58 protein-coding genes and 1 pseudogene (2 of these 59 running past the window's edge) are annotated in these 56415 nt (G+C 71.3%); 26 read left to right on the forward strand and 33 right to left on the reverse strand.

The genetic code is table 11. The features are described from left to right. Positions 1 to 36 carry the end of a SulP family inorganic anion transporter gene (locus OQ968_RS20325; RefSeq protein ID WP_324681066.1) on the forward strand. It extends 1467 nt beyond the left edge of the window, so only the last 36 of its 1503 coding nucleotides appear in the window; the start codon falls outside the window, past its left edge; the stop codon is at positions 34 to 36. Between the two features lie 44 nt (positions 37 to 80). Here OQ968_RS20325 and OQ968_RS20330 read toward each other — a convergent pair whose 3' ends face one another. The 3 genes from OQ968_RS20330 to grcC1 all read right to left on the reverse strand — a co-directional run bounded on the left by OQ968_RS20330 (position 81) and on the right by grcC1 (position 2351). After that, positions 81 to 341, reverse strand: a complete 261-nt coding sequence (locus OQ968_RS20330; protein ID WP_324681144.1) for a helix-turn-helix transcriptional regulator — start codon at positions 339 to 341, stop codon at positions 81 to 83. A gap of 41 nt (positions 342 to 382) precedes the next feature. Next, positions 383 to 1252: a zinc metalloprotease HtpX gene (gene htpX, locus OQ968_RS20335; protein ID WP_324681067.1), complete on the reverse strand. Its 870-nt coding sequence runs from the start codon at positions 1250 to 1252 to the stop codon at positions 383 to 385. A gap of 91 nt (positions 1253 to 1343) precedes the next feature. Further along, positions 1344 to 2351 carry a nonaprenyl/(2E,6E)-farnesyl/geranylgeranyl diphosphat synthase gene (gene grcC1 / locus OQ968_RS20340; protein WP_324681068.1) on the reverse strand — a complete coding sequence of 336 codons (1008 nt, stop codon included), beginning with the start codon at positions 2349 to 2351 and terminating at the stop codon, positions 1344 to 1346. A gap of 47 nt (positions 2352 to 2398) precedes the next feature. Between grcC1 and menJ the strand changes: the two genes are divergently transcribed. The 3 genes from menJ to OQ968_RS20355 all read left to right on the forward strand — a co-directional run bounded on the left by menJ (position 2399) and on the right by OQ968_RS20355 (position 4880). Next, positions 2399 to 3625: a menaquinone reductase gene (gene menJ, locus OQ968_RS20345; protein WP_324681069.1), complete on the forward strand. Its 1227-nt coding sequence runs from the start codon at positions 2399 to 2401 to the stop codon at positions 3623 to 3625. A gap of 115 nt (positions 3626 to 3740) precedes the next feature. Further along, the gene (locus tag OQ968_RS20350) at positions 3741 to 4415 is read left to right on the forward strand and encodes a class I SAM-dependent methyltransferase (protein WP_324681070.1); all 675 of its coding nucleotides are present in this window, start codon (positions 3741 to 3743) and stop codon (positions 4413 to 4415) included. A 57-nt stretch (positions 4416 to 4472) separates the two neighbouring features. Next, positions 4473 to 4880: a DUF732 domain-containing protein gene (locus OQ968_RS20355; protein ID WP_324681071.1), complete on the forward strand. Its 408-nt coding sequence runs from the start codon at positions 4473 to 4475 to the stop codon at positions 4878 to 4880. 115 nt (positions 4881 to 4995) lie between these two features. On the opposite strand, the gene OQ968_RS20360 is transcribed toward OQ968_RS20355, so the two are convergent. The 7 genes from OQ968_RS20360 to OQ968_RS20390 all read right to left on the reverse strand — a co-directional run bounded on the left by OQ968_RS20360 (position 4996) and on the right by OQ968_RS20390 (position 12485). Continuing rightward, the gene (locus OQ968_RS20360; RefSeq protein ID WP_324681072.1) at positions 4996 to 5688 is read right to left on the reverse strand and encodes a demethylmenaquinone methyltransferase; all 693 of its coding nucleotides are present in this window, start codon (positions 5686 to 5688) and stop codon (positions 4996 to 4998) included. 18 nt (positions 5689 to 5706) lie between these two features. After that, positions 5707 to 6834, reverse strand: a complete 1128-nt coding sequence (locus OQ968_RS20365; RefSeq protein WP_324681073.1) for a glycosyltransferase family 1 protein — start codon at positions 6832 to 6834, stop codon at positions 5707 to 5709. Between the two features lie 95 nt (positions 6835 to 6929). After that, on the reverse strand, positions 6930 to 7463 hold the full coding sequence (locus tag OQ968_RS20370; protein WP_324681074.1) for a DUF3592 domain-containing protein: 534 nt from the start codon (positions 7461 to 7463) through the stop codon (positions 6930 to 6932). A gap of 7 nt (positions 7464 to 7470) precedes the next feature. Further along, positions 7471 to 9093 carry a 2-succinyl-5-enolpyruvyl-6-hydroxy-3-cyclohexene-1-carboxylic-acid synthase gene (gene menD, locus OQ968_RS20375; protein ID WP_324681075.1) on the reverse strand — a complete coding sequence of 541 codons (1623 nt, stop codon included), beginning with the start codon at positions 9091 to 9093 and terminating at the stop codon, positions 7471 to 7473. A 34-nt stretch (positions 9094 to 9127) separates the two neighbouring features. Then, positions 9128 to 9916: an alpha/beta hydrolase gene (locus OQ968_RS20380; RefSeq protein WP_324681076.1), complete on the reverse strand. Its 789-nt coding sequence runs from the start codon at positions 9914 to 9916 to the stop codon at positions 9128 to 9130. Beyond that, positions 9913 to 10884 carry an o-succinylbenzoate synthase gene (locus tag OQ968_RS20385; protein ID WP_324681077.1) on the reverse strand — a complete coding sequence of 324 codons (972 nt, stop codon included), beginning with the start codon at positions 10882 to 10884 and terminating at the stop codon, positions 9913 to 9915. The genes OQ968_RS20380 and OQ968_RS20385 overlap by 4 nt, the downstream gene beginning before the upstream one ends. Continuing rightward, entirely contained in the window at positions 10881 to 12485 is a 1605-nt protein-coding gene (locus tag OQ968_RS20390) for an amidohydrolase (RefSeq protein WP_324681078.1), read from the reverse strand. The genes OQ968_RS20385 and OQ968_RS20390 overlap by 4 nt, the downstream gene beginning before the upstream one ends. A gap of 86 nt (positions 12486 to 12571) precedes the next feature. Between OQ968_RS20390 and fadD8 the strand changes: the two genes are divergently transcribed. The 11 genes from fadD8 to OQ968_RS20445 all read left to right on the forward strand — a co-directional run bounded on the left by fadD8 (position 12572) and on the right by OQ968_RS20445 (position 22781). Beyond that, complete coding sequence (fadD8, locus tag OQ968_RS20395; protein WP_420715962.1) at positions 12572 to 14206, forward strand: fatty-acid--CoA ligase FadD8; 1635 nt, start codon at positions 12572 to 12574, stop codon at positions 14204 to 14206. Positions 14207 to 14229: 23 nt separating this feature from the next. Beyond that, the gene (locus OQ968_RS20400) at positions 14230 to 14679 is read left to right on the forward strand and encodes a nitroreductase family deazaflavin-dependent oxidoreductase (protein WP_324681080.1); all 450 of its coding nucleotides are present in this window, start codon (positions 14230 to 14232) and stop codon (positions 14677 to 14679) included. A gap of 4 nt (positions 14680 to 14683) precedes the next feature. Next, on the forward strand, positions 14684 to 15598 hold the full coding sequence (locus tag OQ968_RS20405) for a 1,4-dihydroxy-2-naphthoyl-CoA synthase (protein WP_324681081.1): 915 nt from the start codon (positions 14684 to 14686) through the stop codon (positions 15596 to 15598). Between the two features lie 116 nt (positions 15599 to 15714). Then, entirely contained in the window at positions 15715 to 16599 is an 885-nt protein-coding gene (locus OQ968_RS20410; RefSeq protein ID WP_324681082.1) for an SDR family oxidoreductase, read from the forward strand. A gap of 44 nt (positions 16600 to 16643) precedes the next feature. Further along, the gene (locus tag OQ968_RS20415) at positions 16644 to 17054 is read left to right on the forward strand and encodes a VOC family protein (protein ID WP_324681083.1); all 411 of its coding nucleotides are present in this window, start codon (positions 16644 to 16646) and stop codon (positions 17052 to 17054) included. Positions 17055 to 17147: 93 nt separating this feature from the next. After that, the gene (locus OQ968_RS20420; protein ID WP_324681084.1) at positions 17148 to 18374 is read left to right on the forward strand and encodes an inorganic phosphate transporter; all 1227 of its coding nucleotides are present in this window, start codon (positions 17148 to 17150) and stop codon (positions 18372 to 18374) included. Beyond that, positions 18371 to 18670 (forward strand): hypothetical protein, encoded by a 300-nt coding sequence (locus tag OQ968_RS20425; protein ID WP_324681085.1) that lies wholly within the window; start codon positions 18371 to 18373, stop codon positions 18668 to 18670. Before OQ968_RS20420 ends, OQ968_RS20425 begins: the two co-directional genes overlap by 4 nt. 54 nt (positions 18671 to 18724) lie before the next feature. After that, on the forward strand, positions 18725 to 19027 hold the full coding sequence (locus OQ968_RS20430) for a DUF3349 domain-containing protein (protein ID WP_324681086.1): 303 nt from the start codon (positions 18725 to 18727) through the stop codon (positions 19025 to 19027). A 68-nt stretch (positions 19028 to 19095) separates the two neighbouring features. Then, a complete protein-coding gene (menE, locus tag OQ968_RS20435; RefSeq protein WP_324681145.1) occupies positions 19096 to 20172 on the forward strand; it encodes an o-succinylbenzoate--CoA ligase in 1077 nt (358 codons plus the stop codon). After that, positions 20169 to 21521: a hypothetical protein gene (locus OQ968_RS20440; RefSeq protein ID WP_324681087.1), complete on the forward strand. Its 1353-nt coding sequence runs from the start codon at positions 20169 to 20171 to the stop codon at positions 21519 to 21521. The genes menE and OQ968_RS20440 overlap by 4 nt, the downstream gene beginning before the upstream one ends. Positions 21522 to 21527: 6 nt before the next feature. Beyond that, complete coding sequence (locus OQ968_RS20445; RefSeq protein WP_420715963.1) at positions 21528 to 22781, forward strand: APC family permease; 1254 nt, start codon at positions 21528 to 21530, stop codon at positions 22779 to 22781. Here OQ968_RS20445 and OQ968_RS20450 read toward each other — a convergent pair. The 3 genes from OQ968_RS20450 to OQ968_RS20460 are packed head-to-tail and all read right to left on the reverse strand — an operon-like array spanning position 22759 to position 25824. Further along, a complete protein-coding gene (locus tag OQ968_RS20450; protein WP_324681089.1) occupies positions 22759 to 23424 on the reverse strand; it encodes a TIGR04282 family arsenosugar biosynthesis glycosyltransferase in 666 nt (221 codons plus the stop codon). The genes OQ968_RS20445 and OQ968_RS20450 overlap by 23 nt on opposite strands. After that, positions 23421 to 24074, reverse strand: coding sequence for a glycosyltransferase family 2 protein (locus OQ968_RS20455; protein WP_324681090.1), 654 nt, complete (start codon positions 24072 to 24074; stop codon positions 23421 to 23423). The genes OQ968_RS20450 and OQ968_RS20455 overlap by 4 nt, the downstream gene beginning before the upstream one ends. A 22-nt stretch (positions 24075 to 24096) precedes the next feature. Further along, positions 24097 to 25824: a hypothetical protein gene (locus OQ968_RS20460; protein ID WP_324681091.1), complete on the reverse strand. Its 1728-nt coding sequence runs from the start codon at positions 25822 to 25824 to the stop codon at positions 24097 to 24099. Positions 25825 to 26158: 334 nt separating this feature from the next. Here OQ968_RS20460 and OQ968_RS20465 point away from each other — a divergent pair, with 334 nt between their 5' ends. Further along, a complete protein-coding gene (locus OQ968_RS20465) occupies positions 26159 to 27613 on the forward strand; it encodes a hypothetical protein (RefSeq protein WP_324681146.1) in 1455 nt (484 codons plus the stop codon). On the opposite strand, the gene OQ968_RS20470 is transcribed toward OQ968_RS20465, so the two are convergent. Then, complete coding sequence (locus OQ968_RS20470) at positions 27610 to 28641, reverse strand: NAD-dependent epimerase/dehydratase family protein (protein WP_324681092.1); 1032 nt, start codon at positions 28639 to 28641, stop codon at positions 27610 to 27612. The genes OQ968_RS20465 and OQ968_RS20470 overlap by 4 nt on opposite strands. Next, a complete protein-coding gene (locus OQ968_RS20475) occupies positions 28638 to 29414 on the reverse strand; it encodes an S-methyl-5'-thioadenosine phosphorylase (RefSeq protein WP_324681093.1) in 777 nt (258 codons plus the stop codon). The genes OQ968_RS20470 and OQ968_RS20475 overlap by 4 nt, the downstream gene beginning before the upstream one ends. 34 nt (positions 29415 to 29448) lie before the next feature. On the opposite strand from OQ968_RS20475, the gene OQ968_RS20480 reads away from it, so the two are divergent. Beyond that, positions 29449 to 30324, forward strand: coding sequence for a 1,4-dihydroxy-2-naphthoate polyprenyltransferase (locus OQ968_RS20480; RefSeq protein WP_324681094.1), 876 nt, complete (start codon positions 29449 to 29451; stop codon positions 30322 to 30324). A gap of 163 nt (positions 30325 to 30487) precedes the next feature. After that, positions 30488 to 31495, forward strand: coding sequence for a beta-ketoacyl-ACP synthase III (locus OQ968_RS20485; RefSeq protein ID WP_324681095.1), 1008 nt, complete (start codon positions 30488 to 30490; stop codon positions 31493 to 31495). A 10-nt stretch (positions 31496 to 31505) separates the two neighbouring features. On the opposite strand, the gene OQ968_RS20490 is transcribed toward OQ968_RS20485, so the two are convergent. Next, the gene (locus OQ968_RS20490) at positions 31506 to 31865 is read right to left on the reverse strand and encodes a DUF4229 domain-containing protein (RefSeq protein WP_324681096.1); all 360 of its coding nucleotides are present in this window, start codon (positions 31863 to 31865) and stop codon (positions 31506 to 31508) included. Positions 31866 to 31911: 46 nt separating this feature from the next. On the opposite strand from OQ968_RS20490, the gene OQ968_RS20495 reads away from it, so the two are divergent. Next, on the forward strand, positions 31912 to 32073 hold the full coding sequence (locus tag OQ968_RS20495; protein ID WP_324681097.1) for a hypothetical protein: 162 nt from the start codon (positions 31912 to 31914) through the stop codon (positions 32071 to 32073). Here the strand turns inward: OQ968_RS20495 and OQ968_RS20500 are convergent. The 7 genes from OQ968_RS20500 to hemL form a co-directional block, all read right to left on the reverse strand. Next, positions 32070 to 33314 carry a MinD/ParA family ATP-binding protein gene (locus tag OQ968_RS20500; protein ID WP_420715969.1) on the reverse strand — a complete coding sequence of 415 codons (1245 nt, stop codon included), beginning with the start codon at positions 33312 to 33314 and terminating at the stop codon, positions 32070 to 32072. The genes OQ968_RS20495 and OQ968_RS20500 overlap by 4 nt on opposite strands. Before the next feature lie 92 nt (positions 33315 to 33406). Then, positions 33407 to 34384 carry a c-type cytochrome biogenesis protein CcsB gene (gene ccsB, locus OQ968_RS20505; protein WP_324681099.1) on the reverse strand — a complete coding sequence of 326 codons (978 nt, stop codon included), beginning with the start codon at positions 34382 to 34384 and terminating at the stop codon, positions 33407 to 33409. Further along, positions 34381 to 35961, reverse strand: coding sequence for a cytochrome c biogenesis protein ResB (locus OQ968_RS20510; RefSeq protein WP_324681147.1), 1581 nt, complete (start codon positions 35959 to 35961; stop codon positions 34381 to 34383). Before OQ968_RS20510 ends, ccsB begins: the two co-directional genes overlap by 4 nt. A 98-nt stretch (positions 35962 to 36059) precedes the next feature. Further along, entirely contained in the window at positions 36060 to 36839 is a 780-nt protein-coding gene (locus OQ968_RS20515) for a cytochrome c biogenesis CcdA family protein (protein ID WP_324681100.1), read from the reverse strand. Beyond that, positions 36836 to 37429, reverse strand: coding sequence for a TlpA disulfide reductase family protein (locus tag OQ968_RS20520; protein WP_324681148.1), 594 nt, complete (start codon positions 37427 to 37429; stop codon positions 36836 to 36838). The genes OQ968_RS20515 and OQ968_RS20520 overlap by 4 nt, the downstream gene beginning before the upstream one ends. Before the next feature lie 26 nt (positions 37430 to 37455). Continuing rightward, positions 37456 to 38061: a histidine phosphatase family protein gene (locus OQ968_RS20525; RefSeq protein ID WP_324681101.1), complete on the reverse strand. Its 606-nt coding sequence runs from the start codon at positions 38059 to 38061 to the stop codon at positions 37456 to 37458. Next, positions 38061 to 39401 carry a glutamate-1-semialdehyde 2,1-aminomutase gene (gene hemL / locus OQ968_RS20530; protein WP_324681102.1) on the reverse strand — a complete coding sequence of 447 codons (1341 nt, stop codon included), beginning with the start codon at positions 39399 to 39401 and terminating at the stop codon, positions 38061 to 38063. Before hemL ends, OQ968_RS20525 begins: the two co-directional genes overlap by 1 nt. Before the next feature lie 117 nt (positions 39402 to 39518). On the opposite strand from hemL, the gene OQ968_RS20535 reads away from it, so the two are divergent. The 3 genes from OQ968_RS20535 to OQ968_RS20545 are packed head-to-tail and all read left to right on the forward strand — an operon-like array spanning position 39519 to position 42067. Continuing rightward, positions 39519 to 39914, forward strand: a complete 396-nt coding sequence (locus OQ968_RS20535) for a nitroreductase family deazaflavin-dependent oxidoreductase (protein WP_324681103.1) — start codon at positions 39519 to 39521, stop codon at positions 39912 to 39914. 34 nt (positions 39915 to 39948) lie between these two features. Next, on the forward strand, positions 39949 to 41121 hold the full coding sequence (locus tag OQ968_RS20540; RefSeq protein WP_324681104.1) for an enolase C-terminal domain-like protein: 1173 nt from the start codon (positions 39949 to 39951) through the stop codon (positions 41119 to 41121). Between the two features lie 16 nt (positions 41122 to 41137). Then, positions 41138 to 42067: a 2-dehydropantoate 2-reductase gene (locus OQ968_RS20545; RefSeq protein WP_324681105.1), complete on the forward strand. Its 930-nt coding sequence runs from the start codon at positions 41138 to 41140 to the stop codon at positions 42065 to 42067. Between the two features lie 42 nt (positions 42068 to 42109). On the opposite strand, the gene OQ968_RS20550 is transcribed toward OQ968_RS20545, so the two are convergent. Further along, the gene (locus tag OQ968_RS20550; protein WP_324681106.1) at positions 42110 to 43504 is read right to left on the reverse strand and encodes an amino acid permease; all 1395 of its coding nucleotides are present in this window, start codon (positions 43502 to 43504) and stop codon (positions 42110 to 42112) included. A 57-nt stretch (positions 43505 to 43561) separates the two neighbouring features. On the opposite strand from OQ968_RS20550, the pseudogene OQ968_RS20555 reads away from it, so the two are divergent. Then, positions 43562 to 43794 (forward strand): annotated as a pseudogene (locus OQ968_RS20555) (antitoxin); the annotation flags it as partial. Positions 43795 to 43797: 3 nt separating this feature from the next. Here OQ968_RS20555 and OQ968_RS20560 read toward each other — a convergent pair. Together OQ968_RS20560 and OQ968_RS20565 are read right to left on the reverse strand one after the other, a co-directional pair. Further along, complete coding sequence (locus OQ968_RS20560) at positions 43798 to 45138, reverse strand: MFS transporter (RefSeq protein ID WP_324681149.1); 1341 nt, start codon at positions 45136 to 45138, stop codon at positions 43798 to 43800. 2 nt (positions 45139 to 45140) lie between these two features. After that, a complete protein-coding gene (locus OQ968_RS20565) occupies positions 45141 to 46286 on the reverse strand; it encodes an LLM class flavin-dependent oxidoreductase (protein WP_324681107.1) in 1146 nt (381 codons plus the stop codon). A gap of 230 nt (positions 46287 to 46516) precedes the next feature. Here OQ968_RS20565 and OQ968_RS20570 point away from each other — a divergent pair, with 230 nt between their 5' ends. After that, positions 46517 to 47392, forward strand: coding sequence for an alpha/beta hydrolase (locus OQ968_RS20570; RefSeq protein WP_324681108.1), 876 nt, complete (start codon positions 46517 to 46519; stop codon positions 47390 to 47392). Between the two features lie 46 nt (positions 47393 to 47438). Beyond that, the gene (locus OQ968_RS20575) at positions 47439 to 49559 is read left to right on the forward strand and encodes an acyltransferase family protein (RefSeq protein ID WP_324681150.1); all 2121 of its coding nucleotides are present in this window, start codon (positions 47439 to 47441) and stop codon (positions 49557 to 49559) included. A gap of 210 nt (positions 49560 to 49769) precedes the next feature. Here OQ968_RS20575 and OQ968_RS20580 read toward each other — a convergent pair whose 3' ends face one another. After that, on the reverse strand, positions 49770 to 50465 hold the full coding sequence (locus tag OQ968_RS20580; protein ID WP_324681109.1) for an Rv0518 family GDSL lipase: 696 nt from the start codon (positions 50463 to 50465) through the stop codon (positions 49770 to 49772). Between the two features lie 202 nt (positions 50466 to 50667). Next, positions 50668 to 51936: an acyltransferase gene (locus tag OQ968_RS20585; RefSeq protein WP_324681110.1), complete on the reverse strand. Its 1269-nt coding sequence runs from the start codon at positions 51934 to 51936 to the stop codon at positions 50668 to 50670. A gap of 329 nt (positions 51937 to 52265) precedes the next feature. On the opposite strand from OQ968_RS20585, the gene OQ968_RS20590 reads away from it, so the two are divergent. Then, entirely contained in the window at positions 52266 to 52673 is a 408-nt protein-coding gene (locus OQ968_RS20590; protein WP_324681111.1) for an STAS domain-containing protein, read from the forward strand. Here OQ968_RS20590 and OQ968_RS20595 read toward each other — a convergent pair. The 5 genes from OQ968_RS20595 to hemC all read right to left on the reverse strand — a co-directional run. Further along, positions 52670 to 52915 (reverse strand): hypothetical protein, encoded by a 246-nt coding sequence (locus OQ968_RS20595; RefSeq protein ID WP_324681112.1) that lies wholly within the window; start codon positions 52913 to 52915, stop codon positions 52670 to 52672. The two genes, OQ968_RS20590 and OQ968_RS20595, sit on opposite strands and share 4 nt — an antisense overlap. Beyond that, positions 52912 to 53430, reverse strand: coding sequence for a DUF3093 family protein (locus OQ968_RS20600; RefSeq protein ID WP_324681151.1), 519 nt, complete (start codon positions 53428 to 53430; stop codon positions 52912 to 52914). Before OQ968_RS20600 ends, OQ968_RS20595 begins: the two co-directional genes overlap by 4 nt. Positions 53431 to 53444: 14 nt before the next feature. Continuing rightward, positions 53445 to 54416, reverse strand: coding sequence for a porphobilinogen synthase (gene hemB / locus OQ968_RS20605; protein ID WP_324681113.1), 972 nt, complete (start codon positions 54414 to 54416; stop codon positions 53445 to 53447). A gap of 91 nt (positions 54417 to 54507) precedes the next feature. Then, positions 54508 to 56163, reverse strand: coding sequence for a uroporphyrinogen-III synthase (locus OQ968_RS20610; protein WP_324681114.1), 1656 nt, complete (start codon positions 56161 to 56163; stop codon positions 54508 to 54510). Between the two features lie 15 nt (positions 56164 to 56178). Continuing rightward, positions 56179 to 56415, reverse strand: partial view of a hydroxymethylbilane synthase gene (hemC, locus tag OQ968_RS20615; protein WP_324681152.1) — the 3' portion only. Its footprint extends 705 nt past the window's final position; 237 of the gene's 942 nt are visible here — the last part of the coding sequence; its start codon lies off the right edge, out of view — the gene reads right to left on this strand; its stop codon occupies positions 56179 to 56181.

Consider the following 56415-nt stretch of genomic DNA (forward strand, 5'->3'; position numbering starts at 1 on the left):
GCCGACGAAGCCGCCGAGCCCGAAGCCGTCGCCTAGAAGCCGTCGCCTAGTTGGCGGCGACTGGTCAGTCGACGTCTGGGTCAGTCGACGTCGATCCTGATGTGCAGCCGCTTGCCGCACACCTGGGCCAGGCGCGCCAGCACGTCGACGCGTGGCACGTCCTTCCCGCTCTCCCATGCGGCGACGGCCTCCTGGCCGACGCCGAGCGCCTCGGCCAGCTGGGCCTGGTTCATTCCGGCGCCGGCGCGGGTCTCGAATATCAAATCGGGCAGGTCCAGTGACAGGCCGGCTTCGTGAATATCCATCGAGTTAACGTCCGGCATAGGAATCACCGCTCCCAGGTAGCCAACGGATTAACAACTCCGATGGTACGCAGTTTCGGCTAACCCCGCGCCATCGCTTCCAGCCGGCGGATGCGGTCCTCGATCGGCGGGTGCGTGGAGAACAGCGACCCGATTCGCTCGCCCGCGCGGAACGGGTTGGCGATCATCAAATGCGCCTGGCTGGCCAGCTGCGGCTCGGGCGGCAGCGGGGCGGCCTGCACGCCGCCGGAGATCTTGCGCAGCGCCGACGCCAACGCCAGCGGGTCGCCGGTGAGCACGGCGCCCGACTCGTCGGCCTGGTACTCCCGGGAACGCGACACCGCCAGCCGCACCACCGTCGCGGCGATCGGGCCCAGCAGCGAAACCAGCAGCAGCCCAACGGCTCCCAGCGGGTTGTCGTCGTCGCGGTCACCACCGAACATGCCGGCGAACATGGCCATGTTGGCCAGCGCGGTGATCACCGACGCCAGCGCCCCGGCGATGCACGAAATCAGGATGTCGCGGTTGTAGACGTGCGAAAGCTCGTGTCCCAGCACGGCGCGCAGCTCGCGCTCGTTGAGGATGTCCAGGATGCCGGTGGTGCAGCACACGGCGGCATTGCGCGGGTTGCGGCCGGTGGCGAAGGCGTTGGGCGCGTTGGTGTCGCTGATGTACAGCCGCGGCATCGGCTGGTGCGCGCTGGTGGCCAGCTCCCGCACGATCCGATACATCACCGGTGCCTGCAGCTCCGACACGGGCTGCGCGTGCATGGCCCGCAACGCCAGCTTGTCGCTGTTGAAGTAGACATAGACGTTCATCCCGACGGCGAACAGCGCCGCGAGGATCAGCGCCGTCCTGCCGAACATTGCCCCGATGGCCACGATCAACGCGGACATGCCGACCAACAGGACGAATGTCTTCAGGCTGTTGGCATGCGGATGCCAGGTCATCCGTGTCCTCCTAGGAACACTTTTTCTCGCTCGTTGCAGCTCATTACAGCTAATTGAACGCCCGAGACGACCCCGCGGGTTCCGCGACGCGCTAGCCGTGGCGGCTGATGGTGTAGTCGACCAGCGCCTGCAGCGCCCGCCGCCCGGGCACGTCGGGCAAAAGGGCCAGCTCATGGTGCGCTTTTGCGGCGTGTTGGGCCAGGAAATCCTTGGCCTTGGCCATGCCGGGCGACGCCCGCAGCAGCGTCAGGGCCTCGGCCACCGCGCCGTCGTCCTCGACGGGCCCGGCCAGCAGCTCACGCAGCCGCGCCGCCTCGGGCCCGGGTTCGGCCAGCGCGTAGAGCATCGGCAGGGTGTGCACGCCCTCGCGCACATCGGTGCCGGGCTGCTTCCCCGACTCGCGGGGGTCGCTGTCGATGTCGATGATGTCGTCGGAGATCTGAAACGCGGTGCCCACCAGGCCGCCGAGCTGGCTCAGCCGCTGGACCTGCTCGTCGTCCGCGCCGGAGTAGATGGCGCCGAACTCGCCGGCGGCCGAGATCAGGCAGGCCGTCTTCTCGTAGACCACCTTCAGGTAGTGCTCGATCGAATCCGACCCCTCGGCGACCCCGCGGGTCTCGCGCATCTGCCCGGTCACCAGCAGAGAGAACGTTTCCCCGATGAGCCGCACCGCCTCCGGCCCCAGCCGCGACACCAGCCGCGAGGCCGTGGCGAACAGATAGTCGCCGGCCAGGATGGCGACGTTGTTGCCCCAGCGCACGTTGGCGCTCGGGGCTCCGCGGCGGACCTCCGCCTCGTCCATCACGTCGTCGTGATAGAGCGTGGCCAGGTGCACCAGTTCGATGACCGCGCCGGCGATCGTCACCTCGGTGGCGTCCGGGTTGGGCCCGATCTGGGCGGACAGCACCGTGAACAGCGGCCGGAACCGCTTGCCGCCGGCCTTGAACAGGTGCGTCAGCGAGTCCGTCATGATCGCGTCGGCGCTGCGCAGCTCGGTGTCCATGAGCCGCTCGATTTTCGCGACGCCGTCGCGCACCTTCTCGGCGAAATCGGCGTCACCGAAGTCGACGCCCGCCACCACAGTCGCGGGAGTCCTCACCCGACCCACCCGCTGTTCGCCGAAGTACTCACCCGACCAACATACTGGTGAGCGTGGAGACCAAAGCCGACCTGGTGGTCGTGGGCGCCGGACCCGCCGGTTCGGCGGCTGCGGCCTGGGCGGCACGCGCTGGAGGCGACGTGCTGGTCATCGACTCGGCCGCCTTCCCCCGCGACAAGGCCTGCGGCGACGGGCTGACCCCGCGCGCGGTCGCCGAGCTGGAACGGCTGGGGCTGGGCGAGTGGCTGGACACCCGGATCAGGCACCGGGGGCTGCGGATGAGCGGGTTCGGCGGCGAGGTGGAAGTGGATTGGCCCGGGCCGTCGTTCCCGTCGACGGGCAGCGCGGTGGCCCGCTTCGAGCTGGACGACCGGATCCGCAAAGTCGCCGAGGACGCCGGGGCGCGGATGCTGCTCGGCACGAAAGTCGTTGCCGCCCACCATGATTCGTCGCGGCGGGTGACGTCGCTGGTGCTGGCGGACGGCACCGAGGTGGGCTGTGACCGGCTGATCGTCGCCGACGGCGCCCGCTCGTCGCTGGGGCGCAAGGTGGGCCGGCGCTGGCATCAGGAGACGGTATACGGCGTCGCCGCCCGCGGCTACCTGACCACCCCCCGCAGCGACGACCCGTGGCTGACGTCGCATCTGGAACTGCGCTCCCCCGACGGCGCCGTGCTGCCCGGCTACGGCTGGATCTTCCCGCTGGGCAACGGCGAGGTGAACATCGGCGTCGGGGCGCTGTCGACGTCGAAACGCCCGGCGGACCTGGCGCTGCGGCCGCTGATCTCGTACTACACCGACCTGCGCCGCGACGAGTGGGGCTTTACCGGTTCGCCGCGGGCGGTGGCGTCGGCGCTGCTGCCCATGGGCGGCGCGGTCTCGGGGGTGGCCGGGCCCAACTGGATGCTGATCGGTGACGCCGCGGCTTGCGTCAACCCGCTCAACGGCGAAGGCATCGACTACGGCCTGGAGACCGGGCGCCTGGCCGCCGAGCTGCTGGACTCGCGCGACCTGTCGCGGGAATGGCCGTCGCTGCTGCAGCACCACTACGGCCGCGGCTTCTCGGTGGCGCGGCGGCTGGCGTTGTTGCTCACCTTCCAGCGGTTCCTGCCCGCCACCGGCCCGGTCGCGATGCGCTCCACGACGCTGATGACGATCGCCGTGCGGGTGATGGCCAACCTGGTCACCGACGACGACGCCGACTGGGTCGCGCGGGCGTGGCGCGGCGGCGGCCGGCTGTCGCGGCTGCTCGATCGCCGAACGCCGTTCAGCTGAACCCGCGCCAGCAGACGCAAAAGCACCCAAATCCGGCGGGAAATGGGTGCCTTTGCGTCTGCTCGCGATATCAAGGCGGTTGACATATATCAGGGTGGTTGATATATCTGAACCCATGACTGAATCAATCGATTTCGAGTTCGAAACTGCCTACCGCGGTGAGTCCGCCCAACTGGGCGAGGGTGCGCGCCCGCCCTGGAGCATCGGCGCCCCGCAACCCGAGCTGGCCGCGCTGATCGAGCAGGGCAGGTTCCACGGCGACGTCCTCGACGTGGGATGCGGCGAGGCGGCCATCTCGCTGGCGCTGGCCGAGCGGGGGCACACCACGGTGGGGCTGGACCTGTCGCCCACCGCGATCGACCTGGCCCGGCGCGAGGCCGCGAGGCGGGGCCTGACCAACGTCACCTTCGAGGTGGCCGACATCAGCTCGTTCACCGGGTACGACGGCCGGTTCGGGACGATCGTCGATTCCACCCTGTTCCACTCGATCCCGGTGGAGGCGCGCGAGGGCTACCAGCGGTCGATCAGCCGCGCCGCCGCGCCCGGTGCCTCCTATTTCGCCCTGGTGTTCGACAGGGCGGCCGTGCCGGAGGGCCCGATCAACGCGGTCACCGCCGACGAGCTGCGCGAAGCGGTGTCCAGGTACTGGGTCGTCGACGAGATCCGGCCGGCCCGCCTGTACGCCAACCTGCCGGAGAGCTCGCCCCTCATGCCGTTCGTCGGAGTCCGCGACGAGCCCGGCGGCCTCAAGTCGGTCGGCGGCTGGCTGTTGACCGCCCATCTGGGCTGATTTCGCCGATTCCGATTCGCTGATCTCGAGTCATCGCCGAGGTGTATAGTCCGGCTAATGAGGGGAACCAAGCTGCTCACCAGCCTCGCCATGGCGGCCACGGCGGCCATGGCGGCGGGGGCCATCGCACTGCAGGCGCCGGCCCAGGCCGACCCGCCGCCGACCAACCCGCCATACCCGACGCCGCGGACGCCGTCGCCGCCCACCGACTACGACGCCTCGTTCAAGAACACCGTCAACGGCTTCGGCATCTACCAGCCGCAGGATCAGCTCGCCTGGCTGGCCAAGATCAGCTGTGAACGGATCAACAGGGGCGTGGACCGCGACCCGTACAAGTCCGCCGATTTCGTTCAGCACAACCTGCCGCGGGGCACGACCCAGGGCCAGGCATTCCAGTTCCTGGGCGCCGCGATCGACCACTACTGCCCCGACCAGACCCCCTTCATACAGAGCGCCGGCCGCTAGGCGCGACCCACCCACCGCCGCGAGCGTGCGTGTTCGCACGGCGACACGCCGTAAATCCCGTACACCTGCGCACCCTCGCGGCGTGATGGCGAACTAGGCCGCTGATGGGCCTCCGTCACCGCAGGGGCTTGTAGCCGGCGTGCAGGGCCACGATGCCGCCGGTCAGGTTGCGCCAGCGCACCGCTGACCAGCCCGCGCGGGAAATCTGACCCGCCAGCGTCGCCTGGTCGGGCCACGCCCGGATCGACTCCGCCAGGTAGACGTAGGCGTCCGGGTTGCTGGAGACCGCTCGCGCCACCCGCGGCAGCGCCCGCATCAGGTATTCCTTGTAGGCGGTGGCGAACAGCGGGTTGGTGGGCGTGGAGAATTCGCACACCACCAACCGGCCACCGGGCCGGGTGACGCGGGCCATCTCGCGCAGCCCCGCCTGCGGGTCGGCGACGTTGCGCAACCCGAAACTGATTGTGACCGCGTCGAATACGCCGTCACCGAACGGCAGCCGGGTGGCGTCGGCTGCGACCTTCGGCACCCTGCGCGCGGCCCCCGCCGCCAGCATCCCCACCGAGAAATCGGCCGCCACGCACCACGCCCCGGACTTGCCCAGCTCGACGGTGGACACCGCGGTGCCGGCGGCCAGGTCGAGCACCTTCTGGCCGGGCGCGAGCTTCAGCGCCGACCGGGTGGCCCGACGCCAGTACCGGTCCTGGCCCAGCGACAGCACGGTGTTGGTCAGGTCGTACCGGCGCGCGACGCCGTCGAACATCGACGCAACGTCACGAGGATCCTTGTCCAGCGCAGCACGACTCACGCCGTCGACGCTACCTGGTCAGGCGGCCCGCACCCCACGGGTGCCCAGCACCGCCTGGTAATGGCCGAGCAGCTCGTCGCAGATGACCGGCCAGCTGCGGCCGAGGACGCTGCGCCGGGCCGCCGGAGAATAGCGGTGGCGTTCCTGCACCAGATGCGCGACGGCGGTCGGCAGCCGCGCCTCGAACTCGTTGACTCCCAACAGCAATCCGGTGCGATACGGCGCCACGAGGTCGCGTGGGCCGCCGGCATCGGGGGCGATCACCGGCAGCCCCGACGCCAGCGCTTCCTGCACGACCTGGCAAAACGTCTCGTGTTCGCCGGTGTGCACGAAGACGTCCATGCTGGCATACGCCGCGGCGAGCTCCTCGCCGTACAACGCGCCGGTGAAAACCGCTGTGGGCATGGCCGATTGGAGCTTGCGCCGGTCGACGCCGTCGCCGACGACGACGAGTTGCACCGACCCGTCGGCGGCCACCGCGGCCAGCCGCTCGGCGTGCTTTTCCGGGGCGAGCCGGCCCACGAACCCGACGATCGGCTTGCCCAGCGGGGACCACCGCTTCCGCAGCGCCTCGCTGCGCGCCGACGGCGCGAACCGCAGCACGTCGACTCCGCGCGCCCACCGGTGAACCCGCGGAAACCGGTGGGCGACAAGCGTTTCCATCGTCACGCTGGACGGGGCCAGGGTGCGGTCGGCGAGGCTGTGCAGGTGGCGGAACCACGCCCACGCCGCCCGCGCGGTCATCGGGATGCCGTAGCTGGCCGCGAAACCGGGCACGTCGGTCTGGTACACCGCGACCGTCGGCACCCCGAGCCGGCGGGCCGCCCTCACCCCGCCGTAACCGAGCAGCGCCGGTGACGCGAGATGCATGACGTCGGGATCGAATCCGCGTAGCACACGCAACATCCGGGGCGTTGGCACACCCAGTGGCAGCGTGGTCACCTTGGGGAACATCCGCGACGGCACCCGATGCACCCGGATGCCGTCGTGAACTCGTTCCGCCCTGGGCTGGCCCGGCGGGTTATCGGGCGCGATGACGAGGGCCTCGTGGCCGGTTCGGCGCAGATGCTCCAGGATGCGCAGCACCGAGTTGCTGACACCGTTGACGTTGGGGAGGAACGATTCGGCGACGATTGCAACGCGCACGCCATCAGGATGGCAGCGTCGCCTGTCGACAAGGTTGCGGTCGCGCATACGGGGCGCGAAATCTGCTGCTCAACGGCTTGGGGCGGTGATCTTCGTTACACCTCGGCGGCCTCGGTGCGCCGATCCAGCCGCCGATCCAGCCGCCTGTCCAGCCGCCTGTCCAGCAGCGCCAGGCCGCCCAGCAGCACGCCCGCGGCGAGCCAGGCCACCACCGCGATGGAGCCCGCCGGGATGATCGCCAGCGCGGCGTTGCGGTGCTGCACCCGGACCAGGTTGGGGTCCCTCTTGTTGTATTCGACGTAAATCCGCATGCCGGTGGACAATTCCGACGGATACAGCACGCCCAGCTCGGGCCGGTAGGTGACGCGCTCGGGTGTGACGAATTCGATGGTGGACCGCCGCGGCCCGGCGCTGAGCACCTCCGCCTGCGCCACGCCCATATTGTGTTGGATGGCAAGGTCGTTGCGCCAGGCGCCGGCGACCAGCAGCACCGACTGCAGCGTGATCAGACCCGTCAGGATCAGCACCGCGATGCGCACCCACCGCAACACGATCCTCGTTCGGGTCCTCGGCGGTTGGTCGCTGCGGCCGTGAATGAGGATGTGCACCAACGTTTTCGGCGATATCACAGGGTGCTCATAGGGCGGCCTTGATGGCGGCGTGCAGCTGTCGCAGCGAAGACCGGTCCGCCTTGACTTCCAACACCCGCATGCCGGCTCCGGGTTCGTCGAGGGCGGCGCCCAGCTCCTCGACCTCGATCTGCCGGCTCTCCACGTGGTAGGCGCGACACAGCGCGCCGACGTCGACGTCGTGCGGGGTGCCGAAGATGCGCGACGACACGTCGGAGAACCGCGGGTCGCCCTGCTCGAGCAGTTCGAAGATGCCGCCGCCGTTGTCGTTGGACACCACGATGGTCAGCTGCCGCGGCGTCGGCTCGGTGGGACCGATCAACAGCCCGGAGCTGTCGTGGACGAACGTCAGGTCACCGATCAGCGCGACGGTGCGCCCCTCATGTGCCAGGGCCGCGCCGATCGCGGTGGACACCGTGCCGTCGATGCCGGCGACCCCGCGGTTGGACCGGACCTCGAGGCCGTGGGTGTTCAGGCCGACCAGCGCCGCGTCGCGGACCGGGTTCGACGCCCCGAGCACCAGCTGGTCGCCCGGCCGCAGCACGTCCGCGACGGCGGCGGCGACGTGCAGGCCGGTCGTCAGGGGGTGCGCCGCGAGCTGGCCCCGGACGGCGGTGACCGCGTGCCGGTTCATCTCCGCGCAGCGGTGCAGCCACGCCGGATCCGGTGTCCCGGTGGTGACCGCCCGGGTGCCGGTGGCCTGCGAGTTACCCGAGACGTCGGGCCAGCGCGGGCCGGTGGTGAGGGCGTACACCGGCACCTGCGGGTCGGCCAGCAGCGCCGACACCGGGCGGTGCAGTGTGGGCCGGCCGAGCATGATCACCTGCTTGGGTCGCAGCAGCGGCAGGGCCAGCGGATGCAGCGGGTTGGCCGGGGCCGGGGCCGTCGGCTCGGCGACGGTGGGCAGTTCGGCCAGGTTGGGTTGCTCGCCGGCGGCGTGCCCGGCGATGACGACGGTGTCGGCGGTCAGGTCGATGTCCAGCGGCTGGTCGAAGCTGACCGGCGGCGTGTACGTCCACGGCCGGCCCCCGGGCCGGCCCGGCGGCGTCGCCGCTTGCGGCTCGGGATCCGGCACCAGGGGTTCGCGCAGCGGGATGTCGAAGTGCACCGGGCCGGCGTTGGCGGTGCGAGAACCCGTGGCGGCCACCAACACTCGGCAGGTGGCCGAGCGCCAGGTGGCGTTGAACTCGGGCATGCGCTCGGGCGCGTCCTCGGCCAGGCCCAGGTTGATCGTGGCGCGCACCTGGGTGCCGAAGTAGCCCAGCTGCTCCATGGTCTGGTTGGCCCCGGTGCCCAGCAATTCGTAGGGCCGGTTGGCCGACAGCACGATCAGCGGCACCCGCGCGTAGTTGGCCTCCACCACCGCCGGGCCCAGGTTGGCCACCGCGGTGCCCGACGTCATCGCGACGCACACCGGCGCGCCGGCGGCGATCGCCAGCCCGATGGCCAGGTATCCCGCGGTGCGCTCGTCGATGCGCACGTGCAGCCGGAGCCGGCCGGAGCGATCGGCGTCCTGCAACGCGAACGCCAGCGGGGCATTGCGCGACCCGGGGCACAGCACCACGTCGCGGACGCCGCCGCGGATCAGCTCGTCGACCACGACGCGGGCCTGTGTCGTCGAGGGGTTCACCCCTACAGGGTGTCACAGGGTTGTCGGCGGGGCCTCAGGCCTTGTTGTCGGCGAAGAACTTCAGCATCGCGTCGTTGACGGCCTCCGGCCGCTCGAAGAACCCGAGGTGACCGGTGTCGGGTATCTCCACGTAGCGGCCGTTGGGCATCGCGTCGGCGACTTCCCGGCTCAGGTGCGGCGGGGTCACCAGGTCGTCGCCGAAGCCGATGACCAGCACCGGCGCGGTGATGCTCCGGTAGGCGGGCAGGCGGTTGGTCTGCGGCGACACGTTCAGCTGGGCGCGCGTCCCCGGGGTCTGCTTGGTCGGCCAGGTGCTGAACATGGCGATCCAGTCCTCGACGGCGGTGTCGTCGTTGATGGTCTTGCGCGAAAAGCTGTCCAGCAGGCGCAGTTTCGCCTCGTAGGCGGCCGGCAGCTGGATGCCGGACTTGTAGAACTCGGCCTCGGCCTGCTGAAAGAACTCCCGGGCGCGGTCCAGGCGGCCGCGGGTGGCCATCAGCACCGCGGCGCTGACCAGCTCGGGCCGGGCCACCATCAGTTCCTGGGCGATGTACGAGCCCATCGACACCCCGACTATGCGGGCGGGGGCGGCGTCGAGCTTTTCGATCAGGGCCGCGGTGTCGGCGACCATGGTCTCGGTGGTGAATCCCTCGGCGTTCTCGGTGGCGCCGATCCCGCGATTGTCGAAGGTGATGCAGCGGTATCCCGCCGCCAGGAACGCCGGTACCTGATGCGGTAGCCAGGTGCGCCCGGCGCCGCCGTGGCCTGCGATGAAGACGACGGGTTCACCCGTACCGCGGTCGTCGAAAGCCAGGTTGGTCACTCGGACGACGTTACAAGCAACCGGTGGCAGGCCTTGACCCGGTCGATCCACCACTGCCGCCGCTGCGGTGGCGCTTCGAGGGCCCGCAGCCGGGCGGGATCCGGGGTCACCGGCGCGACGGCCAGGCTCCCGTCGACGGGTACCGCGGCCTCGGCGACGTCCTCGGCGAACAGCCCGCCGGTGCCCAGCCCGCAGGCGTGGCGCAGCTGCGGCAGCGCCGCGGCGGCCGCCATCCCGGCGCCGATGCCGACCGCCGAATCCAGCGCGCTGGAGACCACCACCGGGATGTCGATCCGCGCGGCGATGTCGAGCAGCGCCGAAATCCCGCCCAGCGGAGCGACTTTCAGCACCGCGATGTCGGCGGCGCGGGCGCGGACCACGGCCAGCGGGTCGTCGGCCTTGCGGATGCTTTCGTCCGCGGCGATCGGCACGTCGATGCGCCGGCGCAGCTCGGCGAGCTCGCCGACGGTGGCGCAGGGTTGCTCGAGGTACTCCAGCGGACCGTCGGCGGTCAGCGCGGCCGCCGCCGCGACGGCCTCCTCGACGCTCCAGCCCCCGTTGGCGTCCACCCGCACGGTTTCCACCAGCTCCCGCACCGCGTTGACCCGCGCGACGTCGTCGGCCAGCGTCTGCCCCGGTTCGGCGACCTTCACCTTGGCGGTGGCCGCGCCGGGAAACCGGCCGAGCACCTCTGGCACCGTGGCGGCCGCGACCGCGGGCACGGTGGCGTTGATCGGGATCCGGTCGCGCCGCGGCGGCGGCGGTGGGCGGTAGGCGGACTCGATGCCCGACGCCAGCCACGCGGCGGCCTCGGCGGCCCCGTATTCGACGAACGCCCCGAACTCGCCCCAGCCCGCGGGGCCCTCGATCAGCGCGACCTCGCGGGTGGTGATGCCGCGGAAACGCACCCGCATCGGCAGCGCCACCACGTGCAGGCGGTCCAGCAGGTCTTGCAGCGGCGGAGTCACCGTTCGTAGACCTGGCGGCCCGCCAGAAACGTCGCGCGTACGTCCAGGTCGGCGATCCGCTCGGGCGGCACGGCGCGGGGGTCGGCCGACAGCACCACCATGTCCGCGTACTTGCCGACCTGTAGCGATCCGGTGACGTCGTCGGCGAACAGCTGCCAGGCGGCGTCGATGGTCTGCGCGCGGATGGCCTGTTCGACGGTCAGCCGCTCCTCGGGCGCCAGCACCCGGCCGCTCGGCGCCGTGCGGGTCGCGGCCACGCTGATGTTGCGCAGCGGCTCCTCGGGCGTGACCGGCGGGTCGTTGTGCAACGATATGCGCATGCCGGTGGCCACCGCGGATCCCGCTGGCATCCAACGGGATCCGCGCTCCGGCCCGAACAGGCCGTCGACGATGACGTCGCCCCAGTAGTGGATCTGATCGACGAAGATGCTGCAGGTGACCCCGAGCGCGGCGGCCCTTTCGAGTTGATCGGGCCGGATCGCACCGACGTGTTCGAGGCGCAGCCGGTGGTCGTCGCGCGGATGGCGGCGCAGCGCCTCCTCGTACACGTCGAGGATGGTGTCGACGCCGTCGTCGCCGTGTACGTGGCAGGCCATCTGCCAGCCCAACGGGAAGTAGGCGCCGACGATTTCGGTCAGCTGGTCGGCGGTGTAGTTGGCGCATCCGCAGGAGCCGGGCGTCACGCCGATGGTGCGGGTCGCGTCGGTGTCCAGGTAGGGGAAGGACAGCGCAATGTTGCCGATCCACGGCGAGCCGTCCACCCAGATCTTGATGCCGACCTGGCGCAGCATGTCGTCGCCCTGGTTGGGGACGGCGGTGGTGGACATCTGCGGGTTGGAGATCTCGTAGGTGCGCAGCCGCACGGTGAGCTCGTCGTGCAGCTGCTCGACCAGCGGCCGGAATGCGGGGTCGAACGCCATCTCGGAGCAGGTGGTCAGCCCGGCGCGGTTGAGCCGGGCGCATTCGGCGCGCAGCATCGCCGGGTAGTCGCCGGCCCGGATGGCGCCGCCCAGCAGCGGGAACACCGCGCCGATCTCCTCGGCGGTGCCGTCGAGTTCGCCGTCGGCGTCCCGGCCGTATTTGGCGCCCTTGGGGTCGGGGGTGTCGCGGTTCAGGCCGTTGAGGCGGGCGGCCTGCGAGTTGAAGAAGGCCTTGTGCCCGGAGTTGTGGATGATCACCAGCGGCCCGTCGGGCGCGATCTCGTCGAGCCAGGCCGGCGTCGGCTGCGGCAGCCCGGGCTGCAGCAGCGGATCCCACCCGTTGAGGTAGGCGCCGTCGGCGCCCCGCGCGGCCGCCTCGCGGCGGACCGCCGCCACGACGTCGTCCGCGTCGCGAATGGTGACCGGGCGGATATCGACGATGCGGTCCGACAGCGCGACGGCCTCCATCAACGGATGGCCGTGCGCCTCAACGAATCCCGGCATGACGCAGCCATTACGGACGTCGATGGTCTGGGTGCCCGGGCCGATTAGCGCCTCGACGTCGGACCTGGCGCCGACGGCGGTGATCCGGCCGTCGGCGACGGCGACCGCCTCGACCGTGGGCCGCTTTTCGTCGACGGTGAGCACGGTTCCGGTGATGACGAGATCTGCTCCGGCCATGAGCACGGATGCTAGTGGTCGGAGGGTCCGGCCGACCCGAATTGCAACACGTTCTAGTCTGGCGTGCATGAGTCGCGCCGGCGGCGATGCAGAGCAAAGCGATGAGGAGGAGCGGCGCCATGGGTGACGAGCTGCTGCGCAACCCGACCCACAACGGCCACCTGCTGGTGGGCGCGCTCAAGCGCCACAAGAACAAGCCGGTGCTGTTCCTCGGCGACACCACGCTGACCGGCGGTCAGCTGGCCGAGCGGATCAGCCAGTACGTCCAGGCGTTCGACGCGCTGGGCGCCGGCACCGGCGTGACGGTGGGGCTGCTTTCGCTCAACCGACCCGAGGTGCTGATGATCCTCGGCGCCAGCCAGACCCAGGGGTATCGGCGCACGGCCCTGCATCCGCTGGGCTCGCTGGACGACCACGCCTACGTGCTCTCCGACGCCGGCGCCAGCGCGCTGATCATCGACCCCAATCCGATGTTCGTCGAGCGCGCGCTGGGGCTGCTGGAGCGGGTGGACTCGCTGAAGCAGATCCTCACCATCGGCCCGGTGCCGGAGGCGTTGAGCGGCGTGGCGGTGGACCTGTCCGCCGAGGCGGCCAAGTACCCGCCGCGGCCGCTGGTGGTAGCGGATCTGCGGCCCGACCACATCGGCGGACTGACCTACACCGGCGGCACCACCGGCAAGCCCAAGGGCGTGATCGGCACCACCGGCAACATCGCCACGATGACGACGATCCAGCTCGCCGAGTGGGAGTGGCCGGAGGCCCCGCGCTTCCTGATGTGCACGCCGCTGTCGCACGCGGGCGCGGCGTTTTTCACGCCCACCGTGGTCAAGGGCGGCTCGATGTATGTGCTGGGCAAGTTCGACCCGGCCGAGGTGTTGAAAGTCATTGAGGAGCAACGCATTACGGCGACGATGCTGGTGCCGTCGATGCTGTACGCGCTGATGGACCACCCCGACTCGCACACCCGGGACCTGTCGTCGCTGGAGACCGTGTACTACGGCGCCTCGGCCATCAACCCGGTGCGGCTGGCCGAGGCGATCCGGCGGTTCGGCCCGATCTTCGCCCAGTACTACGGGCAATCCGAGGCGCCGATGGTGATCACCTACCTGGCCAAGGGCGATCACGACGAGAAGCGACTCACGTCCTGCGGGCGCCCAACGCTTTTCGCGCGGGTCGCGCTGCTGGGCGAGGACGGTAAGCCGGTGCCGCAGGGTGAGCCGGGCGAAATCTGCGTCAGCGGACCGCTTTTGGCCGGCGGCTACTGGAATCTGCCCGACGAGACGGCCAAGACGTTCAAGGACGGCTGGCTGCACACCGGCGACATGGCCCGCGAGGACGAGGACGGGTTCTACTACATCGTCGACCGCGTCAAGGACATGATCGTCACCGGCGGCTTCAACGTGTTTCCGCGCGAGGTCGAGGACGTGGTCGCCGAGCACCCGGCCGTCGCGCAGGTCTGTGTCGTGGGCGCGCCGGACGACAAGTGGGGCGAGGCGGTCACCGCCGTCGTCGTGCTGCGCGCCGACGCGCCCCGCGACGACGCCGCGATCGAGGCCATGACCGCCGAGATCCAGGCCGCGGTCAAGGACCGCAAGGGTTCGGTGCAGTCGCCCAAGCGGGTGGTGATCGTCGAGTCGCTGCCGTTGACCGGGCTGGGCAAGCCGGACAAGAAGGCCGTGCGGGCGCAGTTCTGGGAGGGCGCCGCCCGCTCGGTCGGCTAGGTCGCCCGGCTAGGGTTGCAGTCATGCCTGAGCGAATCCGGCCGCCGTGGTGGCTGAAGCCGGCGAACAAGGTCTTCGTCCGGATGTCGCGGCTGGGCATGAGCTTCGGCGGGGAGAGCCCCGTCGTGTTGACGGTGAAAGGCCGCAAGTCGGGGCGTGAACGCTCGACGCCGGTGACGCCGATGACCGTCGACGGAGAACAGTACGTCGTCGCCGGATTCCCCGGCGCGGACTGGGTCGAAAATGTGCGCGCGGCACGACAGGCGACGATCGCGCGCGGCCGCCGCGTCCAGCGGGTGCGGATGGTGGAGCTGCCCCCCGACGACGCCCGGCCGATTCTGCGTGCGTTCCCGACCGAGGTGCCCACCGGCGTCGGCTTCATGAAGCGAGCCGGCCTGGTCACCGAGGGGCGTCCCGACGAGTTCGAGGCCCTGGCCGGCCGCTGCGCGGTGTTCCGCCTGGAGCCGGTGTAATCCGATGACCGACAACCCTTTTCACGCCGAGGACTGGAAGCCCGTCTCGGACATCGAGGCTGGGTTCGCCGACCTGACCGACATCACCTACCACCGCCACGTCTCCGACGCGACGGTGCGGGTGGCCTTCGACCGGCCCGAGGTGCGCAACGCGTTTCGGCCGCACACCGTCGACGAGCTGTACCGGGTGCTCGACCACGCCCGGATGTCCCCCGACGTGGGCGTGGTGCTGCTGACCGGCAACGGGCCGTCGCCCAAGGACGGCGGCTGGGCGTTCTGCTCCGGCGGCGATCAGCGCATCCGCGGCCGCTCGGGCTATCAGTACGCCTCCGGCGAGACCGCCGACACCGTCGACGCCGCCCGCGCCGGCCGGCTGCACATCCTCGAGGTGCAGCGGCTGATCCGGTTCATGCCGAAGGTGGTCATCTGCCTGGTCAACGGGTGGGCGGCCGGCGGCGGCCACAGCCTGCACGTGGTCTGCGACCTCACCCTGGCCAGCCGCGAGCACGCCCGCTTCAAGCAGACCGACGCCGACGTCGGCAGCTTCGACGGCGGCTACGGCAGCGCGTACCTGGCCCGTCAGGTGGGCCAGAAGTTCGCCCGCGAGATCTTCTTCCTGGGCCGCACCTACACCGCCGAGCAGATGCACCAGATGGGCGCGGTCAACGCGGTGGTCGAGCACGCCGAGCTGGAGCGGGCCGGGGTGCAGTGGGCGGCCGAGATCAACGCCAAATCGCCGCAGGCGCAACGCATGTTGAAGTTCGCGTTCAACCTGCTCGACGACGGGCTGGTGGGTCAGCAACTGTTCGCCGGCGAGGCCACCCGGCTGGCCTACATGACCGACGAGGCCGTCGAGGGCCGGGACGCGTTCCTGGAAAAGCGCGCCCCGGACTGGACGCCGTTCCCGCGCTACTTCTAGGGCGGTCGGGCGGCCCGCCCCGTCGTCGGCGAGATCGACGCCAGCGCGAGAAAGTTCGAGTGGGCCGCACGGTGGCGTCGATCTCGGCGAAGGGCGGCCCGCCTAGACTCCCGCGTGTGAGCAGAAGCCCCCTCCGCCGCATCACCGACGAGCTGGTGCTGACGACCATGCGGCCGCCGATCTCGCCGCAGATACTCCGGCCCGCGATCAAGCCGGTCGACATGAACGGCAAGCGCGTCCTGCTCACCGGGGCGTCGTCGGGCATCGGCGAGGCCGGGGCCGAGCTGTTCGCCCGGCACGGCGCGACCGTGGTCGCCGTGGCCCGCCGTAAGGAACTGCTCGACGCGGTGGCAAACCGGATCACGGCGGCGGGCGGCACGGCGCTGGCCATGCCCTGCGACCTGTCGGACATGGACGCCATCGACGCGCTGGTGTCCGACGTCGAAAACCGCATCGGCGGGGTCGACATCCTGATCAACAACGCGGCCCGGTCGATCCGGCGCGGGCTGGCCGAATCGCTGGAACGCTGGCACGACGTCGAGCGGACCATGCAACTCAACTACTACGGCCCGCTGCGGCTGATCCGCGGGCTGGCGCCCGGCATGCTCGAGCGGCGCAACGGCCACATCATCAACGTCTCGACCTGGGGCGTGATGTCGGAGGCGTCGCCGATGTTCTCGGTGTACAACGCGTCGAAGGCCGCGCTGGGGTCGATCAGCCGGGTGGTGGAGACCGAGTGGGGCCGCAGGGGTGTGCACTCGACGACGCTCTACTACCCGCTGGTCGCGACTCCTATGATCAAGCCCACGAAGGCGTACGAGGGGATGCCCGCGCTGAGCCCGGAAGAGGCCGCCGAATGGATGCTCACCGCCGCCCGCACCCGGCCCGTGCGGATCGCGCCGCGGATCGCCGTCGCCCTCAACGCGCTGAACACCGTCGGCCCCCGCTGGGTCAACGCGCTGATGCAGCGACGCGCCGAGCACCTCGACGAACCCCGATAACCCATCGCCGCCCGGCGCCCTAGGGGCGTGATAGACACGAGGTCATGGACATCCTGGCCAGCCGGATGCTGCTCCGGCCGGCGGACTATCAGCAGTCGTTGACCTTCTACCGCGACAAGATCGGCCTGGCGATAGCCCGCGACTACGGCGCCGGCACGGTTTTCTTCGCCGGCCAATCCCTGCTGGAGCTGGCCGGTTACGGCAGCCCCGACCACTCCCGGGGTCCCTTCCCCGGCGCGCTGTGGCTGCAGGTCCGCGACGTCGCGGCCACCCAGGCCGAGCTGGAGGGCCGCGGGGTGGCGATCGCCCGCGAGGCGCGCCCCGAGCCGTGGGGCCTGCGCGAAATGCACGTGACCGATCCGGACGGGATCACGCTGATATTCGTCGAGGTCCCGGACGATCACCCGCTGCGCCGGGACACGCGCGGCGAGCGTGGGGAACGCGAGGTTAACTAAGCGCTAACATTCAACGACGAGTCGAGGTACACCTGCGTTTCCGCCTTCTCAGCGTTCGACAATTGAATCCCCCGACTACCAGAATCAGGCGCTGTGAACATTGATTTGTTCCTCCTCATAATCGTCGTAATCACGGCACTCGCTTTCGATTTCACCAACGGCTTCCACGACACCGGCAACGCGATGGCGACCTCCATCGCCAGCGGCGCGCTGGCGCCCAAGGCCGCCGTCGCGCTGTCCGCGGTGCTCAACCTGGTCGGCGCGTTCATGTCCACCGCGGTCGCGGCGACCATCGCTAAGGGCCTGATCGACGCCCACATCGTGACGCTGGAGCTGGTGTTCGCCGGCCTGGTCGGCGGCATCGTCTGGAACCTGCTGACCTGGCTGCTGGGCATCCCGTCCAGCTCCTCGCACGCGCTGATCGGCGGCATCGTCGGGGCCACCATCGCCGCGGTCGGCGGGCACGGCGTGATCTGGAAGGGCGTGGTGTCCAAGGCGATCATCCCGGCCGTCGTGTCGGCGTTCCTGGCGATCGCGGTCGGGGCGATAGCCACCTGGCTGGTCTACCGGATCACCCGGGGGATTCCGAGCGGTCGCACCGAGGCCGGCTTCCGCTACGGCCAGTGGGGCTCGGCCTCGCTGGTCTCGCTGGCGCACGGCACCAACGACGCGCAGAAGACCATGGGCATCATCTTCCTGGCGCTGATGTCCTACGGGTCGATCAGCAAGACCGCCGCGGCGCCGCCGCTGTGGGTCATCGTCGGGTGCGCGGTGGCCATGGCGTCGGGCACCTATTTGGGCGGCTGGCGGATCATCCGCACCCTGGGCAAGGGCCTGGTCGAGATCAAGTCGCCGCAGGGCATGGCCGCCGAATCCTCTTCCGCCGCAGTCATTTTGCTGTCCGCGCACTTCGGCTACGCGCTGTCGACGACGCAGGTGTGCACCGGATCGGTGCTGGGCAGCGGCCTGGGCAAGCCCGGCGGCGAGGTGCGCTGGGGGGTGGCCGGCCGGATGGCGGTCGCGTGGCTGGTGACGCTTCCGCTGGCCGGGTCGGTCGGCGCGGTCACCTACTGGATCGTGCACCTGATCGGGGGCTTCCCCGGTGCGATCATCGGGTTCGGGCTGCTGGTCGCGGTCTCGGCCGCCATCTACGCGCGCTCGCGCAAGGTCAAGGTCGACCACAACAACGTCAACGCCGAGTGGGAGGGCAGCCTCACCGCCGGTCTCGAGGGTTCGGGCGATCACACGCCGCCGTCGGACACCGGGCCCGGCGAGCCGGAGTCGAACCGCGACGCGGTGGCCGCGGGGAACGCCTCATGAGCCATGTCGGCGACTGGTTCAACTACCAGGCCTCGCTGAAGATCCTGCTGTTCGCGATGCTGGCCGGGGCCGCGCTGCCGGGGCTGTTCGCGCTCGGCCTGCGGTTCCACGCCGTCGGCGCCGGGCGGGTCGGCCCCCACGGCGCTGCACCACACCGCAATCCGCTGCTGCTGGCGCTCGCGTGGGCGATCTACGCGGTGGTGATTGGGGTGATCGCCCTGGCCCTGCTGTACATCTCGCGCGATTTCATCGCGCATCAGACGGGTCAGGCCTTTCTGGGGGCCAAGCCTAAGTAGCATTGAATCGTTGTCCACAGCACTGCCTATCCCATCGCGCGGAGAGATAGCGAAGTGAACCGATTCCTCAGTTCGGTTGTCTCGTGGTTGCGCGCGGGATATCCCGAAGGCGTTCCGGCTACCGACACGTTCGCGGTGCTCGCGCTGCTGTCCCGGCGGCTCACCAACGACGAAGTCAAGGCCGTCGCCTCCGAGCTGATGGCGCGCGGCGAGTTCGACAAGATCGACATCGGGGTGGCGATCAGCAAGCTCACCGACGAACTGCCGTCGGCCGACGACATCGAGCGAGTGCGCACCCGCCTGGCCGCCAAAGGCTGGCCGCTCGACGGCGAGCACGACGACGGAGCCCCGGCATAGCCGTCCTGCGTGCGCTGCGCGTCACCCCGGGCTCCGCCGCCGCGTCGCTGTTGCCCGCCCTGGCCCGCGTGCTGGAGGGCCGCGATCCCGCCCTGGTCGTGATCCCGGCGGGTCGCGAATCCGAGCTGCGAGCCCTGCGCGTCGGCGAGGCCATCGACGACGACATCGCCCTGGTCGCGACGACGTCGGGAACCACCGGCGCGCCCAAGGGCGCCCTGCTGACCGCGTCCGCCCTGGCCGCTAGCGCGTCGGCGACCCACGACCGGCTCGGTGGCCCGGGAAGCTGGCTGCTGGCGTTGCCGCCGTATCACATCGCCGGGGTGCAGGTGCTGGTGCGCAGCGTGCTCGCCGGTTCCGCGCCCGTCGAGCTCGACGTGTCCGCCGGCTTCGACGCGACCCAATTGCCCAGTGCCGTAAGCCGATTGGGCTCCGGCCGGCGGTACACGTCGCTGGTGGCGGCGCAGCTGGCCAAGGCGCTGACCGATCCGGCGGCGACGAACGCGCTGGCCGGCCTGGACGCCGTGCTGATCGGCGGCGGACCGGCGCCGCGACCCGTGCTCGAGGCGGCCGCGGCGGCGGGCATCGCGGTGGTGCGCACCTACGGGATGAGCGAGACCGCCGGCGGCTGCGTCTACGACGGCATCCCGCTGAACGGGGTGCGGGTGCGGCTGGACGACGGGCGCATCGCGATCGGCGGGGCGACGCTGGCCCGGGGCTACCGCAACCCGATCGACCCCGATCCGTTCGCCGAGCCGGGCTGGTTCCGCACCGACGACCTCGGGGCGATCGACGACGCGGGCGTGCTGACGGTGCTGGGCCGCGCCGACGACGCGATCAGCACCGGCGGGCTGACCGTGCTGCCGCAGCCGGTGGAAGCCGCGGTGTGCGGCCATCCCGCCGTCGGCGACTGCGCGGTCTTCGGGCTGCCCGACGGAACGCTGGGCCAGCGGGTGGTCGCGGCGGTCGTGGTGCGCGACGGTTGCGAGCCCCCGACGCTGGATGACCTGCGCGCCCACGTGTCGCGCACGCTGGACGCCACCGCGGCGCCGCGCGAGCTGCACATCGTCGACGCGCTGCCGCGACGCGGCATCGGCAAGGTGGACCGGGCGGCGCTGGTGCGGCGGTTCCTAGGCTGCTCCTCGTGAGAGTCGCTCGCCGGGAGTGGTTTGCCGTCGCGTTCGGTGTCGCCCTGCTGACGGCGGCGTTCGTGTTGCCCCGGCTGAACTGGGGCGTCAAACCCCGGCAAAGCACCGGGCTGGAGCATTTCGCCATGCGGGCGGGGGCCGCACCGATCTTCGGCTACTGGGACGTCCACGTCGGCTGGGGAACCGGGCCGGCGATCCTCATCGCGGTCGCCGCCGTTGCGTGGGGACCGGCTGTGGCACAGCGCCTTTCGTGGCGGTGGCTGACGCTGGGCGCCTGGGCCACCGCGTGCGGGTGGGCGTTTGCGCTGGCGATGATCGACGGCTGGCGGCGCGGCTTCGCCGGACGGCTGACCACCCGCGACGAGTACCTGTCCGCGGTGGGGGGCATCACCGACATCGCGGCCACGCTGCGCACCTTCTCCAGCCGCATTCTCGACTTCCAGCCGGACTCGTGGGTCACCCACGTCTCGGGACATCCGCCGGGCGCGCTGCTGACGTTCGTGTGGCTGGACCGGATCGGCCTGCACGGCGGCGCCTGGGCCGGGCTGCTGAGCCTGCTGGCCGGCTCCAGCGCCGCCGCGGCGGTGCTGATCGGCGTCCGCGCGCTGGCCGACGAGCAGACCGCGCGCCGGGCCGCGCCATTCGTCGCGGTGGCGCCGGCGGCGATCTGGGTGGCGGTCTCCGCCGACGGGTACTTCGCCGGGGTGGCGGCCTGGGGCATCGCGCTGCTGGCCGTGGCGGTGCACCGCTCGGTCCGGTTCCCCGCGTTCGTCGCGGCCGCGGCGGGCCTGCTGCTGGGCTGGGGGGTGTTCGTCAGTTACGGCCTTGCGCTGATGGGCATTCCGGCTTTGGCGGTGTTGGTGTCGGCGTCGGATTGGCGGGCGGTGCTGCGGGCGCTCGGTCCGGCTTTCCTGGCCGCGCTGGCGGTGGCGGTGACCTTCGCCGTCGCCGGGTTCTACTGGTTCGAAGGCTATGATCTTGTGCAGCAACGGTATTGGCAGGGAATCGCGAAGGACCGGCCGTTCGCGTACTGGAGCTGGGCCAACCTGGCGTGCGTGGTGTGCGCGATCGGGCTGGGCAGCGTCGCCGGCCTCGCCCGGGTGTTCGACGCGGCCGCGGTGCGCCGTCGCTCCGGTTTTCACCTGCTGCTGCTGGCGATGCTGGCCGCCATCGCCGTCGCCGACCTGAGCATGCTGAGCAAGGCCGAGGTGGAGCGGATCTGGTTGCCGTTCACCGTGTGGCTGACCGCGGCGCCGGCGCTGCTGCCGGTGCGATCGCATCGAATGTGGCTGGCGCTCAACGTCGTCGGCGCCCTGGCCATCAACACCGTGATCTTCACGAACTGGTAGGTGGACATGATGGAACAGCCGGGGCTGGCCCGTCGACTCGGCACGGCCGACGCGGTGGTGATCGGGCTCGGCTCGATGGTCGGGGCCGGCGTGTTCTCGGCGTTCGGCCCGGCCGCGCGGGCGGCGGGCGCCGGCCTGCTGATCGGGCTGGGGGTGGCCGCGGCGATCGCGTACTGCAACGCCACCGCGTCGGCGCAGCTGGCCGCGGTCTATCCGACGTCGGGCGGGACGTACATCTACGGGCGCGAACGCCTGGGTCCGTGGTGGGGCTTCGTCGCGGGGTGGGGATTTGTGATCGGCAAGACCGCGTCCTGCGCGGCCATGGCGCTGACCGTCGCGAGCTACGCGGTTCCCGGATCCCTTTGGGCGCAACGCGTCATCGGCGTGGCCGCCGTGGTCCTGCTGGTCGCGCTGAACTACCGCGGGGTCACCAAGACCGCGATGCTGGCCCGAATATTGTTGGCCTGCACGGTGATTGCGCTTGCCGCGGTCGTCATCGGGATCGCGGTCACCAGGCCTGGGCCGTCGCAGCTCATGCATTGGCCCATGGGCACGGTTTATGGCGTTCTGCAGTCGGCCGGGTTGCTGTTCTTCGCCTTCGCCGGTTACGCGCGGATCGCGACGATGGGCGAGGAGGTCCGCGATCCGGCCCGCGTCATCCCCCGGGCGATAACCCTGGCGCTGGCGATCGCCGTCGCGATCTACTTCCTTGTCGGCGTGGCGGCCCTGCTGGCCGCGGGCCCGGATCGGCTGGCGTGCGCCGCCGCGCCGCTGGCGGAGGCGGTGCGGGCCGCCGGGGTGCCGGCGCTGGTGCCGGTGATCACGGTCGGGGCCGCGCTGGCGAGCCTGGGCACGCTGCTGGCGCTGGTCGCCGGGCTCGGGCGCACCGTGCTGGCGATGGCCCGGCACGGGGATCTGCCCGGCTGGCTCGCGGCCGTGCACCCGCGCTACCGGGTGCCGCACCACGCCGAGATCGCGCTCGGGGTGGTCGTCTGCGTGCTGGTGGCCACCGTCGACCTGCGCGGCGTGATCGGGTTCTCGTCGTTCGGGGTGCTGATCTACTACGCGATCGCCAACGCCTCCGCCTTCACGCTGTCGGCCGCCGAGACGCGGCGCCGCCGCGTGCTGAACGTCTGCGGCGCTGCGGGCTGCCTGCTGCTGGTCGCCACGTTGCCGTGGCAGGCCGTGGTCGCCGGCCTGGCCGTCTTCGCCGCCGGGATCGCCGGGCGCGCGGCGGTCAGAGCCCGGCGGCGCGGGTGACGCGGGCGAAGCGACTGGCCGGACCGCAGGCATCGCGCACCACGGCGACGTCGTCGACGACGTCGAAGTCGGCCAGGGGTTCCAGCGGGCTCACGTCAATGCCGTTGTCGCGCAACGCCTTCAGCGTGAGCTCTCCGGTGTTGGGTTGCGACATCGGCACATTTCGCAGGCATTCGGCCATCGCTGGTGCGCGCACGCCCAGCGCCCACCAGCCGCCGTCGCGCGCGGGCCCGAGCACGGCCTGCGTGCCGAGCAACCGACGCGCGCAACCGCCCAGCAGGCCCGCGGTCACCTGCGGGGTGTCCATGCCGATCTGCAGCACCGGGTGTCCGCCCAGGCCCGCGTCGGCGTGCGCGTTGGCGAGCCGATCGGCGAAGCCGTCGCCGCGCTGCTCGATCACCGTGAACGCCCCGAGCCGTCGGCGGAGCTCGACGGCGCCGACCGCGGCGCCCACATCGCCGGTGAGCGCCACCACCCGCGCCACCACCGGCGCGGCGGCCACCGCGTCCAGCGTGTCCAGCAGCGCGGCGGCGGCGATGTCGGCGGCGACCCGGTCGCCGACCGTCGCGGCGAGCCGGGTCTTGGCGCGGCCCGGCTCCGGCGCCTTGGCGACCACCAGCAGGGTCACCGGCAGGCCGCTCACGAGATCACCTTCCAGAAGTCCACGATCGCGGTGATGCTGCCCCGCAGCGAGCCGCTGACCTTCGACTTGCCGCCGGTTCGCGGGCCGTAGCTGACGTCGAGCTCCACCACGCGCCAGCCGGCGGTCGCGGCCCGCACCAGCAGTTCCAGCGGGTACCCGGACCGCCGGTCGGCGACCCCCAGCTCCAGTAGCGCCTCGCGTCGGGCCACCCGCATCGGCGCGATGTCGTGCACCGGCAGCCCGTGGCGGGTGCGCAGCCGCCAGCTCATCACCACGGTGCCCAGCCGGGCGACCCACGGCCAGTGCAGCCCCGGCACCGGGCGGCGCCGGCCGATCACCAGGTCGGCCCGCTCGAGCGCGGCGACCAGCCGGGGCAGCTCCCCGGGGTCCATCGAGCCGTCGGCGTCGATGACCGCCACGATCGGTGTCGTCGCCGCGACGACGCCCGCGTGCACCGCCGAGCCGTAGCCGGCCCGCGGCTCGGCGACCACGTCGGCGCCGTGCCGGCCCGCGACCGTGGCGGTGGCGTCGGTGCTGTTGTTGTCGACCACCAGCGCCCGGTAACCGGCGGGGATCGCCGCCAGCACCCCCGGCAGCGACTCCTCCTCGTTGAGACAGGGCAGCACCACCGTGACCGCGTCGTCGGGCATGGCATTCGACCCTAGGGCGCGCTCAGAACCCGTGACGGGGGACGCCGCCGTGCGGCTGCTGCGGAACTGTCTGCTGCGGAATCTGCTGCTGGGTGTGCGGCTGCGTGGGAACCACCGTCTGCTGGGTCTGCGTCTGCTGCGTCTGGGTCTGCTGCGTCTGGGTCTGCTGCGTCTGGGTCTGCTGCGTCTGGGTCTGCTGCGTCGACGGCGGCGAGTAGGTGGTGGTGGGCGCCTGCTGCGTGGTCGTCGGCGCCTGCTGCGTCGTGGTCGGCGCCTGCTGCGTGGTGGTCGGCGGCGAGTACGTGGTCGTCGGCGGGCTGTACGTCGTGGTCGGCGTGGTGTATGTCGTGGTCGGCGGCGTGTACGGGGTCTGCGTCGGTGTCGTCGGCAGCGTCGGTGTCGTCGGCAGCGTCGGTGTCGTCGGCAGCGTCGGCGTCGTCGGCAGCGTCGGCGCCGTCGGCGGCGTGTACGGCGGCTGCCAGCCCGGGTACGGAACGATCGGGACCGGGACCGGCACGTAACCGGGAGCCGGGGCCACCGGCGCGGGGGCGGCCGGCGGTGCAGCCGGTGCCATCAGCTGCGGCGGGATGTAGCCGTTGGAGTCAGGGATGACGCCGCCCTGGAATCCGGCGTTGGGCTGGTCGGGCGGGGGCGGCGGCACCGGCGCCTGCTGCTGCGTCGGCAGCAGCGGCATGAACTTGCCGGGGGCGGCGTTCTGGTGTCCGATCACGGGCTGTTGGCTGGCCGTCGGCTGCACGGCAACGGCCACCGCGACCGCCAGCGTCGAGAGTCCGATCACGGCGAACGCGATGACCGCGTTGCCCAGCAGCACCGACCGTCGGCTCAGCGGCAGGTGCCCGGTCTCGGCCTCGTCGCCGGCGAAGTCCTCGTACTCGTCGCCGAACTCGCCAGCGCCGTACGGCTCGCCCTCGTCGGCCATCGAGTACGCCAGCTGTTGGTCCGCGGCGGGCGGTTCTGCGGCGGGCGCGAAGGCGGTCTCGTCCCCGGTGAGCCCGGCCGCGGGGGCCATCGCGGTCGCATCGCCCGTGAGCCCCACCGCCGGGGCCATCGCGGTCGCGTCGCCGGCCGCCAACAGCGCCGGGGGCACGGCGGCCAGGGCCGCGCCGCGGGCGACGGCGAATGTGGGGTCGTCGGGAACCTGCACCCGCATGGTCGACGCCTCGCGGATCCGGTCGGCGACGCTGTCCAGGTCGGGGGACGCGCCCATCAGGTAGATGTCGCCCGGGGCGTTCGGCTGGTCGCCCAGCCGGGCCATCAACGTGTCGAACGTGGCGGTGGCCTGATCGGCCGAGCCGCCCGGCAGCGGCGCGCTGGCCAGCAGCGTCGGCGGCGCATCCGCGCCGCCCTCGACCGAAGGGACCGACAGGGTCGCCGTCTGGTCGCCGAACACCAGCGCGGCGCCGGGCCGCCCCGCCGCGCGCATCAGCGCGGTGACCGCCTGCGACTCCGGCAGCACCGCGACGTTCATCACGCCGGAGTGTTCCAGCGCCTGGCGCAGCCGGTCGGCCTGGGAATCGTCCGTCCAGCAAACACGGGTCGCGGCCAGCCGGTGGTTTTCGCCGGCCAACAGCCGGTTCGTGCCGGCCACCGTGTCGGTCAGCGTCCCGATCGGGTCGTCGGCGAGCTCGACTTCGTACTGGTCGATCACGTCAGCACCCTGTGCGCCCGGCCCGACGAGCGCCAAGCGGGCAACGGGGCCGGTGACCGCGACCCCCAAAACGACGTCCATCCCGACTCTCCTTCGGCTGGCCACCCCGCAACCAGCATGTCCCCGCAGCATTACACTGCGATACCGACGGCAGCGATAGTCATTCGGGCGACAGCGTCGGCCTCTGAGCGCAGCGTAACCGGGTTCCCTCTGCGCGGAACAACTTCCCGGATTCGCACGTTCACGTCGCAGCCGCTGCCGCGTTGTCCGAATGGATTATGTTTCCAAATAGAGCAACGCAAGCGACCGGCCCGGTGGTTCCCTAGCCACCCAACCGAAGCGGCACCGCCAGCAACCGTCCTCGATACCGGGGGGAACCGTGAGCCAGAGCAGCGACGAGGCGCCTACCGGCCCCATCAACGGCCGGCCGCAGCGACCGGCGCGGCACCGCAACGTCGCCGTCGACCTGACCGCCGCCACCCTGCTCGTCGTCGCGCTGGTGCTGCCGTGGAACCTGTATTCCGGCCTGACCATTGCGGGCAGCAACGGCGTCGTGCTCGCCGTGCTGTTCGCGGTGACGCTGCTGTCACTGATCTCGCTGGCCGCGCCCGCCAAACGGATTCGGCTGTGGCTCAACGTCCCCTACCTGCTGGTGGTGGCGGCCTGCGTGGTTTTCGACGCGTTCGAGACCGTCCGATTCGGCGGCAGCGTGACCGTGCCGGGCGGGGTGGGGCCGGGAGCGTGGCTGGGGATCGCCGGCTCGCTGCTGAGCGCGCAACCGGCGGTCGCCGGCGACGACAGGTTCGCCGGGTGGCTGCGGGCCGCCCGCAACATCGGCTACGCCTCGATTGTGTTGGCGGTGGCCAGCTTTGGCTTCAACCTGTACTGGCGGTTGAAGTACGCGCTGACCGGCGCGGGCGGTTCGGCCGGCTTCGGCAAGCAGAACATCGCGGTCATCGCGACGGCGGTGGTGTACGGCGTGGTGGCGCTGGTTGCCGTCGTCGTCGCGTCGCGGTGGCTGCTGCGCAACACCAAGGCAGCCCGGCTGGCGACCGTCGCGCTCGGGGCGTCGACGCTGGTCGCCGGGATCGTCGTGTGGGGCCTGCCCGTCGGCCGCGACATCGACGCGTTCCACGGCATCGCGCAGAACACGTCGACGGCCGGGGTCGGGTTCGAGGGTTTCCTGGCGTGGGCGGCGGCCGCGGCGATCTTTGCCCGGCTGCCCGGCGACCGGGGCGCGTCGACCGAGCCGAACGCGTGGCGGGCGGCGGCCCGAAATGGCTTGCTGCTCATCGTCGTGTGGTGCCTGGGGTCGATGGCGATGAGGATCACCGACCTGGCCGTCGGCGTGATGCTGAACTACCCGTACTCGCGCTACGACAGCATCGTGCTGGCGGCGTTCGACCTGGGCACCGCGGTCATCGCGATCTGGCTGCGCGTCAACCTGGCCAATGACGCCGTCTCGGCCAGGCTGATCTCGTCGCTGTGCGGACTCGTTGCGACACTGAGCATTTCGCGCGTCATCGTGGGTGTCGTGCTGGCCCCGCGGTTCGCGGAAGTGCCCGCCGCCGCGCACAACCCGGTGTACGGGAACAATCTCGCCCAGCAGATCACCAGCACCTTCGACGTGGCGCTGTGCGGGCTGGCCCTGTGCATCCTGGCCGCCGCGATCGTCACGGGTCAGCTCACCGGACGTCGGGTGCGACGGCGCAGGCCGCCCGCCGCGCGCAAGCCCGTCCGGCCGCCGTCGGCCGCGCCGACGACGCGTGTCCGGGTCGGCGAGTCGCCCAGGATCTTCCGCGGCGACGACTCGGGCACCCGGCGCATGCCCACCCCGAAGCCCAAGATCTACCGGCCGCCCGGGCGCTAACGCAGCGGCGCGAACGCGAACTCGCGAAGGCCCTCCCGCGGGTCGACGGCCGCGCGGAAGCCCAGCACCTCGGCGGCGCGGGCGGGATCGGCGACGATGTGACGCACGTCGCCGCTGCGATACTGCCCGGTGATGATCGGATGCACCGACGCAGCTCGCGCATCGCACAGCGCGGTGGCCACCTCCAGGATCGAGATGGGTTGTCCCGAGCAGACATTGACCGCGGTGAAGCCGTCGCGCGTTGACGACACGGCCGCGACGTTGGCGGCGGCCACGTCGTCGACGTGAACGAAATCGCGCATCTGGCCGCCGTCCTCGAAAACCCTTGGCGGCTCGCCCTTTTCCAGCGCCGACCGGAAGATCGCCGCCACCCCGGAGTACGGGGTGTCGCGCGGCATGCCGGGGCCGTACACGTTGTGGTAGCGCAACGCCACCACCGAGCCGCCCGTCGACTCCGACCACGCCAGCGCGTAATGCTCCTGCGCGGTCTTGCTGGCCGCGTACAGGCTGCGCGGCCGCAGCGCCGCGTCCTCGTCGACCAGCCGCCAGGCCAGCTCCTCGCCGCCGACCGGGCAGCGGTGCTCGAAGACCCCGGCGTCCAGGTCCGCCCGCCGCCGCGGCAGCGGGTCAACCGGCCCGTGCGCGGGGCAGTCGTATCGGCCCTGCCCGTAGACCACCATCGAGGACGCCAGCACCAAACGGCGCACCCCCGCGGCGAACATCTGCGCCAGCAGCACGGTGGTGGCGAAATCGTTGTGCGCGCCGTAGGCGGGCGCGTCGGCGGCGTCCACCCCGGCGCCCACCATCGCGGCCTGGTGGCACACCAGGTCGACGCCGCGCAGCAGCGGGGCCAGCGCGTCGGCATCGCGGACGTCGACGTTCCGGCATCCCGCCGGCAGCACGGGGTTCGGGCCGTGCGCGGCGGGCAGCAGCGCGTCGACGGCCACCACGTCGTGGCCCGCCGTGCGCAGCGCCGCGTGCACCCGCGACCCGATGAACCCGGCCGCCCCAGTGAGCAACACCCTCACGGCAGCTCCACCGGCAGCGTGACGCCGGTGTGCGCCAGGCAGTGCGCGCAGTCGCGTTCGGCGGCGACCCGGCCGATCGCCGAGCGCACCAGCTCCTTGAACGGCGGCATGTTTTTCTCGAACTCGGCGAACACGTCTACGGCCTTCACCCCCTCGCCCGCCGCGACGCCGGCATCCAGGTCGGTCACCAAACCGATTGCCGCATAGCATATTTCGAGCTCCCGGGCCAGCACCGCCTCCGGGTACCCGGTCATGTTGACCAAACCGAAGCCGGCGGAGGCGAACCAGCGGCTCTCGGCCCGGGTGGAAAACCGCGGTCCCTGGATCACCACCACGGTGCCGCCATCGACCACGCCGGGCAGGCCGGTGACCGCCGAGCGCAGCGTCGGGCAGTACGGGTCGGCGAAGTCGACGTGCACGGCGCCGGAGTCGAAGTAGGTGTCGGCGCGGCCGGTGGTGCGGTCCACCAGCTGGTCGGGCACCACCACGGTGCCGGGGCCGTGTTCGGGATTCAGGCTGCCGACCGCGCACGGCGCGAACACCCGCCGCACCCCGAGCTTGCGCAGCGCCCACATATTGGCCCGGTAGGGCACGGTGTGCGCCGAGTATTCGTGTTTGGCGCCGTGGCGGGGCAGGAACGCGACCTCGTGCCCCCCGACGGCGCCGACGGTGACCGGGGCGCTCGGCTCGCCGTACGGGGTGTCCACGTCGACGTCGCGGACGCCGGACTCGAAGAACGTGTAGAAACCGCTGCCGCCGATCACTCCGAGCATCCGCCCATTGTGGTGCATAGGGCAGGATGCCCTGGTGGCCAGTTTCACGCAGTGGATCTCGGGGGCGCGGCCGCGGACGCTGCCCAACGCGGTGGCGCCGGTGGTCGCGGGCACCGGCGCGGCGGCCTGGCTGCACTCGGCCGTGTGGTGGAAGGCGCTGCTGGCGCTGACCGTCGCGGTCGCACTGATCATCGGCGTCAACTACGCCAACGACTACTCCGACGGCATCCGCGGCACCGACGACGAGCGGGCCGGCCCGGTGCGGCTGGTCGGCTCGCGGCTGGCGAGCCCGCGGTCCGTGCTGGCCGCCGCGGTGACCGGGCTGACGGTCGGCGCGGCGGCCGGGTTGGCGCTGGCGCTGGTGAGCTCGCCGTGGCTGATCGTGGTCGGCGTCGCCTGCATCGCCGGGGCGTGGCTGTACACCGGCGGGTCAAAACCCTACGGCTACTTGGGTTTTGGCGAGGCCGCGGTGTTCGTCTTCTTCGGCCTGGTCGCGGTGCTCGGCACCGAGTACACGCAGGCGCTGCGGGTGGACTGGGTGGGCCTGGTGCTGGCGGTGGCGATCGGGGCGCTGTCGTCGTCGGTGCTGGTGGCCAACAACCTGCGGGACATCCCGACCGATGCGCGGTCGGGCAAGATCACCCTGGCGGTTCGGCTGGGCGATGCCCGCACCCGGGCGCTGTATCAGGCGCTGCTGGCGACCGCCGGGGTGTTGACGCTGGCGCTGATGCTGGCGACGCCGTGGTGCGCGGCGGGGCTGGTGGCCACGCCGCTGGCCCTGCGCGCAGCGCGGCCGGTCCGGTCCGGGCGCGGCGGGCCGGAGCTGATCCCGGTGCTGCGCGACACCGGGCTGGCGATGATCGTGTGGGCGGTCGCGGTCGCCGCGGCGTTGGCGCTGGCCGGGCGTTGAGTGTGCGCTCAGGGCGTCGAGCGTGCGCTCCGGGCGTCGAACGTGCGCTCAGGGTGGAGTTGAGCGCCGGATCCCGCCGCACGTTCACACCGGAAGCCGCCGATGCACACTCAACGGGAGGCGGCCTACGATCCGATAACAACACCGCCTACCGAGGACCGCAATGAACCAGATCGCCACGACCAGTGGGCCCAAGAGCATCGGACTGCTCAGTGTCGGGGCGTACCGGCCCGAGCGCGTCGTCACCAATGACGAGCTGTGCCGCAACATCGACTCCTCCGACGAGTGGATCTACTCGCGAACCGGGATCAAGACCCGCCGCTTCGCCGCCCGCGACGAATCCGCCGCGTCCATGGCGATCGAGGCCGGTCGGGAGGCGATCGGGAAGGCCGACCTCACGGCGGGCGACATCGACGGCGTGATCGTCGCGACCAGCACCCATTTCCTGCAGACCCCGGCCTGCGCCCCCGAGGTCGCGGCGGGCCTGGGCGCCACGGGTGTGCCCGCCTTCGACATCTCGGCCGGATGCGCCGGCTTCGGGTACGCGATCGGCGTGGCGGCCGACATGATCCGCGGCGGGAGCGCCGGCAAGGTGCTGGTCATCGGCTCGGAGAAACTGTCGCCCACGATCGACATGCAGGACCGCAGCAACTGCTTCATCTTCGCCGACGGCGCCGCCGGGGTGGTGGTGGGCGAGACGCCGGTTCAGGGCATCGGGCCGACCATCGCGGGCAGCGACGGCGAGCAGGTGAAGGCCATCCGCCAGGACATCGACTGGATCGACTACATGGACGACCCGACGGGCCCCCGCCCCTTCTTGCGGCTCGAGGGCAGCGCGGTGTTCCGCTGGGCGGCCTTCGAGATGGGCAAGGTCGGCCGGCAGGCGATGGACGCGGCGGGCATCCGGCCCGACGAGGTCGACGTGTTCATCCCGCACCAGGCCAACAGCCGGATCAACGAGGTCCTGGCCAAAAACCTGGAGCTGCGACCGGACGCGGTGATCGCCAACGACATCGAGCACACCGGAAACACGTCCGCGGCCTCCATCCCCCTGGCGATGGCCGAGCTGCTGGCGACCGGGGCGGCCAAGGCCGGCGACCTGGCGCTGCTGCTCGGGTACGGCGCGGGCCTGAGCTACGCCGCCCAGGTCGTGCTGATGCCGAACGGGTGAGCGCGCGGGCTCACCCGTCGGGGTCGGCGTCGGGGTCGGCGTCGGGGTCAGCCACCGCCTCACCGCGCAGCCGGGCCTGCAGCTGTTCGCGTTCGGCGCGCCGGCGTTCGCCGGCCACGGCCAGCGCCGCGGTGGCGCGCCGGCGCAGCGGGGCGAACAGCCAGATGCCCAGGGGCATCGCGATGATCAACGCGAACAACGCCGCCACGACGACCGGGAACTGGGTGACCCCGAGCAGTCGCGCGATCCCGTAGATCGCGGCGGCGAGGACGACGAACAGCAGCAGCCGCGCCGCGGCGTACACCAGAACGTCGACGACGACGCGGTTTCGGCCGGGCTCGGCCGCGTGGTCGCTAGGCTGCTCTGACACGGGTCGAGCCTACGGCGCGGGTATATTCGCTCGAAGGAGGTGTTGAGTGCTCTACCTGCTGCTCGTCCTGGTGTTGGGGACGCTGGTCTACATTGGCTGGCGCGCGGCCCGGTCCCAGACCCACCGGCCGAAGACCCGCGTCATCGGACCCGACGACGATCCAGAGTTCTTGCGGCGGTTGGGAAACGGCGACAACAACCCCCTTTAGGCGACACCCGGATTGCGCTCGCCGGGGAACCCGTCGGCGACGACGGCGGCCAGCTCGATGATCGCCTCGCGGGTACCGCGCCGCAGCAGATCCAGGTTGATCTCGGCGCCCTCTTCGAGGTGGGGGTCGAACGGTATCAGCCGCACCGCGCGGCAGCGCCGCGAGAAGTGATCGACCACCTTGTTCATGTCGACCTTGCCGGTGCGTGACCGCACCGCGTTGATGACCGCGATCGAGTCGCGGACCTTCTCCTGGTGGCCGTGGGCGTCCAGCCAGTCCAGCGTCGCCGAGGCGCTGCGCGCGCCGTCGATGGATCCCGAGCTGACCACGATCAGCAGGTCGGCCCGGTCCAGCACCGCCGACATCACGGAATGCAGCAGCCCGGGACCGCAGTCGGTGAGCACCAGGCCGTAGTAGCGCTCCAGGACGTCCAGGGTGCGGGTGTAGTCCTCGGCGCTGAACGCGTCCGAGATGGCCGGGTCGCTTTCCGATGCCACGATCTCCAGCCCGCTGGGCCCCTTCGAGGTGTAGCGGCGGACATCGCTGTAGCGCTCGATGCTGCCCGCGTCGTGCAGCAGCTGGCGCACGGTGGCCGACGTCTCCAGCGGGATCTTCTGGCTCAGCGTGCCGTGGTCGGGGTTGGCGTCCAGGGCCACCACCCGATCGCCGCGGATCGAGGCGAAGGTGGCCCCCAGCGTCGCGGTGATCGTGGTCTTGCCCACGCCACCCTTCAACGACAGCAGCGCGACCCGGTAGGAACCGCGCAACGGCCGATTGACCTGAGCCACCAGGTTGTTGTAGCGGGCGGCCCGCGGGCTCTCCCCGAGGTTGATCAGATGACCGGACAGCTCGTAGAGCAGCCGGCGCCAGCCCTCCGACGGCGGCGGCTTGACCGGCCGCAGCAGCACGCCCGTGGACAGCTCCGGATAGGGCGTGTGCGGGACGTGCTCGGGGCGGTACGGGGCCGCTTGGGCCTCCGCGGGCGGCGCGTCGGCCGGGCCGTTGTAGTAGGCGCCGAAGGCCGTCGGGTCGACGCGCGGGATGCCGGTGACCGGCGTGGGATCCCAGAGCGGCATTCCGGGGCGGGCCGCCGTCGGCGCCGCCGTCGTCTCGTGCTTCTCGGGCCCGGGGACCCGCCGCTCGGTGCGGAACCCGGCGAAGGCCCGCGTCGGCGCGTCGCCGGAGTCGGCCGACGATTCGCCGGCCTGTTCGGTGGGATCCTTCGGCTGTTGAGCCCTCAGCTCTGTGGTCGGATGTTCGGGCGCCCCCACGCTCGGCTGGTCGGACACGTGCACTCCCCCTTGTTGCAGTTTCTTGGGTCGGTTGCTAGCTGTCAGCCCACGCCGGCATAAGAATGCAGGCCCACAGTCACCAGATTAACGAAGAACAAGTTGAAGACCATGGCCACGAAGCCCACCACGTTGATCCATGCGGCCTTCCTGTCCCGCCATCCGGCGGTCGACCTGGCGTGCAGATAGGCCGCGTATACCACCCACGCCACGAACGAAACCGTCTCCTTGGGGTCCCAGCCCCAGTACCTGCCCCAGGCCTGCTCGGCCCAGATCGCGCCGAAGATGACCCCGAAACCGAACACCGGGAACGCGAAGATCGTGGTCCGGTAGGCGATGCGGTCCAGGGTCTGCGCGTCGGGGAATCGCCGCACCACCCGGGCCAGCGCGCCCTCGGTGTCCGGCTCGCCAAGCCGCGAGGTGCGCAGCAGGAACAGGATGCTGGCGATGCCGGCGACCAGGAACACCCCTGAGCCGAGGCTGACCACCGACACGTGAATGGGCAGCCAGTAGGACTGCAGCGCCGGCATCACCGGGGCGGCATTGGTGTACAGCCAGCGCCCGGAGACGGTCAGCAGGATCAGGACCGGCAGCAGCAGGAACACCCACAGCGGGCGGTGTTGCGGGCGGCGCAGCACCAGGGCGCCGGCGACCAGGCCGCAAAAGCAGGTCAGGTTGATGAACTCGTACATGTTGCCCCACGGCACCCGCAGGGTGGCCAGGCCGCGCAGCACGATGCACGCCAGCAGCAGCCCGATGCCCAGGTAGACGACGGCCATCCCGGCCCGCCCGGCGCGTTCGTCGAACGGCCGGCCCCCGACGTCGTCGACGATGCCGGGGGTGGCGGCGTCGGCGGCCACCGAACCGGCCAGGACCCGCTCGCGCCGGTCGGCGCGGCGGCCGCCGGCGTAGGCCAGCTCCACCGCCAGCAGCAACAGCGCGACGACCAGGGCCACCACCGCCGAGGTGAACGCCCAGTCCGAGTAGCGCGCCAGTTCGACGTTGACGTGCAGGGTGTTCATGTGACGTCCACCTCGGAGCTCCTTCGCGACGCCGGGGACTCGCCGAGATCGGCAACCAACCGCTCGGACAGCTTGTCGAACTCCTCCCCCCAGCCGGAGTTGTCGGTGCGCGCCAGGCCGCCCAGCTCGACGTTCACCGTACCCGGCCCGGCCTCGTCGGTGACCGGCGTCAGGCGCACCCACACCCGGCGCCGCCGCACCAGCAACGAGACCAGCAGCCCGGCCATCATCGCGATGGCGAACACCAGCACCCACCTCTGGCCGGGGTCGTGGGACACCTGCAGGTTGACGAACGGCACCGCGCCGTCGAACCGGACGACGGTGCCCGCCGCCGGGCCCCGGTCGATCCTGACCTCCTGGCCGGCGCGCAGGTTGACCCTCGCCTCCTTGGTCAGCCGGCCCTGCTGGATCAGCCGCGGATCCAGGGTGAACAGCGATTGGGGCCGGCCGGTGTCCAGGCCGGTGTCGCCGCGGTAGATGTCGACGGCGACGGCGGGGGCGTTCAGGGCCGGGAACCGCGACGACAGCAGCGCGCCGTCCAGCTGCTCGGTGGGCGCCAGCAGGCCCTGGATGGCGATTTCGTGGTTGCGGCGCTCGGCGGGGTCGGGGTAGCTGCCGGCGGGCGGGTCGATGCGCACCACGCCCGACGACAGCAGGGTCAGCGGGTTGTCGGGCCGCCACTGCACGGTCGACGTCCGGGTCTGACCGTCCGGGAAGGTGACGGTGAAGGTGGGCGCGTAGCCGTGGCCCTGCAGGTACACCCGGTCGCCGCCGACCCGCAGCGGGTGGTTGACCTCCAGCCGGTAGGGCCGCCAGCTGTTGGCCGCCAGGTCACGGCCGGCCTGATAGTCGATGTCGGCGGCGAACGAGGTGGCCTGACCCGACTGCAGGTAGTGTGCCTGAAAGTCGTTGACGCGGATGCAGATTGGGTGCAGCGAGGTGCCGTCGACGGTGTTGCCGGCGCGGAACGAGTCGAACGCGGCCGGTGACGCCGAGCAGAAGCCGGGGCCGCCGTCGGCGATGACGATGACGTTGCCCTCGTAGCCGAACAGCTTGCCGACGGCCACCGCGACCAGCAGGCCCAGCAGTGCGAAGTGGAAGACGAGGTTGCCGAATTCGCGCAGATAGCCCTTCTCGGCCGACACCTCGACGGATTCTCCCGTCGCGTCCTCGTGGTGGCGGATGGCCGTGCGCCAGCCGCGCAGCCGGCGGGTGATGGTGTTCGCCAGGCGGTTCAGCTCCCCGGGCTCGGCGACGATCCGGGTGCTCGCGTGCTTGGGCAGCCGGGCCAGGTTGCGTGGCGCCGCGACGGGTGTGGCGCGCAGGCTGCGGGCGTGCTCGATGGTCCGCGGGGTCAGGCAGCCGACCAGGGACACGAACAGCAGCACGTAGATGGCGGTGAACCAGAAGCTGGAGAACACGTCGAACGCCTGCAGCCGATCCAGCCACGGGCCGAGCACCGGATGGGCGGCCAGGTAGTCGGCGACCTTGCCGGCGTTGAGGTTGCGCTGCGGCAGCAGGGCGCCGGGTATTGCGCCGAGCGCGAGCAGGCACAGCAGCACCAGCGCGGTGCCCATCGAGGTCAGCGCGCGCCAGGCGTTGCGCGCTGTGGCGAGCAGACGCAAAAGTCCCCCAAAACGCGGCGTTTTGGGGACTTTTGCGTCTGCTCGCGCCACTAGACCGGCAGCCTCACGTCGGACACGAATGCGTCGCGCAGCCAGGAGATGAAGTCGTTCCACACCCCGGTGACCAGCAGGGCGCCGACCGCGATCAGCAGCGCGCCGCCGAAGATCTGGATGGCCCGGGTGTGCCGGCGCAGCCAGCCCAGGCCCGCCACCGCGCCCGCCGAGCCGAACGCCAGCAAGATGAAGGGGATCCCCAGCCCCAGGCAGTACGCGACCACCAACGCGACGCCGCGCGCGACGTTGGCGCCCTCCGTGGCCGAGGCGACGGTGATCACGCCGGTCAGCGTCGGCCCCAGGCACGGCGTCCAGCCGAGCCCGAACACCGCGCCCAGCACCGGCGCCCCGGCCACCGTCGTGAACCGGCGCGGGCTGAACCGGGCCTCGCGCTGCAAGACCGGGACGAGGCCGACGAACACCAGCCCCATCACGATGGTCAGCACGCCCCCAACCCGTTGCAGCGCAAGCTGATTGGTGATCAGCGTGGTGGTCATGCCGAGGACCGCGACGGTGCCCAGCACGAAGACGGTGGTGAACCCGGCCACGAACAGCGCCGCGGACCCGGCGACCCGCCACCGGGCCGACGGCGGGGCCTTCACCGCGCCCGGCGGCGGCTGCTCGTCCACGCCCACGACGGCGGCCAGATACGACAGGTAGCCCGGCACCAGCGGCACCACGCACGGCGAGGCGAACGACACCAGCCCGGCCAGCAGGCACACGCCCAGCGCCACCAGCAGCGGGCCGGCAGCGGCGATCTCGGTGAACCCGGTCACTCTTTGGCCACCCGCTGCACCACCGGCTGCAGGTCCTGGGCCAGCAGTTCGCGCAGGAACACCGCCGCGACCCGGTGCTGGCGGTCCAGCAGCAGCGTGGACGGGATGACCGTGGTGGGGTACTTGCCGCCGAAGGCGATCAGGGTGCGCATCGCCGGGTCGTAGATCGACGGGTACGTCACGTGCCGGTCGTCGACGAAGTCCAGCGCCGCCTGGCGGTTGTTGTCGCGGGCGTCGATGCCGAGGAAGGCCACCCCGGAGGCCCGGGTGGCGTCGTAGACCTGCTGCAGCTGGGCGACCTCGGCGCGGCACGGCCCGCACCACTGCCCCCAGACGTTGATGACGACGACGTTGCCGGCGAAGGGGGCGTCGTTCAGCGAGATGGTGTGCGCCGGGTTCGCGAGGTCCGGCCCGGACAGCGGGCCGGGGCGGCCGCGGCTGGCCGGCGGGTCGTAGAGGATGTCGGTCTTGCCGCCCGGCGACACGAACTCGAAGGTGCCGCCCTGCGCCACCGCGTCGCGGCCGGAGCAGCCGGCGCAGCCCGCCACCAGTAGGGCCAGCGCCGCCCCGGCCAGCACCAGCCGCCTCATGATGCGGGGCCTCATGATGCGGGGCCTCATGATGCGGGTTGGAAGTACTCGACGTCGACCAGCCGGTCGCCCTCGTAGACCAGCGTGGTCACCGAGGCCAGCCCGCACTGCCGTCGCCGCGGGTCGTGCCAGAGCCGCTTGCCCGTCAGGTGCAGCCGCACCGTCCACACCGGCAGCTGGTGGCTGACGCACACCACCTCATGGCCGGCGGCCCGGGCGCGCGCCTTGTCCACCGCGGTCGTCATCCGGGCGGCGATCTCGGTGTACGGCTCGCCCCAGGACGGGGTGAACGGGTTGCGCAGCTGCCACCAGAACCTCGGGTCCCGCCAGGCGCCGTCACCGGGGCCGACGCGGCGGCCCTGGAAGAAGTTCGTCGATTCGATCAGGTCGGGGTCGGTGTCGACGGTCGTGTCGTGCCTCGCGGCGATGGGCGCCGCGGTCTCCTGGGCACGCTGCAGCGGCGAGGAGATCACCGCGACGACGTCGCGGCCGGCCAGCGCGTCGGCGACCGCCTCCGCCTGCGCCCGGCCCGCCTCGGACAGGTGGAAGCCGGGCAGCCGGCCGTAGAGGATCCCGCTGGGGTTGTACACCTCGCCGTGGCGCACCAGATTGACCCGGGTGTGCTCGGCCATCAGGCCTCCCCCGGCCGGGCCGCGGCGGCCGCTCGAGCGGCGCCGGGAAGCGCGGCGGCGATCCGGTCGAACGCGTCGTCGTCCAGGGCCGCCGAGACGAACCACGCCTCGAAGGCGCTGCACGGCGGGTAGACGCCGGCGTCCAGCAGCGCGTGGAAGAACGGCGGGAAACGCCAGGTTTGGCTGGCCCGCGCGGACGCGAAATCGGTGATCGGCGCCTCGGAGAAGAACACGCTGAGCATGTTGCCGGCCCGCGGAATCTGGTGCGGCACACCGGCTTGCGTCAGCGCCCCGGCCAGCAGGCCGGCCAACCGGTCGGCGTTGGCGTCCAGCTTGGCGTAGACCGCGTCGTCGGCGGCGCGCAGCGTCGCCAGCCCGGCGGCCATGGCCACCGGGTTGCCGGACAGCGTGCCGGCCTGATACACCGGCCCCAGCGGCGCCAGCCGCTCCATCACCTCGGCGCGCCCCCCGAACGCGGCGGCCGGCAGCCCGCCGCTCATCACCTTGCCGAAGGTGAACAGGTCGGCGTCGACGGGATCGATTCCGTACCAACCGCTTCGGCTGACCCGGAAGCCGGTCATCACCTCGTCGACGATCAGCAGCGCGCCGTGCTGCGCGGTGATGGCGCGCAGCGCCGCGTTGTAGCCGGGGCCGGGCGGGACGACGCCCATGTTGCCGGGGCTGGCCTCGGTGATCACCGCGGCGATCTGGTCGCCGTGCTGGTCGAACGTCTCTCGCACCACGTCAATGTCGTTGTAGGGCAACACGATTGTGTCGGCCGCAGCGGCCCCGGTGACCCCGGGCGAGGACGGCAGGCCCAGCGTCGCGACCCCCGAGCCCGCGTCGGCGAGCAGCGCGTCCGCGTGCCCGTGGTAGCAGCCGGCGAACTTGACGATCTTGGCCCTGCCGGTGAAGCCGCGGGCCAGCCGGACCGCGCTCATGGTGGCCTCGGTGCCGGAGTTCACCAGCCGGATTCGCTCGACGGGCGGCACCCGGCCGATGATCTCGGCGGCCAGCCGGGTCTCCGCCGGTGTCGGCGCCCCGAACGACAGTCCCGTCGCCGCCGCCTTGGCGACCGCGTCGACGACGGCCGGGTGCGCGTGGCCCAGGATCATCGGGCCCCACGAGCAGACCAGGTCGACGTAGCGGTTGCCGTCGGCGTCGGTGAGGCGGCAGCCGCGCGCCTCGGTGATGAACCGGGGGGTGCCGCCCACCGCCGCGAAGGCGCGCACCGGCGAGTTCACCCCGCCCGGAATGACCGCGCAGGCCTCCTCGAACAGCTTCGCGGAGGCGCGCACCGCTCCCCCGGTGCGCGGGGTGGCCTGGTCGGTGCTGCCCATGACGACTAGTGTCCCAGCCTCCGCGGGGTGGCCAACTACAGGGTGTAGCAGGAGCGGGCTCGCGGCTTGCCGGGCGCGGGTTGAAGTCGGCGGGGGCCGACGAGTTGGATTAGCGTCATGCAACTCCCACAAGGACTCGCCCGCTTCAACCGTCACGTGACCAACCCCATCCAGCGGATGTGGGCCGGCTGGCTCCCGCCGTTCGCGATCGTCGAGCATGTCGGACGCCGCTCGGGCAAGCAGTACCGCACCCCGGTGAACGCGTTCTACACCACCGTCGACGGGAAACCCGGCGTGGCGATCGTGCTGACCTACGGCCCGGACCGCGACTGGCTGAAGAACCTCAAGGCGGCCGGGGGCGGGCGGATGCGCCGCAACGCCAAGACCTTCGGCATCGCCGACCCGCGCGTGGTCAGCAAGGCCGAGGCGGCGCCGCACGTGCAGCGCGCGTGGCGGGCCGCGTTCGCCAGGCTGCCGTTCGAGCAGGTGGTGCTGCTCACCAAGACCGACTGACGGTGGTCGCCCCGCGCCGCGGCGGCTGCGGCTGATGCGCATCACCAAGATCCTGGAACGGCCGGTCGGGCTGCGCGCCGGCCCGGGCGGCGGCCCGGCCAACGCTGTGGTCGACTTCTCCGCCCACACCGTGTCGCTGGTCGCGGTGTTCACCGACGTGGTCAGGGCCGGAAGGCCGGTGGTCGGGGTGGCCTTCGATTCGATCGGCCGGTTCGCCCAGAGCGGGATCCTGCGCGACCGGATGATCCCGCGCCTGGCCGCCGCACCCCCCGACGCGCTGCTGGACGATTCGGGCCGGGTCGACCCGGCCGCCGTGCTGTCGTGTGCGCTGGCCGACGAGAAGCCCGGCGGTCACGGGGACCGGGCCGCGGCCGCCGCGGCGCTGGAGCTGGCGTGCTGGGACCTCAACGCGAAACTGCGCGACGAGCCCGCCTGCCTGACCATCGCGCGCCACTTCGGCCGGGAGCCGGCCGCGTCGGTGCCGGTGTACACCGCCGGCGGCTACTACCACGCGGGCCGCGGCCTCGACGCCCTGCGCGACGAGATGCGCGGCTACCTCGACCTGGGCTACGACGCGGTCAAGATGAAGATCGGCGGCGCGCCGCTGCCCGAGGACCTGGCGCGCGTCGAGGCCGTCGTCGGCGTCGTCGGCGCCGCCGACCGGGTCGCGGTCGACGCGAACGGCAGGTTCGACCGGCCCGCGGCGCTACGGTGGGCGGCGGCGCTGGGCGGCTACGGCCTGCGCTGGTTCGAAGAGCCCGGCGACCCACTGGATTTCGAGCTGAACCGCGCGGTGACGGCCTGTTACGACGGCGCGGTCGCCACCGGGGAAAACCTGTTCTCGGTGCCCGACGTGACCAACCTGGTCCGGTACGGCGGGATGCGGCCGGGCCGCGACGTGTTCCAGATGGACGCCGGCCTGAGCTACGGGCTTAGCGAATACGCGCGGATGCTCGAGGTGCTCGAGTCCAACGGCTTCGACCGCCGGTTCGCCTTCCCGCACGGCGGGCACCTGATCAACCTGCACATCGCCGCCGGGCTGGGGCTGGGCGGCTGCGAATCCTATCCGGGAGTGTTCGCGCCCTTCGGCGGCTACCCCGACGGCTGCGCCCTGTCCGCCGGGCGGATCGCGCCGACCGACGCACCGGGCTTCGGGCTGGAGCAGAAGGCCGGCCTGGCCGAATTGATCGCCGAACTGACGGCCTGACCCCGGGAGCATGCGGATGAAGATCGCGGTAATCGGCTGCGGCGCAATGGGTTCCATCTACGCCGCTAGGCTCGCCGCCGCCGGCAACGACGTCCTTGCCGTCGACCCCGACCGGCCCAGCGTCGAGCAGATGAACCGGCACGGGCTGCGGGTCACCGGCCCCGGCGGCGCCGACGACCAGGTGGTGCCGCTGCGGGCGAGCACCACCGCCCCGGTCGAGGCGATGGACCTCATCGTGCTCGCCGTCAAGGCCGCGAACGTGGAAGACGGTGCGCGGCAAGCGCTTCCGATGCTGGGTCCGGACACCCCGGTGCTGACCATCCAGAACGGTCTCGGGTCCGCCGAGACCGTCGCCGCCGTCGTCGGCGAGCAGCGCGTGGCGGTCGGCATCGCCAGCGGGTTCGGCGCCGCGCGGGTGGCCCCCGGGCACGTGCGGCACAACGCGATGCGGGCCATGCGTTTCGGCGCCTACTCGGCGCTGCCGCACGCGACGGTCGAGTCGATCGCGAAAGCCTGGGCCGACGCGGGATTCGACGCCGCCGCCGTCACCGACATCGCCGCCATGCAGTGGGAGAAGCTGATCTGCAACGCCGCCTACAGTGCGCCGTGCGCGCTGACCGGGATGACGGTGGGCCAGGTGATGGACGACTCGGAGATGGGCGAAGTCAGCCGGGCGGCGGCGACGGAGGCCTGGGCCGTCGCCCGCGCCTCAGGCATCGCGGTCGCCGTCACCGATCCCGTCGCGCACGCCCGCGCCTTCGGCGCGCAGATGCCTAATGCCAAGCCCTCAGCGCTGCTGGACCACGAGGCGCGCCGGGTCAGCGAGATCGACGTCATCAACGGGGCGGTGCCGCGGCAGGGCGCCAAGGTCGGCGTCGAGGCTCCCGTGAACACGACCCTGACCGCGGTGGTCAAGGCGGTGGAAAGGCAGTGGGGCGCCGGCTGACTGGACCAGGCATCAGCGCCGAGATCGACGCCAGCGTGTAGCTCACTCGATGTTTTCCACGCTGGCGTCGATTTCGGCGGTGGGCGAGGAGGGCGCCACGCCGATCCGGCCGCGGGCACGAGTGGCGAAGTACAGCCCGATGACCACCGCCCAGGACAGCAAGCCGAGCCAGAGCTGGCTGCGCGCCGAGCGGTCGAACGCCATCTGCATCAGCACCGCCGTGACCGCGGCGAGGGTGAATACCGACAGCACCGGGAAGAGCCACATCTTCACCCGCAGCTTCTCCGGCGGGGTGCGGCGGCGAAGGATGATTTGCGACAGCGCGATCAGCCAGTAGACGAACAGGATGACGGCACCCGACGAGTTGAGCAGGAACAGGAACACCGTGCCCGGCGCGAGCCACGCCATCACGACGCAGCCGAATCCGACGGCCGACGAACACAGGATGGCGACGTGGGGGACGCCGCGCCGGCTGAGCTTGGTCAGCCGCACCGGCGCCTCCCCGCGGGCGGCGACCACGAACAGCATGCGCGACGCCGTGTACAGGCCCGAGTTAAGGCAGGACAGCACCGCGGTGAGCACCACCGCGTTCATCAGCTGATCCGCGCCGGGCAGACCCATGTGTTTGAGCGCCGCGACATATGGCGAGGCGCCCACCTCCACCGAATTCCACGGCAGGATCACGACGAGCAGAAAGACCGAACCGACGAAGAACACCCCGATGCGCGCGACCACCGATCGCGTCGCCCGCTGGACGGCGAGCTCGGGGTCGCGGCTCTCGGCGGCGGCGACGGTGACGATCTCGGCGCCCACCATGGAGAAGATCACCACCACGATGGCGGCGAAAACCGCACCGACGCCGTGCGGGAAGAAACCGCCGTGCGACGTGAGGTTGGAAAAATCCGTGTTATGCCCGGGCAGGAACCCGAGGGCGAACACCGAGCCGACGGCGAGGAACACCGCGATGGTCGCGACTTTGATTCCGGCGAACCAGAATTCGAATTCGCCGAAGGACGTCACCGAGAACAGGTTCGTCGCGGTCATCAACAGCATCAGGCACAGCGAAAGCAGCCACAACGGGGCGTGGAACCAGTAGCCCAGCACCTTCCCGCCGGCGACCGCCTCGAACCCGACCACGATCACCCAGAAGTACCAATACAGCCACGCGACCGAAAACCCCGCCCAGCCACCAAGCGCGGTTCCCGCGTAGTCGGCGAACGATCCGGTCGACGGGTTCGCCGCGGCCATCTCGCCCAGCATCCGCATCACCAGAATGATCAGCAGGCCGCACAGCGCGTACGTCAGGAACGCGGCGGGCCCGGTGTCGCGGATCACCACGCCCGACCCGACGAACAATCCGGCGCCGATCACACCGCCGAGCGCGATCATGCTCAGCTGCCGCTGCGACAGCCCTTGGCGGAGTTGGGTGCCTCCCATGACAGTGATTATTCAGGTGCTTGCCGCCACCAAGGCTCTATTGACAGCATGTAAACCATGCGGATCACGGTGACCTTGGATCGCTCGTCGTCATCAGGCGGCTGATGCGCACCCGCAACGTGTCGTTCAAGCAGGCCCTCAACGACGCCATCCGGCAAGGTGCGCAGCGGCAACCGGCTCCTGCGGTTTTCGAAACGCGCACAGCGGATTTGGGTGTGCCGTCGGTCAACCTGGACCGAGCCGTGCGGATCGCCGGCGAACTCGAGGACGAGGAACTGATCCGACGGCAGCACTCAGAAATACAGGTCGCGCTCGCGGATCAGCGCCGTGGCGAGCACGCTGATCACCGCCGTCGCAACCAGATACCCGCACGCCAACCACGGCTTGCCGCCGGCCGCCGCGATCAGCGCGGTGAGGATCATCGGGGTGACCCCGGAGGCGTAGATGCCGGACACCTGGTAGACGAACGACAGCCCGGTGTAGCGGGTGCGGGTGGGATACAGCGCGGAATACAGCGTGCCCTGCGCGCCGTAGAGCAGCGCGTGCACCACACCGAACACCACGACCATCGCCAGCCCGAACCAGAGCAGGTTCCGGGTGCCGAACAGAGCGAACGCGGGGAAGGCCGCCAGGCCGTAGCAGACCACGCCCGCCAGGTACACCCGCCGCGCGCCGAGGCGGTCGGTCAGCGCCCCCGACACGGGCAGCAGCACCGCCATCAACAGCGCGGCGATGGTCACCACCACCAGGACCGGCACCCGGTGCAGACCCAACGCGCCGGTGGCGTAGCTGATCGCGAAAACGCCCCATGTGTTGAACGCCGAACCCTCCGCCCAGCGAGACAGCAACCCCAGCACCGTGTTTCGCCTGGAGCGCGGTTCGCGAACGATGTCGCGAATCGGCACGGTGGCCTCGGCCTCGGCCGCACGCAACTCGCGGAAGGCGGGGGTTTCCTCGACGCGCAACCGCACCACGATGCCGATCGCGACGAGCACCACGCTCAGCAGGAACCCGATTCGCCAGCCGTAGGCGAGAAACCTGTTCTGCCCCAACACAATCTGTAAGAACGCGAATATGCCTGTGCCCAAGGCCAATCCGAGGGCCAGGCCGACCTGGGGAACGGCCCCGAAGCGGCCGCGCCGCCCGCCCGGGCTGTGCTCGACGGCCAGCAGCACCGCGCCGGCCCACTCGCCGCCGAGCGCGAAGCCCTGCAGGATGCGCAGCACCAACAGCAGGATCGGCGCCCAGGCGCCGATCTGCGCGGCGGTGGGCAGCGCCCCGATCAACGCTGTCGCGCCGCCCATGATCAGCATGGTCAACGCCAGGCTGCGCTTGCGACCGATCCGGTCGCCGATGTGGCCGAACACCAGACCGCCGACCGGTCGCATGACGAATCCGACGGCGAACGTCGCGAACGCCAGCAGGGTGCCGATCAGCGTGCCGGCGTCGGGGAAGAACACCTTGTTGAACACTAGGCCGGCCGCGGTGGCATAGAGGAAGAAGTCGTACCACTCGACGGTGGTGCCCAAAAGGCTTGCGGCGACGACGATCCGCAGGCGCCGTCGTCGCTGAACGTCCGATTCGAGGTGAGGTTCCGGCGCCGCCACCCCCGTGGCGGGCAACGTCGTCGCCATGGCTAGTGCGCCGAGGCGACCGCGAACGGCGTCGACGGCGCCGGGCGCGACCGGCGGTTGGGGTGCCGCCACAGGCCCGCCCGCTCCAGCAGCGGCAGCACACCCTCGCCGAACCAGTAGGCCTCTTCCAGGTGCGGGTATCCCGACAGGATGAAGTGGTCGATGCCCAGCCGCGCGTATTCGGCCAGCCTCTCGGCGACCTCGGCATGCGACCCGACCAGGGCGGTGCCCGCTCCCCCGCGCACCAGGCCCACCCCGGCCCACAGGTTGGGCGCGACCAGCAGGCGCTCGCTGCTGCCGCCGTGCAGCTCCAGCATGCGGCGCTGGCCCTCGGATTCGCTGCGCGCCAGGCTGGCCTGCACCCGCTGCACGTCCGCCGGATCGACGGCCGCCAGCAGCCGGTCGGCCTCCGCCCACGCCTCCTCGGAGGTCCGGCGGGTGATTACGTGAATTCGCAAGCCGTACCGCAGAACCCGGCCGGCGTCGGCGGCGAGCCCCCGAATCCAGTCCAGCTTCTGCCCGACCGCCGCGGGCGGCTCGCCCCAGGTGAGGTAGACGTCTGCGTGCTCGGCCGCCACCGGCCCGGCGGAGCCCGACGACCCGCCGAAGAACACCGCGGGGATCGGGTCGGGCGGGTTGTCCAGCCGCGCGCCCTCGACGCGGATGTGGTCTCCGGCGAAGGTCACCGGCTCGCTCGAGGTCCACAGCCGCCGCACCACGTGAAGGAACTCGGCGGTGCGGGCATAGCGTGACTGCTTGTCCAGGAAATCCCCATAGGCCCGTTGCTCGTGCGGTTCACCACCGGTGACGACGTTGAGCAGCAGCCGCCCGCCCGAGTGCCGCTGGAAGGTGCCGGCCATCTGCGCCGCCAGGGCGGGGCTGAGCAGCCCGGGGCGGAACGCGACCAGAAACTTCAGCGTCTCGGTGCCCTCGATCAGCATCGCCGTCGTCAACCAGGCGTCCTCACACCACAATCCGGTGGGTGTGAGCACCGCCTCGAAGCCGTTGTCCTCGGCGGCCGCGCAAATCTGGTGCAGATAGCGCAAAGTCGCGGGCCGATCGCCGTGCATCGCGGTGCCGTGGCCGCCCGCGACCAGGTTGCGGGAATCGCCGTACGTCGGCAGAAACCAATGAAATGCCAAGCCCATTCGAGCATCCTGCAAAACATCGGCAGGCGGTGCGAGGCTTGAAACCGCCGAGATTCCAACTCGGCCGCCAGCGCCGCCATGGGCGCGTCGTCTTCGATTGCGGCAGAGCGCGATACGGGCCCGGCAAAGATCACCGCTTCGTGACCGTGAGATCACACCAGATCACGCAATGCTTGCAATTCGGCGTGGCTCGGCCGGGAATGTGTGCTCGGCGCGGCATTATTGCGATCATGCCGAACCTGACCCGTCGTGCCATGTTGCGTATGGGCGTCGGAGCCAGCGCGGGAGCCGCCGGAGTGTGGGCGTTGAGCGCCCTTCTGGATCCGCTCGAGTCGCGAGCCGCGACATTGCCGCAAGCTCCCGCACCGTTCGAGCCCTCGGCGGCGGGCAGCACCCTGTCGAACAGGCTGACCGGCTCGTTCATCTCCGCGGCGCGCGGCGGGGTCAAGACGAACTGGGTGATCGCCCTGCCGCCCGGCCCGAACTCCCAGAGCGGGTCGTTGCGTCCGGTCATCGCCCTGCACGGCAAGGACGGCAACGCCAACATGGTGATCGACTGCGGCGCCGAGAAGGGGCTCGCCCAACTGGTCAAGGAGGGCAGGCCGCCGTTCGCCGTGGTGGGGGTCGACGGCGGCAGCAACAGCTACTGGCATCGCAGGGCCTCGGGCGAGGACCCGGGCGCGATGGTGCTCGAGGAGCTGCTGCCCATGCTGTCCTCAATGGGCTTCGACACGTCCCGGGTGGGCTTCATGGGGTGGTCGATGGGCGGCTACGGCGCGCTGCACCTGGGCGCCCAGCTGGGCCCGGCACGCACCGCCGGGATCTGCGCGATCAGCCCGGCGCTGTACACGTCGTACACCGCAAGCGCCCCCGGCGCGTTCGACAGCTACGACGACTGGGTGCAGAACAGCGTGATGGGCCTGCCGGCCCTGTCGCAGATCCCGCTGCGCGTGGACTGCGGCACCGGGGACCGGTTCTATTTCGCCACCCGCCAATTCGTCAACCAGCTGAAAAAGCCTCCGGCGGGCAGCTTTTCGGACGGGGGACACGACATGGACTATTGGCGCGCGCAACTGCCCGCCGAGCTAGCCTGGATGGCGTCCTAGCCAGAGGCCGATGACGATCCCGCAGAACCAGCCCGCAGGCCGCCAAGTGGAGCGGCCGGTGAAGCGGACCGGATTCCGCCCGGACATCGAGGGCCTGCGCGCCGTCGCGGTGATCGCCGTCGTGGCCTACCACGCGGACATACCGGGCGTCGCGGGCGGCTACATCGGCGTGGACGTCTTCTTCGTCATCTCCGGCTTCCTGATCACCCGGATGCTCTGGCGCGAGGTGACCACCGCCGACACCATCCGGCTCGGCCGCTTCTACGGGGCGCGGGCGCGACGGCTGCTACCGGCCGCGGCCACCGTCGGGGTCGCCACCGCCGCCGCGGCGGCCGTGGTGCTGCCGCCGCTGCAGGCGCGCAGCGTCGTCGTCGACGGCATCGCCAGCGCCCTCTATGTCGGCAACTACCGGTTCGCCGGTCAGGGCACCGACTACCTGGCGTCCAACCTGCCGTCGCCGTTCCAGCACTACTGGTCGCTGGGCGTCGAGGAGCAGTTCTACCTGGTGTGGCCGATGCTGATCATCGGCACGGCGTGGGCCGCCCGGCGGCTGCCGCCGCTGCGCGGCCGCGCATCCTCCGCGGGACCGTATGCGCTGGTCCTTGCGGCGGTGGCCGCGGCGTCGCTGGCGGCGGCCGTGCTGTGCACCCGCACCTCGCCGGCGTGGGCGTTCTTCTCGCTGCCCACCCGCGCCTGGGAGCTGGCCGCCGGCGGGCTGGTGGCCCTGTCGATCCGGCACTGGCGCCGGCTGCCGCTGCTGCCCGCGGCGATCGTCGGCTGCGGCGGCCTGGCCCTGATCGTGCTGACCTGCACCCAGCTGGGCCCGCACACCCCGTACCCCGGCACCGCGGCGCTGCTGCCGGTCCTGGGCACCGCGCTGGTGATCGGCGGCGGTTGTGTCACCGGCAGCCTCGGCGCCGGCCGCCTGCTGTGCCGGCCGTTTATGCGGGCGATCGGCCGAATCTCGTACTCGTGGTACCTGTGGCACTGGCCGGTGCTGCTGCTGATGCCGCCGCTGCTGGGCATGCCCGCGGGCCTGCCGGGCAGGCTGGCGGGGGCGGTCGTCTCGGCCGGGCTCGCCGTGCTCACCCTGCACCTGGTCGAAAACCCCGGCCGGTTCGCGGCCGCCCTGCGCCGGTCGGCGCGGACCAGCCTGGTCGTGGCCGGCGCCGCCAGCGCCGCCACGGCGGGCGCGTGCCTGCTGCTGCTGACGGCGATACCGGGGCCGGTCGGTCACGGCGGGGCCGCGCCGAAGGCCAACATCGTCGCGCTGCCCCCGGCGGCCGTGCCCGACCTCAGCCCGCAGGAGGCCGCGGTGCGCCAGGCCTTCGCGCAGGTGCGCGACGCGGTCGCGGCGTCGGCGAGCCTGGGACCCGTCCCGTCCAACCTGGACCCGTCGCTGGCCGCCGCGCCGGCCGACAAGGCGGCGGTGTTCGTCAACGGCTGCACGCGATCCTGGCGTGACGTCGGGCAAGCCGAGTGCGCGGGGGGCGACGCGGCTTCGCCGACGACCGTGGCCCTGGTCGGGGATTCGCACGCCGCCATGTGGTACCCGGCTTTCCAGCAGGTCGCCGAGCAGCGGCACTGGCGGCTCGAGACGCTGGCCAAGGTGACCTGTCCGCTGCAGGACCTGCACATCGTCAGCCCGTACCTGGGCCGCGAGTACACCGAGTGCGAGCAGTGGCGCGGCCAGATCATGGCGCGGCTGCAGGCCGAACGCCCGCGTCTTGTGGTGCTGAGCATGAGCCGGCGCTACGGCGCGGATTTCGGTTTCACGTCGTACGACCCGGCGTGGATCGACACCCTGGGCCGCACCGTCGCGCAGCTGCGCAAGATGGGCTCGACCGTCCTGGTGCTCGGGCCGGTCGCGGATCCGCGTTCCTCGGCGCCGGCCTGCCTGTCCGGGCACCTCGACAACGCCGCGGCGTGCGCGCCGCCGCGGCCCGACGCGGTCAACGGCGACGGGGTCGCGGCCGAGCGGACGGCGACGACGGGCGCCGGCGGCCAGTACGCGGATCTGACCGACCTGTTCTGCGCCGCGCGCTGCCCGATGATCGTCGGCAACACCCTGGTGTTCCGCGACGACAACCACGTGACGACCGAGTACTCGCAGCTGCTGACGCCCGTGATGGGTGCGCTGACCGACCGCGCGGTGACGAACGGATGAGCCGCCGATGAACTTCTTGTCGCAGTCGAACGTCTTATCAGTGAAGGGTTTTGGAGGTTTTCGGACATGACCACGCTGGTGCTGATCTGCATCGCCGCCGCCGCGCCCGTCGTCGGCGTCGGCCTGATGCAACTGCAGGCGCGCCTGGAGCAATGGGACTACGAACGGCACGCCGACGACTGACCCACACCGCCCTCCCCCCGACCGGACTCACCTCGACAACTGCATGCGAATGAGCGGCGCGATCTTGCCCGCCAGATACTCGTGCCCCGCGTCGTTGGGGTGCACGCCGTCGGGCCCGATCAGGTCGGGCCGGTCGACGAACCAGCGGTCGCCGATCGGGTCGACGAACGCCGCTCCCGCGGCCCGGGCCACCCCGTTGAGCACGTCGCGCACCAGCAGCATGGGGCCGGGCACGTCGGCGGTGGGCCACGGCGGCCCGATCACCAGCAGCCGCGCCGACGGCGCGAAGCGGCGCGCCAGGTCGAAGGCGTTGCGGGCCCGCTCGGCCAGCAGGCCCTGATCGGCGCCCTGGTCGTTGCGGGAACCGAAGAACACCACCAGCGCGTCGTCGGGCTTGACCGCCCGGGCCGTCAGGTCCTCGAAGACGCTGCCGTGGTCGCCGGGCACGGCATAGCCGGCCTTCCCCTCGGCCGCGACGTCGGCCGCGACCCGCACCCCGCGCGCGTTCAGAGCCTGCCAGGCGCGGGCGGTCCACGCGTTCGGGCCCAGGCCGCCCTCGTCGGTGCCGGTGGTGTAGGAGTCGCCGATCACGGCGACGTGGTGCAGCCGCGAGTCCACGCTGAGCAGGCCGTAGGCCCGCACCCGTGCCGGGCATGCCGCGTCCGCGAACGCCACGCCGACCAGCAGGGTGAGACCCATGACGAAAGTGGTCAGACGACTCACCACCACCTCCTCCGTGACCTGCCGCAGCCAAATCAACGGAATCGTACGAGGAAACCGACACGAAGTGGCGCCAACCCGCTGCTTACCGGCTTTTGTCCCGCGGCAGGGTCCCGCGGATCCCGGCTGGCCGCCGCCGCGGCCGTCTCCGAGAGGTTATGGGGCACAGCGCGATTCGCGCACCGTGGTGTCTGTCACACGGCGCTCACACGGCGCGGGCGGAAACGGCTTCCAGCCCGTCGACCTGACGCAGCTTGGGGGCCGGCGCCTCGCCGGGCTCGGCCTCGGGCTCCTTGGGCTTGGCCTCCGTCTTGGTCTCCACGGGCCGGACGTCGACCATCTTGCGCATCCACCGGCGGGCGGGTTCCTCGACGAGGTGATACATCAGCACCGACAGGCCCACGGCGATTACGAGCAGGCCGATGACGTTCCATTTCCACGGGTTGTCCGGCTCCCATGGCGTGAGGTTGAACTGGATCACCGCCCATCCCCACGACGTGTGCACCAGCTCGTGCACCATGTACAGGCAAAACGAGATCTGCCCGCCGTAAACCATCACCCGCGTCGACAGCAGCCTCGGCAGGCTGCCCAGGCCGATCGCCAGCGTGATCACCAGCGGGACGAACAGCACGTCGACCACCCCGCCGCTGTCGTTCTCCACGACGCCGCTGATCGGGTGGGCGTGAAACCAGTACAGGACGCCGACCATGGTGGCCAGCAGCAGCAGGGAGAGGTACCCGGCGACGTGGCGGCCGCGGTCGGTCAGCCGCAACCTGCGCACGGCGGCGCAGGCCAGGGCGCCGGCGACGAACTGCGTCACGATCCGGGGCAGCCAGCTCCACGGCGTGTAGAACTGACCGCTGGCCAGCAGCATCACCACCGGCGGCAACGACGCCGCAAACGCCAGCAGCATCAGGCTGCGCGCCCGCGTCGCCTGCTTCATCCGCAAGATCACCAGCACCAGCACGGCAAAGAGCAGGTAGGCCAGCCATTCCGCGCTGATCGACCAGGCGGGCCCGTCCCAGCTGGAGTCGTCGAAGAACGGCACGAACCACAGCTGCACCAGCAGGACCTGGCGCACGTAGCTGATCGCGGTGAGCTGGGCCGCGTCGGGCGACGGGACGTGCCCGACGTGCAGGGTGAAGATCACCCACAGGGCGGCCAGGTGCAGCGTGACCAGGTACACCGGCCACACCCGGGCCAGCCGCAGCCACAGGAAGTGCAGGGTGGCCCGCGCCGACCAGGACCGGCCCATGCGCTCGAGGTAGTTCCACGTCAGCACGAACCCGCTGAGGATGAAGAACAGGTCGACGCCCTGCGCACCGCAGTTGAGCACCGGCGCGAGGGCGTCGCGGAAATCGGGCGAGGCGTCGCTGAGCATGGGCCGGAAGTGAAACAGCACCACCCACACCGCGGCGACGATGCGGAGTCCCGTCAGGGCCTTGATCTCGCCCCTGATCTCTCCGCTGCGCACGCTAGTTTCTTTCCGTCTGGGATGTGCTTGTTCGTTCGCTTCTGGTCCGGCTGACCGGGCGATCTCACCCTTTTGCAGGCCCCCCGACTGGCAACCGGCAGCTATGGCAGCGTAGCAGCGGGATCGCCGCGATGGCGGGACAGGACGTGGCGTGGCAGGTGGCGGAACGGCCGCAGATTCGCCACAGACCGGTTGCCGACCCCCGCGGGCCAGTTATTTAGCAAAGAGTTAGACGCGGCTTCCGGTCTCCTTAGATTCTGCTGGTTTTGTTGGAGGACAGGTTTGGCCGCGCTGCGTGATTCGCAGCGCCACGGGGAATGGGGCCGCTGATGACTCCACAGGAAAACGACACGTTCGACTGCGGCGGTGCCCAGATTCGGGCCCATTGTCGCTCCCTGGCGACGGTGGTGACCATCCGGGGGGAGATCGACGCCGTCAACGCCGACTGGGTCGGCAAGTACATCCGGCGCTTCGTCGTCGGGCAAAACCCCGTGGTGCTCGACATGAGCGACGTGACCCGCTTTGCCCCCGCCGGCATCTCGCTGTTGCAGACGATCGACGAGGACTGCGCCGCCGCCGGGGCGCAGTGGACGTTGGTCGCCGGCCCGGCGGTGGTCGAGCTGTTGGGCGACGGCTGGGAGGCCACGCCCTCGCTGCACGACGCGCTGCACCGGCTGGCGGACGCGATCGTCGACCGGCGTCAGCGGGTGCTGCCGCTGATCAAGAAGACGGCCTAGGAGCCGCGCTCGCGCCGCAGCCTGGCCAGCCCCACCACCGCCAGCACGCCGGCGGTCGTCACCAGCAGCAGGGTCAGCAGCAGCAGCTGCGGGTCATACACCAGCGACGTGGTGTACGGCTGCCCGTCCGCGATGGGCGCCACACCCACGATGCGGCGCGCATGAAACCAGGTGAACCCCGCACCGACCAGCGCGGCGGCGGCCAGCAGCAGTTCGATCAGGGCCCGGCGGCGGGCGATCACGGCCCCGACCCGGGGTCGTCGTCGCGGTCGATGTCGTTGGCGTCCGACCGGGCGGGCTCCACCCGCTCCTGGACCAGCGGGGTCAGCGCCGCCCGGAGGTGACGATGGCGCCGCGCCCAGGCCTGCGCGGTGCGGCCCCCGGTCAGCTTGAGGCCGATGCCCACCCGGCGGCGCGGCACACCGACCAATTCGCCGAGCGCCCGCGCCGACTGCCACTTCGCCAGGTCCTTGCCGGAGGCCTCGTGGTGCTCGGCCTCCGGATACACCCTGACGATTTCGCGTATCGGGACGGTTTCGGTGCCCTGGCGCAGGGCGTCCTCGGTGAGCTCGACGGAGACGTGAATCCGCGCCGCCTTCACCTGCAACGCCACGAACGCCGACACCAGCACCAGGAAGATCGCCGGGACGACGAACGACACCGGGGCGCCGCTCCAGATCTCGATGAGGATCATGGCCACCGCCGACGCCGGGCCCAGCGCGACCCACCACCAGCTGGCGCCCGATTCGTAGAACAACGGCTTCGGTTCTCTCACGACAGCCAGCCTGCCGCATCGGCGGCCCAGTAGGTGAGCACCACGTCGGCTCCGGCGCGCCGGATGCCGGTCAGCGATTCGAGCGCCGCGGCGCGCTCGTCGATCCAGCCGTTGGCGGCCGCGGCGCAGATCATCGCGTACTCCCCCGACACCTGATAGGCGGCCACCGGCACCGGGGATATCGACGCCGCCGCCGAAACGATGTCGAGGTAGCCCATCGCCGGCTTGATCATCACGATGTCGGCGCCCTCGTCGAGGTCCAGCTCGACCTCGCGCAGCGCCTCGCGCAGGTTGCCCGGCTCCTGCTGGTAGGTGCGCCGGTCGCCGGACAGGCTGGAGCTCACCGCCTCGCGGAACGGCCCGTAGAACGCCGAGGCGAACTTCGCCGCGTAGGCCAGGATCACCACATCGGTGTGGCCCGCGGCGTCCAGGCCGTCGCGGATGGCGCCCACCTGGCCGTCCATCATCCCGCTCGGCCCGACGACATGCGCGCCCGATTCCGCTTGTGCCACAGCCAATTCCACATAGCGGGCCAGGGTGGCGTCGTTGTCGACCCGGCCCCTGGCGTCCAGGACCCCGCAGTGCCCGTGGTCGGTGAACTCGTCCAGGCAGGTGTCGGCCATCAACACGGTGGCGTCGCCGAGGTCCTTGGCCAGATCGCGCAGGGCGACGTTGAGGATGCCGTCGGGGTCGGTGCCGGCCGAACCGGTCGCGTCCTTGTCCTGCTCGCGCGGCACGCCGAACAGCATCAGCCCGCCCACCCCGGCGGCGACGGCGGCCTCGGCGGCGCTGCGCAGCGAATCCCGGGTGTGCTGAACGACTTTCGGCATGGACGCGATGGGCCGCGGCTCGTCGATGCCGTCTGCGACGAACATCGGCAGCACCAAATGCCTTGGCTCCAACGACGTTTGCGCGACCAAGCGGCGCAACGCCGGGGTGGAGCGCAGTCGACGCGGCCGCTGCCTCATTGTCGTGCGTTGACTCGTGCGTTGACTCTGCGGTGAGGGCGGACCTTACTCGCACTTTTGCGCCATGGACGCAGAGTCAACGCCGGGCAGATCATCGCCTGCGGCTCTTCTTGCGCGGCGGCGGCAGCGCGCCCTCGGCGCGCAACCGCGCCGCGTGCTCGGCCAGCGCGTCGACCAGCGGGCCGATGGCGGCGGTGTCGGGCTGGACATCCACCCGCAGGCCGAATTCGGCGGCGGTCTCGGCGGTCTTGGGGCCGATGCAGGCGATGATGGTGCGCGCGTGCGGCTTGCCCGCGATGCCGACCAGGTTTCGCACCGTCGAGCTCGACGTGAAGCACACCGCGTCGAAGCCGCCCGTCTTGATCATCTCGCGGGTGGCCGCCGGCGGCGGTGCGGCGCGCACCGTCCGGTAGGCGGTGACGTCCTCGATCTCCCAGCCGCGCTCGCGCAGTCCCTCGGCCAGCGTCTCGGTGGCGATGTCGGCGCGCGGCAGCAGGACGCGGTTCACCGGGTCGAAAACGCTGTCGTAGGGCGGGAAGTCGTCGAGCAGGCCGAGCGAGGACTGCTCCCCGGCCGGCACCAGCTCGGGGCTGATCCCGAAGGCCCGGACCCGGTCGGCCGTCGACTCGCCGACGCAGGCGATCTTCACCCCGGAGAACGCGCGGGCGTCCAGACCGAACTCGCCGAACTTCTCCCACACCGCGCGCACCGCGTTGGTGGAGGTGAACACCACCCACTGGAAGCGCCCGTCGACCAGGCCCTTCACGGCCCGTTCCATCTGGGCGGGGCTGCGCGGCGGCTCGACGGCGATGGTGGGCACCTCGATGGGCAGCGCGCCGTACGACGTCAGCCGCTCGCTCATCTCCCCGGCCTGATCCTTGGTGCGGGGCACCAGGACGGTCCAGCCGTACAGGGCGCGGCTCTCCCACCAGTTCAGCTTGGCCCGGGCGCTCACGGTCTTGCCGATGGTCACCACCAGCGGCCCGGTGAGCGGACCCGCCGGGTCGGTGCCGCCCAGCACGGCCGAGTCGGTCAACCCGCCCAGCGTGGTCTCCACCGAGCGCTGCTGGCACGTGGTGCCGTGCGCGGTAACCACACACGGCGTGGTCTCGGACAGCTCGTGCTCGATCAGGGTGCGGGCCGCGTCGGCCAGATGCGACGCGGTGGCCTGCAGGATCAGCGGCCCGGGGGCGGCGGCCAGCGCCTCCCAGTCGACGTCGCCGCGCACGTCGGCCACCGTGTGCGACGAGCCCAGCGGCAGCCCGGCGTACGTCGGCACCGCGTTGGTGCCGGCCAGGCCGGGGATGATCTCGATGTGCAGGTGGCTGCGCGCGACGGCGTTCACCTCGGTGATGACCGCGTCGACGGTCAGCGGGTCGCCGGCCACCAGCCGCAGCACGTCGACGCCCGAACGGGCCTCGGCGGTAAGCATCTTGGCGACTTCGGCGGGCTCGCCCAGCGCCGGGCGGACGTCGGGACCGCCGGACAGCACGGCGTGGCCCTGGTCCCCGCCGGCGGCGTCGTCGGCCTTGTCCGTGGCCGGTTCGGCGGGCGCCGGGCCGGACACCGGCGGCAGATCCTTGCCGATCAGCGCCAGCACCGACTCGGGCACGTCGGGGTCGGTGAACACCAGCGCGGCGTTCGCCAGCACCGTCGCGGCCCGGGCGGTCAGCAGTCCGGGGTCGCCGGGACCGGAGCCCACGAACGTGATGTGGCCCGGTTTCGGCTTACGCCCTCGCGTCGTCATTGTCGCTCCCACTCTTCATCGCGCGGGGTCTTGCCGCGCCCCGCGCATCAGCTCCCGCGCGCCCAGCTCGAACAGCTCCGCGGCGACCGAGAGCCCGAGGTCTCGTGCCCGACCGGGATCGCCGATGCCGGACGCGCGGATCACGTCGGATCCGTCCAGCGCCGCCACGCAGCCGCGCAGCGACAGCTCTTCGAAGACGTGGCCCTCCTCATCGATGGACTCGACCACCTCGGCGATCGCGCCCACCGGTGC

This window comes from Mycobacterium sp. 663a-19, from assembly GCF_035616495.1.
Classification (GTDB): domain Bacteria; phylum Actinomycetota; class Actinomycetes; order Mycobacteriales; family Mycobacteriaceae; genus Mycobacterium.

Coding starts and splice junctions, on each gene's coding strand:
- hemL (WP_324681102.1), bottom strand. CDS start 39,401: ATGGGCAGCACCGACCAGGCCACCCCGCGCACCGGGGGAGCGGTGCGC.
- OQ968_RS20545 (WP_324681105.1), top strand. CDS start 41,138: ATGAAGATCGCGGTAATCGGCTGCGGCGCAATGGGTTCCATCTACGCC.
- OQ968_RS20560 (WP_324681149.1), bottom strand. CDS start 45,138: ATGGCGACGACGTTGCCCGCCACGGGGGTGGCGGCGCCGGAACCTCAC.
- OQ968_RS20570 (WP_324681108.1), top strand. CDS start 46,517: ATGCCGAACCTGACCCGTCGTGCCATGTTGCGTATGGGCGTCGGAGCC.
- OQ968_RS20525 (WP_324681101.1), bottom strand. CDS start 38,061: ATGGCCGAGCACACCCGGGTCAATCTGGTGCGCCACGGCGAGGTGTAC.
- htpX (WP_324681067.1), bottom strand. CDS start 1,252: ATGACCTGGCATCCGCATGCCAACAGCCTGAAGACATTCGTCCTGTTG.
- OQ968_RS20540 (WP_324681104.1), top strand. CDS start 39,949: ATGCGCATCACCAAGATCCTGGAACGGCCGGTCGGGCTGCGCGCCGGC.
- OQ968_RS20610 (WP_324681114.1), bottom strand. CDS start 56,163: ATGACGACGCGAGGGCGTAAGCCGAAACCGGGCCACATCACGTTCGTG.
- OQ968_RS20400 (WP_324681080.1), top strand. CDS start 14,230: ATGCCTGAGCGAATCCGGCCGCCGTGGTGGCTGAAGCCGGCGAACAAG.
- OQ968_RS20425 (WP_324681085.1), top strand. CDS start 18,371: ATGAGCCATGTCGGCGACTGGTTCAACTACCAGGCCTCGCTGAAGATC.
- fadD8 (WP_420715962.1), top strand. CDS start 12,572: ATGCAGAGCAAAGCGATGAGGAGGAGCGGCGCCATGGGTGACGAGCTG.
- OQ968_RS20455 (WP_324681090.1), bottom strand. CDS start 24,074: ATGCCCGACGACGCGGTCACGGTGGTGCTGCCCTGTCTCAACGAGGAG.
- OQ968_RS20475 (WP_324681093.1), bottom strand. CDS start 29,414: ATGCTCGGAGTGATCGGCGGCAGCGGTTTCTACACGTTCTTCGAGTCC.
- ccsB (WP_324681099.1), bottom strand. CDS start 34,384: ATGAACACCCTGCACGTCAACGTCGAACTGGCGCGCTACTCGGACTGG.
- OQ968_RS20550 (WP_324681106.1), bottom strand. CDS start 43,504: ATGGGAGGCACCCAACTCCGCCAAGGGCTGTCGCAGCGGCAGCTGAGC.
- OQ968_RS20350 (WP_324681070.1), top strand. CDS start 3,741: ATGACTGAATCAATCGATTTCGAGTTCGAAACTGCCTACCGCGGTGAG.
- OQ968_RS20460 (WP_324681091.1), bottom strand. CDS start 25,824: ATGGACGTCGTTTTGGGGGTCGCGGTCACCGGCCCCGTTGCCCGCTTG.
- OQ968_RS20355 (WP_324681071.1), top strand. CDS start 4,473: ATGAGGGGAACCAAGCTGCTCACCAGCCTCGCCATGGCGGCCACGGCG.
- OQ968_RS20565 (WP_324681107.1), bottom strand. CDS start 46,286: ATGGGCTTGGCATTTCATTGGTTTCTGCCGACGTACGGCGATTCCCGC.
- OQ968_RS20520 (WP_324681148.1), bottom strand. CDS start 37,429: ATGAGGCGGCTGGTGCTGGCCGGGGCGGCGCTGGCCCTACTGGTGGCG.
- hemB (WP_324681113.1), bottom strand. CDS start 54,416: ATGAGGCAGCGGCCGCGTCGACTGCGCTCCACCCCGGCGTTGCGCCGC.
- OQ968_RS20485 (WP_324681095.1), top strand. CDS start 30,488: ATGAACCAGATCGCCACGACCAGTGGGCCCAAGAGCATCGGACTGCTC.
- OQ968_RS20415 (WP_324681083.1), top strand. CDS start 16,644: ATGGACATCCTGGCCAGCCGGATGCTGCTCCGGCCGGCGGACTATCAG.
- OQ968_RS20510 (WP_324681147.1), bottom strand. CDS start 35,961: ATGGGCACCGCGCTGGTGCTGCTGTGCCTGCTCGCGCTCGGCGCAATA.
- OQ968_RS20390 (WP_324681078.1), bottom strand. CDS start 12,485: ATGGCCGGAGCAGATCTCGTCATCACCGGAACCGTGCTCACCGTCGAC.
- OQ968_RS20590 (WP_324681111.1), top strand. CDS start 52,266: ATGACTCCACAGGAAAACGACACGTTCGACTGCGGCGGTGCCCAGATT.
- OQ968_RS20535 (WP_324681103.1), top strand. CDS start 39,519: ATGCAACTCCCACAAGGACTCGCCCGCTTCAACCGTCACGTGACCAAC.
- OQ968_RS20405 (WP_324681081.1), top strand. CDS start 14,684: ATGACCGACAACCCTTTTCACGCCGAGGACTGGAAGCCCGTCTCGGAC.
- OQ968_RS20445 (WP_420715963.1), top strand. CDS start 21,528: ATGATGGAACAGCCGGGGCTGGCCCGTCGACTCGGCACGGCCGACGCG.